The organism is Streptomyces sp. NBC_00385, assembly GCF_035917155.1.
In the GTDB taxonomy this organism is placed as follows: domain Bacteria; phylum Actinomycetota; class Actinomycetes; order Streptomycetales; family Streptomycetaceae; genus Streptomyces; species Streptomyces poriferorum.
Genome location: NZ_CP107951.1, coordinates 1603356 through 1660749, shown reverse-complemented (window position 1 = coordinate 1660749; position 57394 = coordinate 1603356). Strand labels below are relative to the sequence as shown.

Annotated in this window: 48 protein-coding genes and 1 pseudogene (1 of these 49 running past the window's edge); 18 read left to right on the top strand and 31 right to left on the bottom strand. The window is 71.9% G+C overall.

Annotation, left to right across the window (positions count from 1 at the left end; genetic code table 11):
• Positions 1–521 (top strand): annotated as a pseudogene (locus tag OG959_RS07215) (chitinase) (its annotated part extends 436 nt beyond the left edge of the window); the annotation flags it as partial.
• Between the two features lie 933 nt (positions 522–1454).
• Here the strand turns inward: OG959_RS07215 and OG959_RS07210 are convergent.
• The 5 genes from OG959_RS07210 to OG959_RS07190 all read right to left on the bottom strand — a co-directional run bounded on the left by OG959_RS07210 (position 1455) and on the right by OG959_RS07190 (position 9054).
• A complete protein-coding gene (locus tag OG959_RS07210) occupies positions 1455–2639 on the bottom strand; it encodes an MFS transporter (RefSeq protein ID WP_326657345.1) in 1185 nt (394 codons plus the stop codon).
• A gap of 205 nt (positions 2640–2844) precedes the next feature.
• Positions 2845–5472, bottom strand: a complete 2628-nt coding sequence (locus tag OG959_RS07205; RefSeq protein ID WP_326657344.1) for a DUF7824 domain-containing protein — start codon at positions 5470–5472, stop codon at positions 2845–2847.
• A complete protein-coding gene (locus OG959_RS07200) occupies positions 5469–6875 on the bottom strand; it encodes an SWIM zinc finger family protein (protein WP_326657342.1) in 1407 nt (468 codons plus the stop codon). Before OG959_RS07200 ends, OG959_RS07205 begins: the two co-directional genes overlap by 4 nt.
• A gap of 130 nt (positions 6876–7005) precedes the next feature.
• Complete coding sequence (locus tag OG959_RS07195) at positions 7006–7992, bottom strand: polysaccharide deacetylase family protein (protein ID WP_326657341.1); 987 nt, start codon at positions 7990–7992, stop codon at positions 7006–7008.
• An 87-nt stretch (positions 7993–8079) separates the two neighbouring features.
• The gene (locus OG959_RS07190) at positions 8080–9054 is read right to left on the bottom strand and encodes a glycoside hydrolase family 11 protein (protein ID WP_442805552.1); all 975 of its coding nucleotides are present in this window, start codon (positions 9052–9054) and stop codon (positions 8080–8082) included.
• Between the two features lie 473 nt (positions 9055–9527).
• Between OG959_RS07190 and OG959_RS07185 the strand changes: the two genes are divergently transcribed.
• From OG959_RS07185 to OG959_RS07175, 3 genes are all read left to right on the top strand, one after another.
• Positions 9528–10112: a TetR/AcrR family transcriptional regulator gene (locus OG959_RS07185; RefSeq protein ID WP_326657339.1), complete on the top strand. Its 585-nt coding sequence runs from the start codon at positions 9528–9530 to the stop codon at positions 10110–10112.
• Between the two features lie 119 nt (positions 10113–10231).
• On the top strand, positions 10232–11578 hold the full coding sequence (locus tag OG959_RS07180; protein ID WP_326657338.1) for an MFS transporter: 1347 nt from the start codon (positions 10232–10234) through the stop codon (positions 11576–11578).
• Positions 11579–11602: 24 nt separating this feature from the next.
• Complete coding sequence (locus OG959_RS07175; protein ID WP_326657337.1) at positions 11603–12361, top strand: SDR family NAD(P)-dependent oxidoreductase; 759 nt, start codon at positions 11603–11605, stop codon at positions 12359–12361.
• Between the two features lie 204 nt (positions 12362–12565).
• Here the strand turns inward: OG959_RS07175 and OG959_RS07170 are convergent, their stop codons facing one another.
• Together OG959_RS07170 and OG959_RS07165 are read right to left on the bottom strand one after the other, a co-directional pair.
• On the bottom strand, positions 12566–13174 hold the full coding sequence (locus tag OG959_RS07170) for a hypothetical protein (protein WP_326657336.1): 609 nt from the start codon (positions 13172–13174) through the stop codon (positions 12566–12568).
• Between the two features lie 158 nt (positions 13175–13332).
• The gene (locus OG959_RS07165) at positions 13333–14727 is read right to left on the bottom strand and encodes a hypothetical protein (protein WP_326657334.1); all 1395 of its coding nucleotides are present in this window, start codon (positions 14725–14727) and stop codon (positions 13333–13335) included.
• 186 nt (positions 14728–14913) lie between these two features.
• Between OG959_RS07165 and OG959_RS07160 the strand changes: the two genes are divergently transcribed.
• Positions 14914–16224, top strand: coding sequence for a molybdopterin-dependent oxidoreductase (locus tag OG959_RS07160; RefSeq protein WP_326657333.1), 1311 nt, complete (start codon positions 14914–14916; stop codon positions 16222–16224).
• Positions 16225–16549: 325 nt separating this feature from the next.
• On the opposite strand, the gene OG959_RS07155 is transcribed toward OG959_RS07160, so the two are convergent.
• From OG959_RS07155 to OG959_RS07145, 3 genes are read right to left on the bottom strand one after another with little or no spacing between them, the layout of a single operon-like run.
• Positions 16550–17368 carry a class I SAM-dependent methyltransferase gene (locus OG959_RS07155; protein ID WP_442805551.1) on the bottom strand — a complete coding sequence of 273 codons (819 nt, stop codon included), beginning with the start codon at positions 17366–17368 and terminating at the stop codon, positions 16550–16552.
• Positions 17365–18042: a TIGR04282 family arsenosugar biosynthesis glycosyltransferase gene (locus tag OG959_RS07150; protein WP_326657331.1), complete on the bottom strand. Its 678-nt coding sequence runs from the start codon at positions 18040–18042 to the stop codon at positions 17365–17367. Before OG959_RS07150 ends, OG959_RS07155 begins: the two co-directional genes overlap by 4 nt.
• Positions 18039–18743, bottom strand: a complete 705-nt coding sequence (locus tag OG959_RS07145) for a glycosyltransferase family 2 protein (protein ID WP_326657330.1) — start codon at positions 18741–18743, stop codon at positions 18039–18041. The genes OG959_RS07150 and OG959_RS07145 overlap by 4 nt, the downstream gene beginning before the upstream one ends.
• A 123-nt stretch (positions 18744–18866) precedes the next feature.
• Here OG959_RS07145 and OG959_RS07140 point away from each other — a divergent pair, with 123 nt between their 5' ends.
• Both OG959_RS07140 and OG959_RS07135 read left to right on the top strand, forming a co-directional pair.
• Positions 18867–19667, top strand: a complete 801-nt coding sequence (locus OG959_RS07140; protein WP_326657329.1) for a response regulator transcription factor — start codon at positions 18867–18869, stop codon at positions 19665–19667.
• Positions 19664–20770: a sensor histidine kinase gene (locus OG959_RS07135; protein WP_326657328.1), complete on the top strand. Its 1107-nt coding sequence runs from the start codon at positions 19664–19666 to the stop codon at positions 20768–20770. Before OG959_RS07140 ends, OG959_RS07135 begins: the two co-directional genes overlap by 4 nt.
• A 3-nt stretch (positions 20771–20773) precedes the next feature.
• On the opposite strand, the gene OG959_RS07130 is transcribed toward OG959_RS07135, so the two are convergent.
• From OG959_RS07130 to OG959_RS07120, 3 genes are all read right to left on the bottom strand, one after another.
• Positions 20774–21850, bottom strand: coding sequence for an NAD-dependent epimerase/dehydratase family protein (locus OG959_RS07130; RefSeq protein WP_326657327.1), 1077 nt, complete (start codon positions 21848–21850; stop codon positions 20774–20776).
• A gap of 101 nt (positions 21851–21951) precedes the next feature.
• Complete coding sequence (locus OG959_RS07125) at positions 21952–23610, bottom strand: acyl-CoA dehydrogenase family protein (protein ID WP_326657326.1); 1659 nt, start codon at positions 23608–23610, stop codon at positions 21952–21954.
• Positions 23611–23643: 33 nt separating this feature from the next.
• The gene (locus OG959_RS07120; RefSeq protein WP_326657325.1) at positions 23644–24261 is read right to left on the bottom strand and encodes a TetR/AcrR family transcriptional regulator; all 618 of its coding nucleotides are present in this window, start codon (positions 24259–24261) and stop codon (positions 23644–23646) included.
• 73 nt (positions 24262–24334) lie between these two features.
• Here OG959_RS07120 and OG959_RS07115 point away from each other — a divergent pair, with 73 nt between their 5' ends.
• The 4 genes from OG959_RS07115 to OG959_RS07100 all read left to right on the top strand — a co-directional run bounded on the left by OG959_RS07115 (position 24335) and on the right by OG959_RS07100 (position 30396).
• Positions 24335–25855: a class I adenylate-forming enzyme family protein gene (locus tag OG959_RS07115; protein WP_326657324.1), complete on the top strand. Its 1521-nt coding sequence runs from the start codon at positions 24335–24337 to the stop codon at positions 25853–25855.
• Between the two features lie 447 nt (positions 25856–26302).
• Complete coding sequence (locus tag OG959_RS07110; protein WP_326657323.1) at positions 26303–27232, top strand: TauD/TfdA dioxygenase family protein; 930 nt, start codon at positions 26303–26305, stop codon at positions 27230–27232.
• Positions 27233–27323: 91 nt separating this feature from the next.
• Positions 27324–28619, top strand: a complete 1296-nt coding sequence (locus OG959_RS07105; protein WP_326657321.1) for an MFS transporter — start codon at positions 27324–27326, stop codon at positions 28617–28619.
• A gap of 64 nt (positions 28620–28683) precedes the next feature.
• Positions 28684–30396: an aldehyde dehydrogenase family protein gene (locus OG959_RS07100; protein WP_326657320.1), complete on the top strand. Its 1713-nt coding sequence runs from the start codon at positions 28684–28686 to the stop codon at positions 30394–30396.
• 100 nt (positions 30397–30496) lie between these two features.
• On the opposite strand, the gene OG959_RS07095 is transcribed toward OG959_RS07100, so the two are convergent.
• The 4 genes from OG959_RS07095 to OG959_RS07080 all read right to left on the bottom strand — a co-directional run bounded on the left by OG959_RS07095 (position 30497) and on the right by OG959_RS07080 (position 35211).
• Positions 30497–31798, bottom strand: coding sequence for a BNR-4 repeat-containing protein (locus tag OG959_RS07095; protein ID WP_326657319.1), 1302 nt, complete (start codon positions 31796–31798; stop codon positions 30497–30499).
• A gap of 218 nt (positions 31799–32016) precedes the next feature.
• A complete protein-coding gene (locus tag OG959_RS07090; protein ID WP_326657317.1) occupies positions 32017–33324 on the bottom strand; it encodes a sugar ABC transporter substrate-binding protein in 1308 nt (435 codons plus the stop codon).
• A 43-nt stretch (positions 33325–33367) separates the two neighbouring features.
• Positions 33368–34285: a carbohydrate ABC transporter permease gene (locus tag OG959_RS07085; protein WP_326657316.1), complete on the bottom strand. Its 918-nt coding sequence runs from the start codon at positions 34283–34285 to the stop codon at positions 33368–33370.
• Entirely contained in the window at positions 34285–35211 is a 927-nt protein-coding gene (locus OG959_RS07080; protein ID WP_326657315.1) for a carbohydrate ABC transporter permease, read from the bottom strand. Before OG959_RS07080 ends, OG959_RS07085 begins: the two co-directional genes overlap by 1 nt.
• A gap of 434 nt (positions 35212–35645) precedes the next feature.
• On the opposite strand from OG959_RS07080, the gene OG959_RS07075 reads away from it, so the two are divergent.
• On the top strand, positions 35646–37946 hold the full coding sequence (locus tag OG959_RS07075) for an FAD-dependent oxidoreductase (RefSeq protein ID WP_326657314.1): 2301 nt from the start codon (positions 35646–35648) through the stop codon (positions 37944–37946).
• Between the two features lie 119 nt (positions 37947–38065).
• Here OG959_RS07075 and OG959_RS07070 read toward each other — a convergent pair whose 3' ends face one another.
• Complete coding sequence (locus OG959_RS07070; RefSeq protein ID WP_326657312.1) at positions 38066–38854, bottom strand: IclR family transcriptional regulator; 789 nt, start codon at positions 38852–38854, stop codon at positions 38066–38068.
• A 209-nt stretch (positions 38855–39063) separates the two neighbouring features.
• On the opposite strand from OG959_RS07070, the gene OG959_RS07065 reads away from it, so the two are divergent.
• The gene (locus tag OG959_RS07065) at positions 39064–39777 is read left to right on the top strand and encodes a hypothetical protein (RefSeq protein WP_326657311.1); all 714 of its coding nucleotides are present in this window, start codon (positions 39064–39066) and stop codon (positions 39775–39777) included.
• Between the two features lie 51 nt (positions 39778–39828).
• On the opposite strand, the gene OG959_RS07060 is transcribed toward OG959_RS07065, so the two are convergent.
• From OG959_RS07060 to OG959_RS07030, 7 genes are all read right to left on the bottom strand, one after another.
• Positions 39829–41358 (bottom strand): glycoside hydrolase family 43 protein, encoded by a 1530-nt coding sequence (locus OG959_RS07060; protein WP_326657309.1) that lies wholly within the window; start codon positions 41356–41358, stop codon positions 39829–39831.
• Between the two features lie 167 nt (positions 41359–41525).
• Complete coding sequence (locus OG959_RS07055) at positions 41526–42764, bottom strand: cytochrome P450 family protein (RefSeq protein WP_326657308.1); 1239 nt, start codon at positions 42762–42764, stop codon at positions 41526–41528.
• A 12-nt stretch (positions 42765–42776) separates the two neighbouring features.
• Entirely contained in the window at positions 42777–43985 is a 1209-nt protein-coding gene (locus tag OG959_RS07050) for a cytochrome P450 (RefSeq protein WP_326657307.1), read from the bottom strand.
• Complete coding sequence (locus tag OG959_RS07045; protein WP_326657305.1) at positions 43982–44608, bottom strand: GTP-binding protein; 627 nt, start codon at positions 44606–44608, stop codon at positions 43982–43984. Before OG959_RS07045 ends, OG959_RS07050 begins: the two co-directional genes overlap by 4 nt.
• Positions 44586–44912, bottom strand: coding sequence for a DUF742 domain-containing protein (locus OG959_RS07040; RefSeq protein WP_326666262.1), 327 nt, complete (start codon positions 44910–44912; stop codon positions 44586–44588). Before OG959_RS07040 ends, OG959_RS07045 begins: the two co-directional genes overlap by 23 nt.
• 23 nt (positions 44913–44935) lie before the next feature.
• Entirely contained in the window at positions 44936–45364 is a 429-nt protein-coding gene (locus tag OG959_RS07035; RefSeq protein ID WP_326657304.1) for a roadblock/LC7 domain-containing protein, read from the bottom strand.
• A gap of 2 nt (positions 45365–45366) precedes the next feature.
• Entirely contained in the window at positions 45367–46734 is a 1368-nt protein-coding gene (locus tag OG959_RS07030) for an ATP-binding protein (protein ID WP_326657303.1), read from the bottom strand.
• An 886-nt stretch (positions 46735–47620) separates the two neighbouring features.
• Between OG959_RS07030 and OG959_RS07025 the strand changes: the two genes are divergently transcribed.
• The 3 genes from OG959_RS07025 (at position 47621) to OG959_RS07015 (ending at position 51145) form a co-directional block, all read left to right on the top strand.
• On the top strand, positions 47621–48976 hold the full coding sequence (locus OG959_RS07025) for a lipase family protein (RefSeq protein WP_326657301.1): 1356 nt from the start codon (positions 47621–47623) through the stop codon (positions 48974–48976).
• A 122-nt stretch (positions 48977–49098) separates the two neighbouring features.
• Positions 49099–49740: a CatB-related O-acetyltransferase gene (locus OG959_RS07020; RefSeq protein ID WP_326657300.1), complete on the top strand. Its 642-nt coding sequence runs from the start codon at positions 49099–49101 to the stop codon at positions 49738–49740.
• A gap of 229 nt (positions 49741–49969) precedes the next feature.
• Positions 49970–51145: a macrolide family glycosyltransferase gene (locus OG959_RS07015; RefSeq protein WP_326657299.1), complete on the top strand. Its 1176-nt coding sequence runs from the start codon at positions 49970–49972 to the stop codon at positions 51143–51145.
• Positions 51146–51225: 80 nt separating this feature from the next.
• Here OG959_RS07015 and OG959_RS07010 read toward each other — a convergent pair whose 3' ends face one another.
• The 3 genes from OG959_RS07010 to OG959_RS07000 all read right to left on the bottom strand — a co-directional run bounded on the left by OG959_RS07010 (position 51226) and on the right by OG959_RS07000 (position 53308).
• Entirely contained in the window at positions 51226–51429 is a 204-nt protein-coding gene (locus tag OG959_RS07010; RefSeq protein ID WP_326657297.1) for an alkyl sulfatase C-terminal domain-containing protein, read from the bottom strand.
• 70 nt (positions 51430–51499) lie between these two features.
• Positions 51500–52462: an electron transfer flavoprotein subunit alpha/FixB family protein gene (locus tag OG959_RS07005; protein WP_326657295.1), complete on the bottom strand. Its 963-nt coding sequence runs from the start codon at positions 52460–52462 to the stop codon at positions 51500–51502.
• A gap of 60 nt (positions 52463–52522) precedes the next feature.
• Positions 52523–53308 (bottom strand): electron transfer flavoprotein subunit beta/FixA family protein, encoded by a 786-nt coding sequence (locus tag OG959_RS07000; protein WP_326657294.1) that lies wholly within the window; start codon positions 53306–53308, stop codon positions 52523–52525.
• Positions 53309–53417: 109 nt separating this feature from the next.
• Here OG959_RS07000 and OG959_RS06995 point away from each other — a divergent pair, with 109 nt between their 5' ends.
• Together OG959_RS06995 and OG959_RS06990 are read left to right on the top strand one after the other, a co-directional pair.
• Complete coding sequence (locus OG959_RS06995) at positions 53418–54140, top strand: TetR family transcriptional regulator (protein WP_326657293.1); 723 nt, start codon at positions 53418–53420, stop codon at positions 54138–54140.
• A gap of 124 nt (positions 54141–54264) precedes the next feature.
• Positions 54265–54669: a Zn-ribbon domain-containing OB-fold protein gene (locus OG959_RS06990; RefSeq protein WP_442805550.1), complete on the top strand. Its 405-nt coding sequence runs from the start codon at positions 54265–54267 to the stop codon at positions 54667–54669.
• A gap of 10 nt (positions 54670–54679) precedes the next feature.
• Here the strand turns inward: OG959_RS06990 and OG959_RS06985 are convergent, their stop codons facing one another.
• From OG959_RS06985 to OG959_RS06975, 3 genes are all read right to left on the bottom strand, one after another.
• Complete coding sequence (locus OG959_RS06985; protein WP_326657292.1) at positions 54680–55324, bottom strand: response regulator transcription factor; 645 nt, start codon at positions 55322–55324, stop codon at positions 54680–54682.
• Entirely contained in the window at positions 55315–56475 is a 1161-nt protein-coding gene (locus tag OG959_RS06980) for a sensor histidine kinase (protein ID WP_326657291.1), read from the bottom strand. The genes OG959_RS06985 and OG959_RS06980 overlap by 10 nt, the downstream gene beginning before the upstream one ends.
• A gap of 63 nt (positions 56476–56538) precedes the next feature.
• On the bottom strand, positions 56539–57204 hold the full coding sequence (locus OG959_RS06975; protein ID WP_326657289.1) for a DedA family protein: 666 nt from the start codon (positions 57202–57204) through the stop codon (positions 56539–56541).
• Positions 57205–57394: the final 190 nt, after the last annotated feature.

Genomic DNA, 57394 nt, shown 5'->3' with positions numbered 1-57394 from the left:
TGTCCGCCTCCCAGTCCAACCTGATCCGCATCATCGACGGCGTGCTTGCCAGGATGCCGGCGGGCTTCGGCCTGACGATGGCGCCCGAGACCGCGTACGTCACCGGCGGCAGTGTCACCTACGGGTCCATATGGGGGTCGTACCTGCCGATCGTGAAGAAGTACGTGGACAACGGCAGGCTGTGGTGGCTCAACATGCAGTACTACAACGGCAGTATGTACGGCTGCTCGGGCGACTCGTACCAGGCCGGCACCGTGGAGGGCTTCGCCGCTCAGACCACCTGCCTCAACAACGGCCTGACCATCCAGGGCACCACGATCAAGGTGCCCTACGACAAGCAGGTGCCCGGCCTGCCGGCTCAGCCCGGCGCGGGTGGCGGCTACATGGCGCCCGGCCAGGTCAGCCAGGCGTGGAACACGTTCAACGGCTCGCTCAAGGGCCTTATGACGTGGTCCCTCAACTGGGACGGCTCGAAGGGCTGGTCCTTCGGTGTCAACGTCAAGTCCCTGCAGAACCGCTAGGGTCTTCCGTTCGGATCAGGGTGGATCAGGGCTGTTTCAGGGAGAGGGGTGTGGTGCGCGCCACGCCCCGTGAGCCCGGCATTACTCGCGGGGGTGGGGCTCGACGTGTCCTGTGATTCCGCGGAACTGTCGTTCCTGACCGCCGAGCGTCGCTCCGCTCCGGGCAATGACAGGACGTCGCTGCATGCGGTCAGGATCGGCGGCATCTCAGGCTCCTTCAGAAGATCTGTGTGTCTGATGACGAGATCGCGCATGGCCTGGAGGTCCGGGAGGAACGTGTTCGTGACCCACAGCCTCCACGCGGAGAGTTCCTCGTCCGCGGGCGGTGTCTCATGAACGAAGAGGGATCTGCCGGCCGGGCGGAGGTCCGGTCACAGGACTGCCGGGCAGCCGACCGTGACGTCTCACAGCCGCCGGCGGCGAGGTCCGGCCCACGCGTGCGCTGACCCGCGTCACGTGCCGATCCGGCGCGGCGCCAGCAGGTTCGCGTCGTCGGTGCGGTGCGGGCCGTCCGGGCCACGAGCCGTTCGATGTGCTCCTGGAGCCCGGTATGGCCGGGGCCGGGGGGTGCTTCCTCGAAGCAGCGTTCCGTTGCTTCGAGGAAGCGCCGTGTGTCCTGGTCAGGGTCGGCAGGCCGGCGTCCGGTGAGGCCGTCCGAGTACATCAGGACGATGGCGCCGACCTCCAGCGGTGTGGCGGTGGCCGCATCAGGGTTTCGTTGGCGGTGCCGTTGCCGACGGCGTCGAGGCAGAGGCCGCTGACAGCCGTCACCACCGCCTCGAGGGACTCCGGCCGTTCGGAGGCCGGGGCTCCTCCCACCTCCCAGCGCGGGCTCGCGGGAGCACCGCTCGTGGTTCGTGACCGGACAGCCCTCGTCTGGTGATCGCCGGGGCAAGCCGGCAGACGGCTGCCTTCCCCGGTCCGGTGGAGCGATCAGGGCTTCCCGCTCGAGTTTCTGCCGAACGCCCGCATGGCGAGGGCGCCCGCCAGCGGCCCCGGTGCCAGGAGCAGGAAGGCGTAACGCCAGCCGACGGCCTCGGCCAGCAGCGGGGTGAGCTGGATGGTGATGACCGTCAGCGCGAATCCGATGGCGGTCTGGGCGGTGAGGGCCGTTCCGATGTAGCGGTGGTCGGCGACCTCGCTCAGTGAGGTCGAGAACACCCCCGAGTCCGCGATCACGGCCGCGCCCCACAGCATGCAGAAGGCGAACAGAAGCAGTGAGGAGGAGGGGAAGAAGAAGGGGGAGGCCAGGCAGCACAGACCACTGAGAAGAAGAGCCGCCATGGCGGCGGGCGGGCGGCCGAAGCGGTCCGCGCCCCAGCCGCCGAGCAGGCAGCCGGCGACCCCGCCGAGTCCCATGGTGAGGAACACGGTGATCTCCACCGAACCCGGAAGGTCCTTCGCGGCAGGCGTCGCCAGCAGGAAGGACGGGATCCACGTCCACAGCGCATAGAGCTCCCACATGTGCCCGAAGTAGCCGAGGTTGGCCAGCCGTGGGCCGCGCTCGGTGAACATGGACAGCGCATACCGGGGATTGCGGGCAGGAGCGGACTTCGCCGCGAAGGGGCCGGGCCGGACGAGGAGCAGCGCGATGACGGAACCCGCGAACCCGGCCGCTGCGGCGGCGAGCAGGACGTCACGCCAGCGCAGTGACCCCACTCCGGCGATCAGATGAGGAAGCGCGGAGCCAAGGGTGAGGGCGGCGATGAGGACGCCCATCGTCCTGCCTCGTCCGGCACTGCCGGACCAGGAGACCATCAGCTTCATTCCGGTGGGATAGACCCCGGCCAGGAACATCCCCGTCAGGAAACGCAGCGGGATGGCGACGGCCAGCTGGTCGGCGACGAGAGCCAGGACCACCGTGCAGACGGCGGCTGCCGCCGCACTGGCGGCGAGCAGACGCTGCGGCGGGATGCGGTCGGCCAGGTTGAGGGCGGCCGAGGCCACGGCGCCGACGACGAAACCGATCTGTACCGACGCCGTCAGCCATACCGCGCCCCCGGCAGTGAGTCCCCAGTCGGTCCGGAGGCTGGGAACCACCGCCGACATGGAGAACCACACGGCGAGGCCGAGCACCTGCACCGCGGCGATCGCACCGCGTTGCACAACGATGTTCACGAATACCTCTCCTGGGCCGAGCTCTCGTTCCCCCGCCGCGCACGCGGTGGCCGAAGGCCGACCCTAATGGGCCCCGGCCGTGTGCGGACCCCGGCGCAGCCGGGCGCGCGGCAACGCGGTTCCTCCTCCGGGTGCTTGGGGCGTCGCGTACGGGACGAAGCCTGCGCCGCGCCACGGGGGCGCCTTCCGTGAGGGGTGTTCAGCCTCAGGCAGCCGCATCCTTCTCATTCCGGCGGAGGGCGTCGCGCAGCCGCGCTGCCTGGGTCACCAGGCGGGACTTGCCGCCGCGGCTCGCTGTCGCGGCGAGCCCGGCCGGTTCCGGTGAATCGGCTCCGCACTGCTCCACGCAGTCGGCGGCCGTCGCCAGGAGATCTCCTGCGCCGCGCGGATCGACCGTGCCGGTGAGGAGCGCCGGAAGCACGTCTGCCAGCACGGCCCAGGTCGTCGCACAGGCGCCCGTCGCCGCGGCGGTGCGCAGCGAGTCGGCGAGCCGGCCGGGCTTGACCGTGCCCAGGCCGATCAGCTCGGCCAGGTCGCCGCCGAGGCGAACGGCGTTCAGGTCGTCCCGAGCGGCCAGGGTGAGGAGCGCGTCCACGGCCCGCAGCCGGTCCTCGGGGTGCCGGGCACCGAGGCCGGTGGCGACCGCGAGGTGCAGGGCCGGGCCGGCAGGTCCACCGGCCGCTGCCAGCAGAGGGAGCGCGGTGGCCCCTGCGCGCGCTTCGTGGACGGCGGCGGCCGTGACGAGCGGCAGCCACCAGGCGGCCAGGGTCTCGCGGTCCTCGGGCAGGACGGCGATCAGCGAAGTCTCCTCGCCTCCGTCCCAGCACAGGTCCGTTGCCTGGCGGGCGCCCGCCAGTTCGCGGAACGCGTCCGGGAAACCGCTCATGACAGCGGTGCGTTCGCCGGTGTCCATCACGAGCCGCGCGGGGGTCCCACCACCGTAGGCGTACCGCTCGGCTCCAGCCGTACGCCGGGTGACGGGCACCGGCTGCCCGGCGGCGCCGAGCCAGGAGGCCAGCCGGTCACCCGCGGGCGTACCGAGGGCGGCGGCCAGCGGCACGACGGTGGCGTCGCGCCGGACCCGGAGCAGCGCCTGGGCGAAGTCCGCCGGGGCCGGGTCCTCGCCCAGGCGGTCGTACTCGGCCAGTCGCGCGATCAGCGCGCGGGGGTCCAGGGCGCCGGATTCCGTGGTGGGCGTGGCGAGCAGGAACGGCAGCGGACGGGAAGCGATGCGCAGCGCGGCCTCTTTCACACGCGCGTGGGTGACGGCGCGCAGTGCGGGGTGGGAACAGTCGGAGCGCCACGTCACCAGGGCCGGTTGCGGTTCGGCGGTCGGCGGCATGTCCAGCACGGCAGCGGCCACGTGTTCCAGGCCGGGCAGCTCATGGGTGTAGTAGTGGGATTGCGCGGGATCGAGCCACCAGCGTCCTGCGAGGGCGGACCGCAGCGCCTCGGCGAGGGCCGCCCGGTCCTGGTGGGCGTGCCGGACCAGTCCGTCCAGAGCGCGTTCGAACTCCTCGACGGTGGAGATGCGGGCGTGGACGATGGCCGCGACGAGCTCGACGGCCTCGGCGACCGTCTCCGGAGCCGGGGCGAGCGCGACCGGGACCGGGGCCGGCGGCAGGATCTCCCGGTAGGGGCACGTCTCCTCGTCGGGAGCGGCGTCCGGCCCGAAGAGCTCCACCGCCCGGGCCCGGTGGGCCGGGCTCAGCAGCCGGGCGCGGTCGGCGAGTCCGGCGCGCAGCTCGGGATCGTCGGTGAGGTGCGCGGCCGCCAGCTTCAGCGCCCGCTCCTGGATGTCGGTGTCCGCGTGCCCGAAGGCCTCGGCCAGCTCCGGCAGTATCTCGGGGGCGGCGGCAGGACGACGGGCGAGTTCCTTGCCGATCAGGACGAGTTGGGCTCGGACCAGCTTCTTCTCGGGGCGGAAGAGGACGGCGCCCGACATCTCGGCGAGCATGCGGGGGGTCAGGAGGCCCGATGCCGCGAGCCGGGCGAGGGTTTGCTGGGCGCTCCCGGCCACGGCGGACGGGGCGTCGGCGGCCAGCGCGATCCAGTCGGCGGCCCGCTCCCGCTCTTCCTCCCCGGTCGGGAGGAGAGCTGTCAGGATCGCCTGATACGGCCGAAGTTGGGCGGCCCTGCCGCCCCGCAACAGCCTGGCGACGCACCCGTCCAACAGCGCGGTGCGCTCCACGTGGCCCTCGTCGGCCAGGGTGGCGAGTGCGGTCGGCCAGTGGTGGGTGTGGCCCGGCTCCAGGTTCCAGGCGAAGGAACGGACCGGTTCGGCGGTCGTGAAGAGGCACGGGACGAGCGTGGCGAGGTGCGGGTCCTTGCGCAGGGCGAACACGAGCGGGGCCCGGGCTGACGCCATGGCCGCCGACCAGCCCTCGACGCAGCCGTCGGTGGTGGGCATGGGGCAGCCCGCGAGCCGCACCAGTTCGCGGATCAGTGGGTAGTCCGCCTCGGCGGTGGCGGACCGGGCGGCCAGCCGGTGGGCGAGGTCGCCCAGCCACTTCGGGTCCCGGCCGGCCAGTACGTCAAGCAGCGTCGAGGCCGGCGGCAGCTGCGTCCAACGGCGCAGATCGGCGGCTCCGATCCAGGCGGCCGCCGCCGCGGCGCCTGAGTTGCAGCCGGCTCCGGCGACCACCAGGGCCGGGTTCATCAGGTTCCGGTCCTCCCAGTGCTCCGAGCGGGAGGAACGCAGCGTGCGGCGCAGTTCCTTCAGGCCGGTGAGCAGAACGCGGCGCTGCGCGGGTTCCAGTGGTTCGAGGAGACCCGGCAGTTGGGCGGTGCGGCCCGCCCGTACGGCTTCGAGGACGTCGTCGATGGCGTTCAACGTGTGGCTCCCGTGGTGGTGGCTGTACCGGTGGAGGTGTCGGCTGCTCTCGAGGCCATCCGGGTGGCGAGCGCGTGCTTGCAGGGGCCGCGGCGGCCCCGGTAGTCCGCCCACCACTGGCAGGTGCAGCTCAATGCGCCGCCCGACCCGCGTACCTGGTAACGGCGTTCACCGGAGACCACGACGGCGGTGCCGGGACGCTCCAGGGTGACCGCGCCCGCCTCCAGCAGGGTGCGGGCGGCGACCAGCCGAGGGTTGTGCCGTTCTGCCTGCCGGGCGTCGTAGGGGAGTTCACGGTGGAAGTAGGCGGCCTCGGCGATGTCATAGCCGACTCGGCCGGCCGTACCGAGGCGGACGAGAGCGGCCCGTACACGGTCCACGGTGAGCCCGGACTGCTCGGCGAGGTCGGCGGGATCGATGCGTGGCTCCCAGGCGAGCAGGACGGAGACCAGATCGGCGTCCTGGGCCGCCGCGTCGCCGGCGAGGGCCTCCAGCACCCCGCCCTCACCGGAGAACCCGCGGTCGGGCTCCGGGGAGAGGGTCAGCGTGAGCCGCATTCCCGGCAGCCCGACCTCCCAGGCGGAGGCGGTGGGGTGGGCACCGTCCGGCGCGGGGCCGTACACGCGCAGGCCGGTGGCGTGCCGCAGCACCCGCTGGAGTGCGGCGAGACGCTCGGGGCCGGGCAGACAGACGGCGCCGGGTACCGGGCGGGTGGTGGGGCGCAGCGTGCGACCTGCGGCGACCACCCACAGCGGGCCGGTCACGGCGCCGGCACCCGTCGCGGTGCGCGGGAGGGAACGGAGGAAGCGCGTCGTCTCGGCGGCGGTCAGCTCCCCCCGCAGATCGAAGCCGGCGGTGACGGCCTGGGATTCGGCGAAGCCGCGCAGCCAGCGCTCCGGCAGCGGAACCTTCTTCTCGACGACCGGCCCGTCGAGTGTGGTCACCGCCATCTCGTCGGGGCCGACCCGCAGGTGCAGTGGATCGTCTCCGCTCAGCCGGGACAACGCCTCGCGCAGCGGGTTGTTGACATCGACGTTGGTGGTGCCGTGGCCGGTGTCGGCGCCGCACAGCCCGTCGGGGAGCACATCAAGCCGGGCGTACACACCGCAGCACCCGGAGAAGGACTCGAACCGGAGCCGGTCGCCGTTGCCCGTCACCACCGGATCGAGCGATGCGCGCAGAGCGCGCCGGTGGTAACGGGCCGCGGCCACGTCCGCGACGGCGAGAAGTGCTCGCGAGGCCGCCTGAGGCGCGCTCAGGAACCCGGCGAAGAACTGCGGGTGGGCATCGGCCCCGGCCGGGGTGAGCCCTCCCGCCGTCTCCAGACCGAGCACCTGACCCGTCTCGGCGACGGTCAGCGAGGAGGCGCGCGCATAGGCGAAGGTGTGTGCACTTCTTGTCATGTCGAAGACGCTAGACGGAGCCACTGACAACGCTGAGCGAGGGGAGCCGCCGCTCACAGAGATCGCGAGCGGACGCCTGAACCGGTGACGCCCAGCCGTGGAAGGCACCCGGTCGTGGTGTGGCAGGCCGTCAGCCCGTGGTGCACGAGACCGTCGGCCAGTTCCAGGATCCGTTGGTCTGAATCGTCACCCCCCAGGTGTTTCCGCTGCCGTTGGGCTTCGCGGTCAGGACCTGGGCGCTGGGGTAGGCGGTGCTGACGTTCCAGGTGGAGAGGATCTTCTCGGGCGCCGGTACGTTCATGGTGACGGTCCAGTTACCGGCGCCCGTGACGGAGACGCCGAGGTTGTAGCGGTCGCTCCACTGCTGCCCGGCGGAGAGCGTCGCGGTGCAGCCGCCTCCACCGGTCCCGCCTCCGCCGGTGCTGCCGTCGGGCGCGACGGCCCGTCCGGTCTGCGGGGAGATCATGCCTGAGCAGAGGCCACGGGACGCGAGCGACTGAGCGATGCGCGGGATCGCGGCGAGGGTGTTGGCCGGCCACTCGTGCATCAGGATGACCTGACCGTTGGTGAGTCGTCCCACGGCCTGCACGATCGCGTCCGTACTGGCACCGTTCCAGTCCTGCGAGTCGACGTCCCAGATCACCTCCGTCAGTCCGTACTTGGCCTCGACGGCCTTGAGGGTGGAGTTGGTCTCGCCGTACGGCGGCCGGAACAGCTTCGGCGTGCCTCCGCCCGCGTTGGCGATGGCCTGCTGGGTCCGGGAGACCTCCGAGTCGATCGCGGCCTGGCTCTGCTGGATGAGGTGCGGGTGTGTGTAGCTGTGGTTGCCGACCCACATGCCGGCATTGATCTCGGCCTGCACCTGGCCCGGGGCGGAGGCGGCGTACTGCCCCTCGTTGAACATGGTGGCCCGCAGGCCGTTCTGCTTGAGAGCGTTGAGCAGGGCGGGGGTGTGGTCGTTGGAGGGGCCGTCGTCGAAGGTCAGGCCCACATAGCCGTTGCAGGCGGCGGCCGTCGCGGGAGCGGCGGCCGTGGCGGTCAGGCCCAGGGAGGCCGTCGCGGCGAGAGCGAGTCCGGCGGCCAGGGCGGCCGGATGACGGCGGGGAAGGAGATGCATGAGGTCCTCCAGGTGGCAGAGGCCCGGCCATACCGAAAGCGCGGCCGGACGCGTGGTGAAGGTGAGGGTCACCGCTGACGCGGTGGGTCAGCCGGCGCTGCAGGTGACCGTGGGCCAGGTCCAGGAGCCGTTGGTCTGGATGGTCGCTCCCCAGTTGTTGCCGCTGCCGTTGGACTTGGCCACGAGGGTCTGGCTGTCCGGGTAGCTCGTGCTCACGTTCCAGGTGGACAGCACCTTCTCGGGCGAGGGGACCTTCATGGTGACGGTCCAGTTGGCGGAGCCGGAGACGGAGACGTTCAGGTTGTAGCGATCGCTCCACTTGTCTCCCGCGGAGAGCGTCGCGGTGCAGCCGCCGGAGCCGCCGCCGGTGCCGCCGCCCGTTCCGCCACCGCCCGTTCCGCCGCCGGAACCGCCCTCGCTGACCGTGATGTTGGAGCTGCCGCTGCTCTGGTAGCCCTCGGTCGCCATGATCATGTAGTTGAAGGAGCCCATGCTCATGCCGTGGCTCGACCACGCGTCGAAGTGGTTGCCCGTGGTGATGGTGCCCCCCGTCCGCTTCGACTGGCGGACGCTCCAGTACTGCTTGAAGGTCTTGGTGCCCTCGATCGAGGGCTGGTTCACCCGGGTCGTCTCGTAGATGTCGTAGGTGCCTCCGTCGCTGGTGACCGTGCCCTTGAAGGTGCCGGTGGGACGGTACGTGCCGAAGTTCTCGACGACGTAGTACTCGACCAGCGGGTTGGTGGTCCAGCCGTAGAGTGCGAGGTAGGCGTTGCCCGACGGGTTGAAACTGCCGGAGTAGTTCACGGACTTGCGTCCGCCGGTGCTCCACCCCTTGCCGCCGACGAAGTTGCCGACGTTGCTCCACTGGTAGCCGTAGTTGCCGCCCGAGCCCAGCGTCATCGACACCGAGCCGCCGCCATCGCTCCAGTGCGAGTAGTAGTAACCATTGTTGGTGCCCGTCTGGTTCGAGTTGATGACGGTGTCGGCGCTGGCGGCGCTGGGCAGCAGCAGCACGGCGACCGCGGCCAGGGCGATCGCCCAGGAGCTTCTCAGCAGGGTCATGAAGCGTCCGGGTCTGCGTCTGCGGGGTGATGGCACGGGTGCGCTCATGTCGGTTTCCTCCAGGGGCTGTCACGTAGGAGTGATGCCGGACGGGTTCTGCCGGAATCGCCAACACAGTTGCTCCGACGCGTGGTTGGGCTCACGCGGCAGTCGTCAGTGGCGGTCCGGCCCGATCACGGAGTCTTGATCTGCCCCTCACGGCTGTCAATAGTTTCGGCAAGTGTTGCGAAACCTTCGGTCCTGCCGAAAAGGCATCCGTGGTGTTGTTTTTGCACTTCAGGAAGCAAGTTGAGTGCATGGAAACTGCTGCCGGTCGATCGTGGTGAGGTATGTGATCCATTCTGGATCATGGATCGCTTCGAAACTTTCGGGATTGCTTGAAGTGCGCGCCGCTCTCGGTGGGCAGGTCTGCGAACCGGGTTGCTGCCCAAGGTATTTGACCGAGCGTTCCAGATAGGTCTAGGGTCCTCGACGTGGCCAGGACCAAGGAATTCGATCCGGACGCCGCGCTGCAGTCGGCCCTTGAGCTGTTCTGGAGGCGCGGTTACGAGGCGACGTCGGTGGCGGACCTCGTTGAGCACCTCGGCATCGGGCGCGCCAGTATCTACGCGACTTTCGGCGGCAAGAACGAGCTGTATCTGAAGGCCATGGACCGGTACGCCGAGACGCGTGACCCGCTGCTCCTGGCCGAGCTGTCGCAGCCCGGCCCCGCCCTTCCCGCGGTGCGGGCGGTGGTACGCCGCTTCGCCGCGGAGGCGGCTTCACCGGAGGGGCGGCTGAACGGCTGCTTCGTCACCAACACCGCGGCCGAACTGGCCCCGCACGACCCCGCGGCGGCCCGTCGGGTCGAGATCAGCTGGGAGCGCCTGGAGGCCCCGCTGCACTCCGCGCTCGTACGGGCCCAGGCTCAGGGTGAGCTTCCCGAGTGCCGTGAGCCGCGTGCGCTGGCCCGCATGCTGCTCGTCCTGCTGCAGGGCATCCGGGTCGTCGGCAAGGCGTCGGACGATCCGGGCCGGGTGCGGGACGCCGCCGAGCAGGCGCTGACGTTGCTGGACTGAATCACGCCCGGCGGATTCGGTGGGTGTCGCCGAGTGCCACTCGGTGCTTCTGGGTGCCTCTGAGGTGCCTCCTTGCGCGCTCGAATAATGGAACGTTCGGTCAAATATCAGGGGGAGATATGACCGCCAAAGGCGCCGCCCGCGTCGTCGGCATGCGGTACCGATACGCCTTCGTGCTTCTCGGTATCGTCCAGACCACACTGATCTTCACGCTCGCCGCGATCGCCGTCCCCCTGCCCCGCATCGGGCGCGAACTGGACCTGGAACGCGCCGACCTGATCCTCCTCAGCGCCGCCTACGGGCTGACCTTCGCCGGACTGGTGCTCTTCGGCGGACGCCTGGCCGATCGCTACGGCGGGCGACGCACCCTCACCGCGGGACTGGTGCTCTTCGCGGCCGCCTCGGCCGCCGCCCCGTTCGCCCCCGGCATCGGGGCCCTGCTCGCGGCGCGCTTCGCCCAGGGCGCGGGCGCGGCCCTCGTCGCACCGGCCGCCATGGCCGTGCTCCGCGCCGTCTTCCCCTCCCCGCCCGAGTACGGCAGGGCGATGGCCACCTGGGGCGGGCTCTCCGTACTCGGCGCGACCGCCGGCAATCTGCTCTCCGGTGTCATCTCCGCGCTGCTCTCCTGGCGTTGGACCTTCGCCTTACCGATCGTGGTGGCGGTCACCGCCCTCGCCCTCATCCGCCGGCTGCTGCCGGACACCGCGCCGGACCCCGGCAGGAGCCTCGACCTGCCGGGTGCCCTGCTCGCCACCGCCGGGATCACCCTGGCCAGTTACGGGCTCGTCGTCACCGACGCCCGGCCCTGGTCGTCGGCCGCCGTGTTCGTACCGCTGCTCGGGGGAATCGCCCTGCTGGCCGCGTTCCGGCACGCCGAGCGCCGGGCCCGTGACCCGCTGCTGCCTCCCCGGTTCCTGCTCGACCGGCGGCGGTCCCTCGCCCTCATGGCCATCGCGCTGAGCGCCTGCGGGACGGCGATGACCTTCGTGGTCCTGTCGCTCCACCTCCAGCAGGTGCGCGACTGGTCACAGATGCAGACCTCGGCCGCCTTCGTACCGTTCGCCGTCGCCCTGACCGCCTCGGGCCGGGCGGCGGGACCGCTCGTCGGGCGGTACGGGCCCCGGGCCGTCACGGCCGCCGGAATGGGCACGGCAGCGGCCGGGCTCATCCTCCTCGCGTTCACCGGGCTCGACGCGCACACCGGCTACGCCTACGGGCTGCTGCCGGGCCTCGTACTGCTGCCGGCCGGCACCGCGGCCTCCTTCGCCGGCGCCGCCGTGCTCGCCACCGAGGGCGTACCGCCGGGGCAGACCGGGCTCGCGGGCGGCGTGCTGAACACCGCGATGGAATGCGGCCCGACCGTCCTCCTCGCCGTCCTGCTCACGCTCGGCAGCGACGCCGCCGCCCTGGCCGCGACCGGGACCGCCCTCCTCGTCGTGGCCTTCCTGAACCACCGCACCCAGTAATTCATCACTCAGGGAGTCACCGAAATGAACCGCTTCACCGGCAGGACCGCCCTCGTCACCGGCGCGGGCTCCGGCCTCGGCCGCGCCATCGCGCTCGCCTTCGCCGCCGAAGGCGCGTCCGTGGTCGTTGCGGGACGCACCGCGGCCTCCCTGGGCGAGACGGCCGGCCTCATCGAGGCGGCCGGCGGCACGGCTGCCGCCGTGACCGTCGACGTCACCGACTTCGGCCTGGTCCAGAACCTCGTACGCGAGACCGTCACCCGCTTCGGGGGACTGGACATCGCGGTCAACAACGCCGGGATACTCCGCGGCGCCGTACCCGTCGGCGAGGTGAGCGAGGAGGACTGGAACGCGGTGCTGCGGACCAACGTCACCGGCGTCTGGCTGGCCATGAAGCATGAGATCGCCCACATGAAGGAGAACGGCGGCGGCACCATCGTCAACATCTCCTCCAACCTGGGCGCACACCTGAGGATCCCCAACGCCGCCGCGTACATCACCTCGAAGGCGGCGGTCTCCGCGCTGACCCGCGCCGCCGCCCTCGACCACATCCACCAGGGCATCCGCATCAACGCCGTCAGCCCCGGCGCCTCCGCAGCCCCCATGTCGCTGCGGCCCGGTGAGACCGAGGCGGACCGGGCCGAGCGGGTGAGGACGGAGAACCCGCTCGGCCGGCTCGCGGAGTCCGGGGAAGTGGCGGCCGCGGTGCTCTACCTCGCCTCGCCCGCGGCCGGCTCGGTGGTCGGCACCGACCTGGTCGTCGACAGCGGGTCCTCGGCCTGACGGACACGCCACCGGCGAGCGGGCCGTCGCCCATCCGCGCGATCCGGTCCGATCGTCCCTGTGCACGGCGCACGCCCCGTCCCCGTCAGGGGTGTGCGCCGTGCACGTATGCCGAGGGCCGCCGCTGTCTATGGTGCGCGGACAGCCGACATCCGACAGCGCGCGGTCCGGCCCGTCCGCGCGGGCACGCGGACCGGCGTCGGATCAGGCCGCCTGGAGCACCTCGCAGGAGCAGTGGCGGAACTCCAGACCGAGCTCCTGGTCCACGGCCGCGCTCGAACGCGTGGCGGCTTCGGCGACCTTCTCCCAGGAGCCGTACTTCATGTAGAGCTGGTCCGCCGTCGGGCCGAGCGGGTTGCCGTACTTCTTCTGGTTGCGTGCCTCCAGCTCCGCGACCTGTTCCGGGGTCATGCCGGCGCGGATGACGTCCTTGGCGTCGTTGCGCATCTGGACCAGAGCGCGCGCGATGTCCTCCTCCGAGCGCCCTTCGGCCCGCATGGCGCACTCCGTGCGCTCCATGTCCACCAGGAGCTGGTGGTAGCGCATCCGCTGGTCGCGGGCGATCTCGCGCTCCTCCGGCGTCTCGCTCCGGATCAGGCACACGACCGGTTCCGGGCTGGTGCAGTCACCGTGGTCCGGGGCGGCCTGGGAGACGGGGGCGACGATCACCGAACCGCAGGCGGCGGCCGACCGGCACGGCTGGACCGCCCGCTCGGCGGCTGAGGCGGGCTGAAGGGGAAGGAGGACGACTTGGGCGACCAGCAGGGTGGGAACCACGCGGCGGGCCAGCGAGCGCAGAGTGTTCAGTGACATGCGCTCATCGTTCGGCAGACCACCACGGGAACCTGAGCGTGGCGAGGCCGGAACAACCCCCGTGGGCTGCGGACTCCACTCCGCCGAGTGAAGCGAGGACGCCGGCGGCGCGCCCGTGACCGGGTGCCGGACGCGGACGGCGGCGTACGCGCCACCGGCTACCAGCCGGTCCAGAGCAGGTGGTTGACCGCCAGTGCCACGACCGCCTGCGCGGCCAGCCAGCCGCGCCGGCCCCGGGTGGGCAGGAGGGCGGCCGCGGGGAGCAGCCAGAGCATGAACGGCTGCCAGATCCGTTCCGTCTCCGCCTTGCTCATCCCGGACAGGTCGGCCGCCAGCAGTGCCAGGAGCGCCGCCGAGACGAGCAGGACCAGCCGCTGCGTCGGAGCAGTCGTCCCGGAGCGCAGGGTGCGTAGCGCCCCTGGAACCCCCGCCGTACTGCGGCGCAGGCCCGCGAGCGTCGCCGGTCCGACGGCGATCGCCGTGCAGGCGAGGTTGGCCCATACCCAGTACCAGTAGGGACGGATGCCACCGGCTCCCTGGTAGTAGCGCTCGACGAGCAGGTGGTACGCCTCCCACCAGTTGAAGCCCGCGAGGGTGAAGGCCACCGGTACCACGAGAGCCCCCAGGACGAAGTGGGGGAGCGGCCGGGCGGTGCGGGTGAGGACGAGGACGGCGAGGAGCGGGAGCGCGATGAGCGTCAGACCGTAACTCAGGTAGCAGGTCAGTCCGTAGAGGAGACCGGCGCCGAGCGCGGCGGCTGCGGGGCCGCGGACCCTGCGGGTCGCGGCCAGGGCCAGCAGCGCGACGGTCCAGGCCGCGACCGCGGCGAAGTAGCCGTCCGCGGAGGTGCCCGCCCAGATCGCGACCGGTGCGAGGACGACGAACGGAGCGGCGCGACGGGCGGTGCGCTCGTCCGCCAGGACGCGTACCGCGATCAGGACGGCCACCGCGGCGGAGGCGCCGGTCGCGATGCACCAGACCCCGGCCCAGGCGCCGCCGCCGAGCCCGATGCGGTCCAGCAGGACGAAGGTGAGCGTGGCGCCCGGCGGGTGTCCGGCGACATGGGCGGGCCAGTTGTCCGGCGCGCCGCTCAGGATGTGTGCGTCGAAACCGCGCAGCGCGGCACCGATGTCGTCGAAGCGGCCGATGACCCGCAGGTACTCGTGCTTCGTGGTGAGCCGTTCGGCGATCCCGCGGCCCCAGCCGTCGATCATGGCCAGCGAGAGGACCCAGGCGAGCGAGGCGGCGTAGCAGCTGAGCAGCAGCCCCCGCCAGCGCAGCCGGTCGGCGAGGGCCGGGCCGTACGCGACGACGGTCGCGGCGACGACGGGCGCGATCCAGGTGCCCGGCCCGATGTGCGGATACCAGGTGGCGAGCAGGGGCGGCCAGTGGACGACGAGGGTGCGGGCGGGGTCGTCGAAGGCGCGGCCGACGAGTACGGCCGCGGCGACGAGTACGACGCCCGCCGCGGCGGCGGCCAGGTCGCGGCGGTGCCCGGTGCGCTGTGCGGGGAGCGGTTCGGTGGCGGGTTCGGTGCGGTCCTCGGTCTTCACGCACGCACCGTACGCACGACAGCGCGGTACACAGGCGTGGTGACCGGGCGCGTCACGGAACCGTCAGATTCCGGAGTGTCCGCGCAGGGGCGTGCGCCGAGTGGCCGTGCGTGTCAGGGGTGATGTCATCGTTTCGTCAGGAGTCGTAACCACCTCACCCCTCCCACCCCGGCATAGCGTCGGGGCATGGGCGACAGCCGTCGGCAGAGTCCGACCCCACCCGCGTTCCTTTCCCGTCTTCTCGGCGGACGGGCGACGACGATCCTCGAACATCTGCCCTCCGCGCCGGGGTTCTGGCGCAGCCCGGTGCGGGGTGTGCGGTTCACCGCGGTGCTCGGCCTCGTCCTGCTCGTCGGGATCACCGTGCTGTTCGTGACCGGTCTGCTGTCGTACGCCGCCTACAACCCGGACCTGAACCCGGTCAACGACAAGACGCCCGACAAGGGGCTGCTGGGCTTCTACCTCTTCGCGTGGCCGACCGGTCCGCACTGGCTGTACCGGCTGACGCAGGGGCTCCATGTCACCCTCGGCATCGTGCTCGTCCCGGTTCTGCTGGCCAAGCTCTGGTCCGTGGTTCCGCGGCTCTTCGCGCTGCCGCCGGCCCGTTCCCTCGGGCACGCGCTGGAGCGGATCTCGCTGCTCCTCCTGGTGGGCGGGGCACTGTTCGAGTTCGTCACGGGGCTGCTCAACATCCAGCTGGAGTACCTGTTCCCGGGCTCCTTCTACCCGCTGCACTTCTACGGGGCGTGGGTGTTCTTCGCCGCGTTCCTCGCCCATGCCGGGCTCCGGGCGCCACAGGCCGTACGGGTGCTGCGGTCGGGCGGGCTCAGCGCGAAGGTGCCGGACGATCCGCTGGAGTCGCCCGCGCCCGCTCCGCCGACGCTGTCCCGCCGCGGGGCGCTGGCCGTGGTCGGAGCAGGTTCGCTGGTCCTGCTGATCACCTCGGCCGGGCGGAGCTTCGACGGACCGCTGCGGCGTCTCGCCGTGCTCACTCCGCACGGCGCCGCCGAGCCGGGGTCCGGGCCCAACGGTTTCCAGATCAACAAGACGGCCGCCGCGGTCGGCGTGACCCCCGCCGATACGGGGGAGGGGTGGTGGCTCACCGTCAGCGGGCCTGCCGGGGACCTCCGGTTCACCCGGGAACAGCTCCTGGCCATGAACCAGTACAGCGCGGCGCTCCCGATCGCCTGCGTGGAGGGCTGGTCCACCTCGGACCAGTGGTGGCGCGGCGTACGGCTGAGGGATCTGGCCGCGCTCGCCGGCTACCCGGGCGACGCCCCGGGGGTGCTCGTGGAGTCCGTACAGCGCAGCGGGCCGTTCCGCCGGGCCGCCCTGCGCGACAACCAGGTGCGCGATCCGCGCTCCCTGCTGGCCCTCCAGGTCAACGGCGAGGACCTGACACCCGATCACGGCTATCCGGCACGGATCATCGTCCCGGCCGCCCCCGGCGTACTCAACACCAAATGGGTGTCCCGGCTGACCTTTGGAGCACTGTGAACCGCGTGAACCCCGGCGCCGTGGTGCGGCGATGGTACGGGGAAGGGCCTCTGCATCTCCTGCTGATGGCCGCCTCCTTCGCCCTGGCCGGCTATGCGGGCGTACGGCTGCTGGCGGGCGACACCTGGGGCGTGATCGTGTGGTTCGCCGGTGCCGCCCTCGTGCACGACCTGGTGCTGGTGCCGCTGTACGCGGGGGCGGACCGGCTGCTGTGCCGGGCGGCCGGCCGGCGCCCGGACCTGGTGAACTTCGTCCGGGTGCCGGTCTTCCTCTCCGGGCTGCTGCTCCTCGTGTGGTTCCCGCTGATCACCCGGCAGGCGGAGCGCTACGAGCCGGCGAGCGGGCTGTCCCCCGAGGTGTTCCTGGGGAACTGGCTGCTGATCACGGCCGCGCTGTTCTCGGTGTCGGCGGTCTGGCTGGTGGTCCGGACGGTCCGGCTGCGTCGTACGGAGACGAAGGAGCGGCCGTCCGCGTCCCACTGATCGACGCGGTGCAGGCCGTGCCGGCGGGCGTATCCCAGCAGCGCGGGCGTGCCGAGCCGGGCCCATGGGAACGGGGCGGCCGGTCCGGAGCTGGAGGCGCCCCCGTCGTCCAGCTGCACCCGGACCCGCTCGTCGATGTCGTGGGGCGCCGTCTCGGCGATGAGGAGTCCGCCCGGGGCCAGCAGGTCCGCCGCGCGCCGCAGCAGGCCGGACGGGTCGCCGCCGATTCCTACGTTGCCGTCCAGGAGCAGCACGGTGCCCCAGCGGCCCTCGCCCGGGAGCGGTTCGAAGACGGAGCGGCGCAGCGCGGAACCGCCGAGCCGCAGGGTGCGGTCGACCGCGGCCTCGCTGACGTCGATGCCCAGCGCGCGGTGGCCGCGGGCCGCCAGCGCGGCCACCAGCCTGCCCGGCCCGCAGCCGATGTCCAGGACGGGGCCCTCACAACGGCGCAGCGCCGACAGGTCGGCGGCGTCCGCGCCGGCACACCAGCGCTCCACGTCCAGCGGCAGCAGCCAGCCGTCCGTACGGCGGAGGAAGAGCGGACCGTGTCCGTTGCGCAGGGCGTTGGCGTAGGGGTCGGTGCCCCATGAGCCGGTGTCCCACGCGGTGACGTCCCCGTGCGGAGGGTTCAGCACGCCTTGATCGCGGCCTGCGCCGTTCATCGGACCGCCGCCCGGGTCAGCCGGGCGAGTTCGGCGGCGAACCGTCCGTCCGGTGCGCGTGCGGCGACGTGCGCGGCGTCGGCCGCGGTGTCCACGTCGCGCAGGAGCGGAAGGTCGCGGACGGACAGTCCGGCGTCGACCAGCCGGCGCCGCTGCACCGCACCGGTCTCGGGCACGGACATCGGCACGCCACGCAGCAGTACGGGGTCGGGTTCGGCCAGGCCCAGCGCCCAGAACCCGCCGTCCTCGGCGGGGCCGAACCAGGCGTCGCAGCCGTCCCAGGAGGTGGAGGAGAGGGCGGGGGCCAGATCGGCTGCCGTGATCTGCGGGGTGTCCATGCCGATCAGGAGGGTCGGCCCGGTGCAGGCGGCGAACGCGGCGGCCAGCCGTTCGTCGAGACCTCCCGGGCCCTGCTCCACCACCTCGATGCCGGGCGGCAGCCACGGCCCGGGCCTCCCGTCGAGGACGATCACCCGCCGCGCGGCGGGCAGCGCCCGGACGGTGCGCAGGGTGTCGGTGAGCGCCGCCTCGGCGAGGCGCGCGGCCTCGGTGGGGGAGAAGGGCGGGGTGAGCCGGGTCTTCACCCGGCCGGGCAGCGGCTCCTTCGCGATGACGAGGAGGGTCGTCACCCCGGCCGGGGCCGGGCGGGCCGTGGTGGACTCGGGCGCGTTCATCGCAGGGCCCCCATCCGGACCGGTGGCTCCGCCAGCACGGCGCGCATGTCACGCACCGCGTGCCAGGTGCCCCGCCAGGTGCCGGTGACCTTCGACTTCCCCGTGCGGGCGAGGTAGGGGACGTCCGTCTCGGTGACGCGCAGTCCCGCGTCGGCAGCGCGGACCACCATCTGGAGGGGGTATCCGCTGCGACGGTCGGTGAGACCGAGTGCCAGCAGATCGGCCCGGCGCGCGGCCCGCATCGGCCCGAGGTCGTGCAGCCGCAGCCCGGTGCGACGGCGCAGCATCCGGGCCAGTGCCGCATTGCCCGCCCGTGCGTGCAGTGGCCAGGCACCCGGTCCTTCGGGGCGGCGACGGCCGAGCAGCAGATCGCTCTCACCGTCGGCGACCCGGCGGACGAAGCCCGTCAGCAGCCCGGGGTCCAGCGAGCCGTCGCAGTCGCAGAAGCAGACGAACTCCGCCTCGGAGGCAAGCAGCCCCGCGTGACAGGCCGCGCCGAAGCCCCGCCGCGGTTCATGCACCACCGTCGCGCCGAGCGACCGCGCCAGCTCCGCCGAGCCGTCGGTCGAACCGTTGTCCACGACGATCGCCCGCCAGCCGGGAGGAACCGAGGCCAGCACCGCGGGCAGGGCGGCGGCCTCGTCCAGACATGGCAGGACGAGGTCGGCGCGGGGGCCGGAAGTATCGGAGGAAGGAATCACGCGGCTCACCCTACGGAGGAGAAACCGACAAATCGGGTTCCGGATTCTTACGAAATATGGACGTCGGCAGGTGCCGGCCCAGGAGGGTCCGCGCTTCCTCTCCGCAGGTGCCAAGGTGGTGGCATGCAGCCGACCCCGGACCCCTCACCGCGCCACCCCGCCGCCCGTGGCCACGTACTCGTCGTGGACGACGACCCCACGGTCGCGGAGGTGGTCACCGGCTACCTGGCCGGGGCCGGATACGAGGTGGCCCGGGCGTCGAACGGCCCGGCCGCGCTCGAACAGTACGCCGCCCGGCGCCCGGACCTGGCCGTCCTGGACCTGATGCTGCCGGGCATGGACGGATTCGAGGTCTGCCGCCGCATGCGGGAGCAGGGACCCGTGCCGGTCATCATGCTCACCGCGCGCGGCGACGAGGACGACCGCATCCTCGGCCTGGAGACGGGGGCGGACGACTACGTCACCAAGCCGTTCAGCCCCCGCGAACTCGTCCTGCGCGTCGACTCCGTGCTGCGCCGCGCCCGGGCGGCCGCGACGCCTCCCGGCCGCCCGGCGCTGCTCGAAGGCGCGGGCCTCGTCCTGGACCCGGCGGCCCGGAGCGCGACGTTCGCGGGCCGGACGCTGGCCCTCACCCTGCGGGAGTTCGATCTGCTCGCCTTCCTCCTGCGTCATCCGGGCCGGGTCTTCACCCGGGAGGAGCTGATGCGCGGGGTCTGGGGCTGGGACTTCGGAGATCTGTCGACCGTGACCGTCCACGTCCGCCGTCTGCGCGGGAAGGTCGAGGCCGACCCGGCCCGCCCGGAGCTGATCCGTACGGTCTGGGGCGTCGGCTACCGACTGGACCTGCCGGCTGATCCGACGGCTCCCACCGCCCACACCCCTCCTGCCGCTCCCACGGATTCCGGTTCCGGAGCGCCGGCATGACCGACATCCTCCTCATCGCGCTCTTCGCCTTCCTGGGCGCCGCAGCCGCCGGACTGCTCGGCGCCGTCGTGCTGCGGATCTCCCGGCACCGTTCGCTCGTCGTCTCGCTGACCGTCGTCGCCGCCGTGGCCGTCACCGCGATGCTCGCCGGCACACTGACCGTCGCCTGGGCGATGTTCCTGTCGCCCCACGACCTCACCGTGGTCACCACCGTCGTCGCCATGGCCGCCGTCGTCTCCCTCGTCACCGCGATGCTGCTGGGCCGCTGGGTGGCGGCGAGGAGCCGCGATCTGACGCTCGCCGCCCGCTCCTTCGGTGACGGCGGGACCTTCGCGGCCCCCGAGGCCCCGGCCACCGCCGAACTCGCCGCACTCACCCGCGAACTGGCCGCCACCAGCGCCAAGCTCGACAGTTCGCGCGAGCGGGAGCGTGCCCTGGAGACCTCACGGCGGGAGCTCGTCGCCTGGATCTCGCACGACCTGCGTACCCCGCTCGCCGGACTGCGCGCCATGTCCGAGGCGCTGGAGGACGGCATGGCCGTCGACTCGCGGCGCTATCTGAGGCAGATACGCACCGAGGTGGAGCGGATGAACGACATGGTCGGCGACCTCTTCGAACTCTCCCGCATCCACGCCGGTTCGCTCACCCTGACCCCCACCCGGATCTCCGTCTACGACCTGGTGGGCGACGCGCTGGCCGGAGCCGATCCGCTGGCCCGCGAGCACGGCGTGCGGCTGGTCGGCGACCGGATCGAGGCGGTGCCCGTCGAGGTGGACGGCAAGGAGATGAGCCGGGTCCTGGGCAACCTCCTGATCAACGCCATCCGCCGCACCCCCGCGGACGGCACGGTCGCGGTGACCGCGCACCGCACGGGCGGCGGAGTGGTGCTGTCGGTCACCGACGGCTGCGGCGGCATTCCGGAGGAGGATCTGCCCAGGGTCTTCGACACCGGCTGGCGCGGCACCCATGCCCGTACACCTCCGGCGGGAGCGGGACTCGGCCTCGCCATCGTGCGCGGGATCGTCGAGGCGCACGCCGGCCGGGCGGACGTCCGCAACGTCACCGGAGGCTGCTGCTTCGAGGTGACCCTGCCGGTGGCGTGAGCCTCAGCCCGCGCCCACCCCGGCGGCCTCCCGCAGCGGAGCCGCCGCGAACCGCGCCATTCCCTCGGCGAACCCCACCGCCGGCTTCCAGCCCAGCTCGTCGCGCAGCCGCCGCGAGTCCGCCGTGACATGGCGTACGTCCCCGAGCCGGTACTCACCGGTGACCACCGGGGCCGGACCGCCGTGGGCCGAGGCCAGGGCAGCGGCCATCTCGCCGATGGTGTGCGGCTGCCCGCTCCCGGTGTTGTACGCGGCGAAGGTGCCGGGCCCGCGTCCCGCGACCGCCTCCAGCGCGACCGCGTTCGCGGCGGCCACGTCCCGCACATGGACGAAGTCCCGGCGCTGGCCGCCGTCCTCGAAGACGCGTGGCGCCTCACCCCGGGCCAGGGCCGAACGGAAGAAGGAGGCGACACCGGCGTACGGGGTGTCGCGCGGCATTCCCGGCCCGTACACGTTGTGGTACCGCAGCGACACCGCGCGGCCGCCCGTCGCCCGCGCCCAGGAGGAGGCGAGGTGCTCCTGGGCGAGCTTGGTCGTCGCGTACACGTTGCGCGGGTCCACCGGAGCGTCCTCGCCGACGAGCCCGGGGGCCAGTTCCGTGCCGCAGGAAGGGCAGCGGGGCTCGAAGCGGCCCTCGGCCAGATCGGCCTCCGCGCGGGGGCCCGGCCGGACCGGGCCGTGGAGCCGGCAGTCGTACCGGCCCTCTCCGTAGACCACCATCGATCCGGCGAGGACCAGGTTCCGCACCCCCGCGCCCGCCATCGCGGCGAGCAGCACGGCCGTTCCCAGGTCGTTGCACCCCACGTAGTCCGGCGCGTCCGCGAAGTCCTTGCCGAGGCCGACCATCGCCGCCTGGTGGCAGACCGCGTCGATGCCGCGCAGCGCACGGTCCACGGCCTCGCGGTCGCGCACGTCCGCCACGACGAATCCGTTGCCCGCGCCGGGCGGCACGGCGGCGCCGGCACCGTGCGCCGAGGGGAGCAGGGCGTCGAGCACCACCGCCTCGTGCCCGGCGGACACGAGGGTCCGCACGATTTCCGAACCGATGAACCCGGCGCCGCCGGTGACCAGTACACGCATGCCGCCCACCGTAGGCCGCGCAGGACGAGCCGGGCGCCGACGACTCGGCACGTCACGGGAACGTAAGAGAATGGGGTGCGCGGCCGGCCGCGGCGGACCGGTCAGGCGGGCAGACGGGTGAGCAGCTCCGTGAAGTCCGTCCCGGGCGGCAGCGTTCCGAAAGCCAGTCCGCGGTCGCCTGCCAACCGGGACGCGCAGAACGCGTCGGCGACGGCGGCCGGTGCGTGGCGTATGAGCAGGGAGCCCTGGAGGACGAGCGCCGCGCGCTCGATGACCCGGCGGGCACGGATCGGAGCGTCCTCGGTGAGGACGAGCTCGCCCCGGAGCTCCTGCCAGGCGGAGTCCAGACGGCGGTCGCCCCCGGCGGCGGCCTCGATCTCCGTGCGCAGGGCCTGGAGCGACTCCGGCTCACGGGCCAGGGCGCGCAGCATGTCCAGCGCGTTGACGTTGCCGGAGCCTTCCCAGATGCCGTTGAGCGGGGCCTCGCGGTAGAGGCGGGGCATGCCGGACTCCTCGTCGTACCCGTTGCCCCCCAGGCATTCGAGGGCCTCGGCGACGGCGGCCGGCTGGCGCTTGCACACCCAGTACTTGCCGACCGCGGTGGCGAGCCGCAGGAAGGCGCGCTCCTGGGTGTCGCCCTGCTGCGCACGGTCCGCAGCCCCGGCCAGCCGCAGGGCCAGCGTGGTCGCCGCCTCGGACTCCAGCGCCAGATCGCCGATGACGTTGCGCATCAGGGGCTGGTCGATGAGCTTCGCCCCGAACACGGACCGGTGACGTACGTGGTGCGTCGCCTGGGCGAGCGCCGCACGGGTGCCGGCGGCGGAACCGAGGACGCAGTCCAGGCGCGTCATGGTGACCATGTCGATGATGGTGCGCACGCCCCGGCCCTCGTCGCCGACGAGCCAGGCCACCGTGTCGTCGAACTCCGGCTCGCTGCTGGCGTTGGAGCGGTTGCCGAGCTTGTCCTTGAGGCGCTGGATACGGAACGTGTTGCGGCTGCCGTCCGGCAGGACCCGGGGGACCAGGAAGCAGGACAGCCCCGCCGGGGCCTGGGCGAGGACGAGGAAGAGGTCGTTCATCGGCGCGCTCGTGAACCACTTGTGGCCGCGCAGCCGCCAGGTGCCGTCCGCCTGTTGTACGGCGGCGGTCGTGTTGGCGCGCACATCGGTGCCACCCTGCTTCTCCGTCATGCCCATGCCCGCGAGCAGCCCGGGCTTCTCGGCGGGGGTGCGCAGACCGGACTCGTACACACGGCTGGTCAGCAGCGGTTCGTACGTCTTGGCGAGGTCCGGGGCGTGACGCAGGGCGGGGACCGCCGCGTATGTCATAGAGACGGGGCAGCCGTGGCCCGCCTCCGCGCTGCTCCACACCATGAAGCCCGCCGCGCGGGCCACGTGCGCACCGGGCCGCTCGTCGGCCCAGGCGGCGCCGCCGAGGCCCTCGCTGATCGCCACGTCCATGAGGGCGTGGTACGAGGGATGGAACTCGACCTCGTCGATCCGGTTGCCGTAGCGGTCGTGGGTGCGCAGCCTCGGCTCCTGGCGGTTCGCCTCGTCCGCCCACCGCTGCACCTCCTCGCTGCCTGCGCGGCGGCCCAGCCGGTGCAGGTCGTCCAGGTACCACTCGGCGCCCTCGCGGCGGACGCCCTCGATGAGCACCGGGTCGTCGGCGACGTCGTGGCCGGTCAGCGGCGGCGGCTGGTTCGTCACCTCGTGGGTGGTGGCGGTGGGGCGGCTGTGGGGTGCGGGCGACGCAGGCATGAGGAGCCCTCCTGGGCAGAGACGGATGACGGATCAGGGGCGCGCGGAGGAAGGGGCCGCGCCCGCGCAGCGCAGCGCCATGGCGGTCAGTTCGGCGAGGATGTCCTGATCGTCGTCCTCCGGTGAGCCGAGCGGCGCCACGAGGACCTCGCCGATCGCGCCGGTGAGCGCGGCGGCGGTGACCTCCCCGTTCTGGGACGGCAGCAGTCCCTGCGCCATGCCCTCGCGGATCACTTCGGCGAACAGCGCGCGGTAGCGGCGACGGAAGACGAGCCGTTCCGCGCCGACCGCCGCGTCGGCCGGCGCGGCGAGCAGGGCATAGGCGAGGCCGCGGCTTTCGAGGGCGCGGCGGGCGAAGACCCGGACGCCGTCGGCGAGCCGCTCGACCGGGGTCCCGGAGCCGTTCAGCACGGATTCGAGGACGTCCACCTCGTGCCCCGCCGCCCGCCGGAAGACCTCGACGGCGAGGGCGGCCTTCGACGCGAAGTGCTGGTACACCGAGCCCGCCGCGATGCCCGCGGCGTCGGCGACCGCGGTCACGGAAGCTCCTGACCAGCCCACTTCGGCGACGACATCGGTCGCCCGGGTGACCAGATGCTCACGGGCCGATTCGAGACGTTGAATTTCGGCTGGGGTCTTGCGGTAGGCCATGGAAGAAGTGAACCATCATTCATAGTTTCCCGACAAGGGCCGGACGCCCCGGCCCGCGATCCCAGGAGAAGGCGTGCACCTCAGTGCCATGCTGGACAGCGTCGTCCGGGCGGCCGGCCGCAAGGAAGCCCTGGTCTACCGTGACCGACGGTGGAGTTACGGCGAGTTCGGTGCCGCCGTCCGCCGGGCGGCGACCGTGTTGCGGGAGGCGGGGCTCCGGCCCGGGGACCGCCTGGCCGTGATGACGTACAACACCCCGGCCTTCCTCTTCGCCGCCTTCGGTGCCTGGCTGGCCGGTGCCACGCTGGTGCCCGTCAACCACAAGCTGCAGACCGCCGAGGTGGACCAGCAGCTTCGGCACTGCGGTGCCCGGCTGGCGCTCGTCGACCAGGAGATCGGCGAACGGGCCACCGGCGCGGCCGTCGGGGTGCGCTGGCTGGTGAGCCATCCGGACGCGGCCGGGGACGAACCGCCCGCCGGGTCCTTCGAAGCGCTGATCGCCGGGGCGGCCGAGTGGGAGGGCGGGCCCGGAGCCGACTCCGACATCGCCCAAGTCCTGTACACCTCGGGCACGTCCGGCCGCCCGAAGGGCTGCGTGCACACCCACCGGGGCATCTCCCTGACCGCCACGTACACCGCGGCCACCGTGCCGCTCCGCCGCGACGAACGGTTCCTCGTCTGCATGCCGATCTGGCACGCGTCCCCGCTCAACAACTGGGCGATGGGCACCCTCCTGCTGGGCGGCACGGTCGTGCTCCAGCGCGAGTACGAGCCCCGCGTGATGCTGGAGACCGTCCAACGGGAGCGGATCACCGCGGTGTTCGGCGCGCCGGTCGCGCTGATCGCCCCGGTGCAGGCGGTGCCCGACTTCGACGCGTACGACCTGTCCTCGGTGCGCTCCTGGATCTACGGGGCGGGGCCGATGGACGCCGATACGGTCCGCAGACTGATGAAGGCGTACCGCTCGGAGAACTTCCACCAGGTCTACGGCATGAGCGAGATGGGGCCTGTGGGCGCGTCGCTGTCTCCCGGCGAGCAGGTGGAGAAGGCGGGCTCGATCGGGCGCGGCGGCATGGTCGGCGTCGACCTGCGCATCGTGACGCAGGACGGCACGGATGCCACCGCGGGCCGGACGGGGGAGATCTGGCTGCGGTCGGACACCCGCATGGTCGGGTACCTCGATGACGAGAAGGCCACCGAGGAGGCGTTCGTGGGCGGTTGGTACCGCAGCGGCGACCTCGGCAGGGTGGACGAGGACGGTTTCGTCACCGTGGTGGACCGTCTCAAGGACATGATCATCACGGGTGGGGAGAACGTGGCCTCCCAGGAGGTCGAGGGTGTTCTGCGCGGCCACCCCGACATCCTGGACGTGGCCGTCGTCGGCCGTCCGCACGATCAGTGGGGCGAGACCGTGGTCGCGGTCGTGGTGCCGAAGGGCGACGCCGGGCCGAGCCTCGACGACCTGCGCCAGTGGCTGGAGCCGCGCCTCGCGCGCTACAAGATCCCGCGCGAACTGGTCCTGCGGCCGGACCTGCCCCGGACGCCTTCCGGGAAGGTCACCAAGCATGTGCTGCGCAGCGGCCTGACCGGCTGAACACCGGCCGCCCCTCCCTGGTCGCCGGGGCGCTCGTCGTGCTGACGGCGCGCGCCCGGGCGTGCCGGTGGCGCGCTGCCGGATGAGGCGCTCGTCGCCTCCGTGGTGGATCTGACCGGCCGCATGGGCGGGGTCCCGTCGCGAACCGGCAGGGGCGTCGGCGCGACTGTCCGCCTTCCCGTTCCGCACCGGCACGGCCGCTCGCGCGACCTTGCGCCCTTCCGTCCCGCACCGTGCGGGACGGCTCTTCGGAGTGCCCTCGGGTCGCCTGCCGCCGGCGCGGCGCAGCCGGATCCCCCGCACGCCGCCCTCCGGGGGGCGTGTGCCCCGCCCCTGGTCAGTCCTCTGGTCGCTCCCCGGAATCTTTTCCTCCAGACCCCTTGCCCCGTCGCGGCGCTATATCGATACTGCCGGTTACGTAATCAACGTCGATTGTGGGAGGAACCCATGGCCGCCACCGTCACCACCGATGGTCCGAAGCCCGTACTCGACAAGCCGCTGATGCGCTACGGCCGCCGGACACTGGAGCGCCTGGCGCCCGGCGCCGAACCGGCGCAGTACCGGATCCTCGGCATCAGCCCGCTGACCCCGCACATCGGCGCGGAGATCAGCGGCGTGGACCTGTCCCGGCCGCTCGACGAGGCGACCACCGGGGAACTGCGCCAGGCACTGCTCGAATGGAAGGTGATCTTCTTCCGCGGGCAGACGGGACTGGAGCCGCAGCACCACCTCGACCTGGCCGCGGTCTGGGGACCGCCCGAGGTCAACCCGTTCTTCCCGAAGTCCGAGACGGTCGGCGTGTCACGCCTGGCCAAGGACGCGATGGCCGTCGGCAACGAGAACATCTGGCACAGCGACCACTCCTTCATGGCCGCACCCGCGCTCGGCTCGGTCCTGCGCTCCGTCGAGGTGCCGGCCGCCGGGGGCGACACCATGTGGGCCGACATGGGAGCCGCGTACGACAACCTCTCCGACGAGATGAAGGCACGCGTCGAGAACCTGACGGCCGTGCACGACTGGGTGCCCAGCTGGGGTTCGACCATGACCGAGGAGCAGGTCGCGCACTTCCGCGCGAGCCTGCCGCCGGTCGAGCACCCCGTCGTGGTGCGCCACCCGCGCAGCGGCCGCAAGCTCCTCTACGTCAACGAGCCGTTCACCACCCGCATCGTGGGCCTGTCCGATGCCGAGAGCCGTGAACTCCTCGACGAACTGGTGCTCCAGGCGCGCGTTCCCGAGTTCCAGGTCCGCTTCCACTGGGAGCAGGACTCCGTGGCGATCTGGGACAACATCGCCACCCAGCACTACGCGATCAGCGACTACTACCCGCAGCGCCGGGTGATGGAGCGCATCGCCGTGGCCGGAGTGCCGCTGTCCTGAACCGCCGGGATCCGCGCGCGGGGCCGTCCCCCCGCGCGGACGGCCCCGATCGCCACCCCTCATCCCCCGCCCGCCGCCTCACGGAGGACCCATGAACACGGCACCGACTCTGTCCCAGCGGTCCTCCGGGACCACAGATCCCCGGGGCGGTGGCGCCAAGGCCTGGACCGTGACCGCCCTGCTGGTGGTCTTCATGATGGTCAACTTCGCGGACAAGTCCGTGCTGGGCCTGGCCGCGGACGAGATCCGCGCCGACCTCCACCTGAGCGCCACCCAGTTCGGCCTCGCGAACAGCGCGTTCTTCCTTCTCTTCTCCCTCTCGGCCGTCGTCGTCGGCCTCGTCGCCGACCGGGTGTCACCGCGGCTGCTGCTCCTGGTGATGGCCGTCCTGTGGTCGGTGGCCCAGGCGCCCGCGGCGTTCGGCGGCGGGCTGGCCGTCCTGGTCGCCTCCCGCGTCGTTCTCGGCGCCGCCGAGGGGCCGGCCTTCCCCGTCGCCCAGCAGGCGACCCTGGCCTGGTTCCCCAATCACCGGCGCAACCTGCCCGGGGCCCTGATCACCCTGGGCGTCACGCTCGGCGTCATCGTCTCCGCGCCCGGCCTGTCCTGGGTCATCCAGCACCACGGCTGGCGGGCGGCGCTGTGGGTGCTCGCCGCCGCCGGTCTCGCATGGGCCGCGGCGTGGAAGCTGTTCGGGGCGGACGGTGACCACCGCACCGAGGAGAAGGGGGCGTTGCCGGCCGCCGACGCCCCGGCCCCCGTTCCGTACGGGCGGATCCTCGCCACGCGCACCTGGATCGGGGCCACCCTCGCCTACTTCACGAGCTACTGGTCGGTGGCGCTGATGCTGGTCTGGCTGCCGTCCTACCTGCGCAACGCCCTCGGGCACCCGGCCCACACCGCGGCGGTCCTCGTCGTCGTGCCCTGGGCCATCGGCGCCGTGGCGCTGCTCGCCCAGGCCGGCATCACCGGACGGCTCATGCGCCGCGGAGTCAGCAGCCGCCGGGCACGCGGCTGGGTCGGCGGGTGGCTGCTCGCCCTGGGCGCGGCGTGCCTGCTGGCGCAGACCTTCGTGGACGGTTCCACGGGCAAGACCGTGCTGGTGGCCCTGGGATTCGGTCTCGGAGGCTCCTACGCGACGGTCGCGGCCACCACGGTCGCCGAACTCGCCCCCGCAGGCCGGAGCGGCGGGGCGCTGGGCGCGATGAACGCGGTGGTCACGGCCGCCGGTCTCGCGGCTCCCGCCGTCGTCGGTGCGCTGGTCGACGCCCGGGGCGACAACGGCTACCACCTCGCCGTCACGTTCTCCGGCGCGCTGCTCGTGATCGGGGCGGCGGCGTCCTTCCTCCTGATCGACCCGGCCCGCGACACCGCCCGGCTGGCACGGTGACCCCTGCCGCCGCACACGGGGCCGACGACCCGTCCGCCCCGCCCCCACACCGAGGAGCCTTCCTGTGAGCGCCGCACCGGTACTCGACACCGCACCCCTGGACCACGCCGTGACCGCGCTGCGCGAGGGCATGGAGACCTGGACCCTGACCGGTCCGGCCGAACGCATCGGCCTGCTGGAACGGATGCTGCCCCGCATCGCCGAAGGCGCCCCCGCCATGGTCGCCGACGCGGCACGCGCCAAGGGCTACGGTGCCGACTCGCCCTGGGCCGCCGAGGACTGGGTCACCGCACCCTGGGCGCTGGCACAGACCGTGAGCGCGTACCTCCACGTACTGCGCAGGCTCTCCGACGGGCGTGACCCGGTTCCGGCCCGGTCCGTCCGCGACCGCGGCGGGCGCACCGTGGTCGACGTCTTCCCCGCCACGGGCACGGACCGCCTCCTGCTCAGCGGCTTCTCCGCACAGGTGTGGACCCTGCCCGGCACCACGCGCGACCAGGTGCTGGCCAGGGCGGCCGGCGCCTACCGGGGCAGCCCGGGAACGCCCGCCGTGGCACTCGTCCTGGGAGCCGGGAACGTAGCGGCCATCACCCCGCTCGACATCGTCCACAAACTGTACCTGGACAACCAGGTCGTCATCGCGAAGATGAACCCGGTCAACGACTACCTCCGGCCGCACTTCGAGAAGGTGTTCGCGGAGTTCGTGGACCGCGGATGGGTCCGCTTCGTGGACGGAGGGCCCGCCGAGGGCGCCTATCTGACCGCCCACGAGGGCATCGACACCATCCATGTGACGGGCAGCGAGCGCACCCACGACGCCATCGTCTGGGGCACGGACGAGCAGGCGGAACGGCGCCGGCGCGAGGACACCCCCTTGAACGGCAAGCCGTTCACCAGCGAGCTCGGGGGAGTCAGCCCCTGCATCGTCACCCCCGGCCCATGGACGGACGCGGACCTGCGCTTCCAGGCGGAGCACATCGTCACCAGCAAGATGAACAACTCCGGCCACAACTGCGTCGCCAGCCAGATCCTCGTGGTGCCGCGGGACTGGGACGGAACCGAGCGACTGCTCGACGAGATCCGCCGGGTCCTGAGCGAGCTCCCGCCCCGCAGCGACTACTACCCGGGCGCGGCCGGACGGCTGCGCGACGTCGTCGACGCGCACCCCGGGACCGAGTTCCCGGCCGGAGCGGCCTGCGGGGCCGTTGTGCCCGACATCACGCGCCCGGACGATCCGATGCTCACCGACGAGGTGTTCGCCAGCGCACTCGGAGTGGTGCGCATCGAGGGCCGGGACCCGGACGAGTTCCTGCGCCGCGCCACCGACTTCGCCAACGACCGCCTGCCGGGCACCCTGGGCGCCACCCTGCTGGTCCACCCCCGCACCGAACGCGCGCACCGCGACGCCGTGGACACCGCGATCGCCGAACTGCGCTACGGCACGCTCGGGGTGAACTGCTGGTCGGCGTTCGGCTTCCTCCTCGGATACACGCCGTGGGGGGCGTTCCCCGGGCACACCCGGCAGGAGATCGGCAGCGGAATCGGCTTCGTGCACAACGCCCTCATGCTGGAGGACGTGGAGAAAACGGTCCTCCGAGCCCCCTTCGCCCCGTCGCCCCGCGGCCTGTTCACGGGCTCGCCCTCGCTGTCCCCGCGCCCGCCGTACTTCGTCACCAACCGGACCGGCCGGACGACCATGCGGCGGCTCACCGCTTTCACCACCGCGCCGAAGCTGTGGAAGCTGCCCGGCATCTTCCTTTCGGCGCTGCGGGGCTGAGACCCCGGGGCGGACGGACGGACGGGAGGCGCTCGGCACTGCCGAGCGCCTCCCGTCCGTCGAGCCGTGCGCTACTGCGCGAACCCGGCGTTGCGGGTCCTCAGCGCACCCCGTAGTACAGCGAGTTGTGCGCGGTGTCCGGCAGGTACAGCACGTCGTTCCCGTCCGAGTCCCGCCGTACCGCGAGCCGGTCCGCGCTCACGCCCGGTGCGGCGGACTGGGAGGTCCATGTGGTGCCCGGCCGGGTCGCGGCGAAGACGCGGTCGGTGCCGGAGGCGGTCACGTAGTACACGCGTCCCGCGTCCGTCTCGTCCCAGGTGATCCCGAGGGCGGCGGTGGTCTGGCCGTCGGCGTACACGGTCTGGCGCAGCCAGCTGCTGCCGCTCGGGTACGCGTAGTACACGCGGAAGTCGCCGCCGCTGTCGGCCGAGCGGTAGCGGTAGGCGACCTTCGGAGTGGAGCCGTCGAGGGTGAGCTTGGCGCTCTGTACCGCCGGGCCCGGGTAGGCGTTGTCGATGCTCCACTCCTCACCCGTGGTGAGCTCCTGGATCACGTCGGACGTGGCCGGCGTCACCGGAGTGGTGACGGCCGCGCCCGCGCTGTCCGCGAAGGCGCCGGTCGCCGGGTCGTAGCGGAGGTAGGAGAGCTGGTGCCGGAACGCGGTCGCGGGTGCCTTGGCCCACTCGTAGAGGAGGTGGACGCGCCCGGCGGCGTCGACCGTCAGGTCGTCGGGGTACACGGAACGGTTCAGCGCGACGGCGAACGTGGCGACCACGCTCCAGCGCGATGCGGCGTTGTCCCAGCGGTAGAGCTTGCCGGGGCGCTGGTCGGATCCGGCGCCGACGCGGGCGGCCAGGTACAGGTCGCCGTTGGGGGCGGTGGTCACGACCGGGTAGGTGATGGCCTCGCCCTGGTCGGGCAGTTCGGCCGAGTGGTCCGTGACGGACCCGCCGGGGGCCTCGGTGCGGAAGTAGCGCCAGGGGTTGGCGTGCATGGAGGTGAACACGTGGAGGCGGCCGCTGCCGTCGCGTGCGACCGACGGCTGGTTGTGGCCGTTGTCGTCGGGGAACTCGGCCTGCTGTCCGTTCGCGGCGAGCAGCGGCAGCCGGCTCCACACGCCGTCCGGGTCGCGGCGGGCGATGGCCGGGCGGTGCGTCGCGGCCGTCGCGCCGGGCTCGTTGAAGGCGAAGTACGTGTACTGGCCGCGGCCCTTGTACGTCGCTGCGGGCGTCCACCAGGCGGCCTGGTTCGACGAGTCCATCGCGTACGGAACCTTCTCGATCACCGTCGCCGCGGCCGCCGCGCGGTCCGTGCCGGCGGCCTGGGCGGCCGGGCCGGGCGTGAGCAGGGCGGCCAGGGCCGCGGCCGAGGCGGCGGCCGCGCGTGCCGTGGGACGTCGCAAGGTGAGCTCCTTCGCAGGCGGGATGGTCGGAGGTGCGAGAGCGGCCGGGCCACTCCATTCCTCCGCTGCGCGGGAAATTTACAACAGATCCCATATCGTGAATAGAGATTGCACAATGAGGATCTGAGATACCCGTACGGGAAGACGTATGCGGGACGACGAAGGGCCCGGTGAAGGCTGATCCGCCTTCACCGGGCCCCGGTCCGCCGCGCGTTGTCTCAGCGCTTGATGAGCGCGGCGACCTCCTCGCCGGCCTTCTTCATCGCGTCCTTCGGCTTCGACTTGCCGACCAGGACGGCCTGGACCTGCTTCGCCACGGCCTCCTCGATCTGCGCGTTCTGCGCGAACTGCCAGAACGGGCTGCCGGTCGCCGTCTTGGTGATCTTCTCGGTCCACTCGGTGGTGAACGTGTCCTGGGCGACCTTCGGGTCCGCCAGGCCCGCCGTGGTGGACGGCGGCAGGGCACGGGACGTGAAGTACTCGGAGGTGGTGGCGAGGTCGGAGGTGGTGTGCAGGGCGAACTGCGTCGCCGCGTCCTGGCCCTTGCCGTTGACGATCGCGATCACACCGCCCCACAGCAGCGCCTGCGGGGTGTCACCGGAGCGCAGCACCGGACGCATCATCGGCTGCATGGCGTCGGCCAGCGTCTTGTCCTTGGACTGCGCCGCGGTCACGCCCTTGCCGATGACGGCGTCGTCGTAGAAGGCGGCCTTGCCCTGCCCGAACAGGGCGCGCGCGTCGAAGCGGTCCACGTCCGCGGCGATCAGCTTCGCGTCGTGCAGCTTCTTGTACCAGGTGACCGCGTCGACGGAGGCGTCGTCGCCGATGGTGACCTTCTCGCCGTCCATGAGCGTGCAGCCGAAGGTCTGCATCCACGGGAAGATGTCCTTGAGCTGCGCGACCTTGGTGGCCGCGGCGTACGGCACGACGCCGCCGCCGAGCCCCTTGAGCGCCCGCAGCGCGTCCTCGAACTCCTCGACGGTGGTGGGGTGCTTCTTGATGCCGGCCTTGTCCAGGAGCTTGGAGTTGGCGATCACCCCGATCGAGCCGGTGTTCCACGGCAGGCCGTACTGCTTGCCGTCGTACACACCGCTCTTCAGCGCCACGTCCGTGTAGCCGCCCTTCGGGGCGACGGAGCCGAGGTCGGCGAGCTTGCCCATCTGCGCCACCGCGGCGAGCCACGCGATGTCGAGGTGTATCGCGCCGGTGGTCTCACCGCCGCCGAGCTTGAGGGTGAGCTGGCTGAGGTACTCGTTGTACGGGTACGAGACCGCGCGGACCTTGGACTTCTCGGCCTTCTCCCAGGCGGCGATGATCTTCTCGATCGCCGGTCTGGCGGCCTCTTCGTTGAGCGACCAGGAGGTGAAGTCGAAGTCCTTGGACTTCGTGTCGCCTCCGTTGGTGGCGCTGCCGGAGTTGGACGGGGACGGCGCGCAGGCACCCAGCGCGCCGACGCCGGCCATACCGAGCGCGCCGATACCGAACATGCGCAGCGCGCCGCGGCGGCTGATGCCAGAGGTGGTCATGGTGTCTCCATGGGAGGGGGCGGGAGGGGAAGAAGTGCGGGGGCTACTTGACCGAGCCGGCGGTCATGCCGCCGACGAGGTAGCGCTGCAGGAACATGAAGGCGACGACCACCGGGATGGACACCACGAGCGAGGCGGCCATCAGCTCGGGCCAGGCGGCCTGGAACTCGCCGATGTAGGTGGAGACGAGGCCGGGCGGCAGGGTCTGCTTCTCCTTGTCGGCCAGCGTCACGGCGAAGATGAAGTCGTTCCAGCCGCGGACGAAGGCGAACAGCCCGGCCGCGATCATTCCGGGTGCGGCCAGCGGCGCCACGATGGAGTGCAGCGTCCGCCACCGGGAGGCGCCGTCGATGGACGCGGCCTCCAGGAGGGCGTCCGGGATGGTGTCGAAGATGCCCTTCAGCATCCAGACGCACAGCGGCATCGTGAACGTGGTGAAGGACAGCACGAGCGCGGTGTACGTGTTCAGCAGGCCGAAGCTGGAGAACACGGCGTACAGCGTCACCAGCAGGAGGGCCTGGGGGAACATCTGGGAGGCCAGCACCATGTGCATCAGCGAGCGCCGTCCGCGGTAGCGGAACTTGGAGAAGGAGTACCCCATGTACGTGGCGACGACCACGCTCAGTACGGCGGTGATCGAGGCCACGACGAGCGAGTTGATCATGTACTTGATCAGCTGGTCGTTCTCGGCGAGTGCGGTGAAGTTGCTGAAGGTGAGGTGCGTGGGTATCAGCTTCGGCGGGAACTGGAACGCGTCCTCGGGGCTGCTCAGGGCGGTGGCCAGCAGCCAGTAGACCGGCAGGAGGCCGAAGGCGCCGATCACCAGGACCGCGGTCCAGGCGGCGATCCTGGAGCGGAGCAGGTCCTTGCGCATCCGGCGCCGCGAGGTGCTTCCGGCGGACGTGGCGGACGGCTTCAGCCGGCCGGTGCCGGACAGCGGGGTGGAGGTCGTGGAGGTCATCAGGCGTCGCCCTTCCGCTCGGTGATCCTGAGGTAGACGACGACGAGGAGGAGCAGGAGCAGCATCCACAGCCCGCCCAGCGCGGTCGCCCGGCCGATGTCGAAGCCCTTGAAGGCGGTCTGGTACACCGCGGTGGCGAAGGTCTCCGTGGCGCCGGCCGGCCCGCCGCCGGTGAGCACGTAGATGGTGTCGAAGTGCTGGAAGTTCCAGATGAACTCAAGGAGCAGCACGATCGAGGCGACCCCGCGCACCTGGGGCCAGGTGACGGCGAAGAAGCGCCGGATCGAGCCGGCCCCGTCGATGGAGGCCGCCTCGTGCAGTTCCTTGGGCACGGTCTGCAGGCCGGCCAGGAGCATCACCATCATCCAGGGGAAGCTCGCCCAGGTCTTGGTGATGATGACGGCGAGCATCGCGGTGCCCGGCTGTCCGAGCCAGGACACCGATTCGTCGATGATCCCCGTGTCCATGAGGACGCCGTTCAGCACGCCGTAGTTCGCGTTGAAGATCCACATCCACAGGAAGGAGACCACCACACCCGGGATCACCCACGGGAAGAGGAAGAGGCCGCGCATGAAGCCGCTGCCCTTCAGGCCCGAGTTCAGTGCGAGCGCGAGTGCGAACCCGAGCACGAAGGGGACGAGCGTCGCCCCGACGGTGAAGACCAGGGTCTGCTTGAGGATGGTGAGGAAGTCGCCGTCGAGCCAGTAGGTGAAGTTGTCGAGACCGACGAACTCGCGCCCCGGCAGGCGCAGGTCCTGCTTGAAGAAGCCGGTGAACAGGGCCGACACCAGCGGATAGATGATGATCGTCGCGAAGAGCGCGATCCCCGGTGCGGTCAGCAACAGTGCGAACGCGCCGTTGGAGAGTCGTCCACCGGTCCGCTCACGACGTGGAGCGGCCTTCCGTGGAGGTGCGGCCGTACTCATGGATCAGTCCTCTCGAACGGTGCGGGAGCGGTGGTGCGGGGCGTGCCGCGGTGGCTGCGCTCCGAAGGGCCGAAGGCGCAGCGGCCGGACGTGAGCCGTGAGCCGCGCCGTCCCGTGCGTCGGCCGAGGCCCTGTGTGAAGGTCATGCTGCTGCACTGAACGCAAGTTGCAGCATGCGGGATCGTTCTCCATATCGTGCGAAGGCGTCAACCCTTTTGGTCGGTGAATCGTCGGTTCTGTGCAGAACCGACGAGTCCGTTGACCTGCCGCGAACTCGAACGGTAGCCCTCGCCGACGGCATCGTTGGCTGCGCCGGAAACTTACAACACATCCCACTGACTGAACAGTGGTTGCACAATATGGATGTGATGTACGTTCGTGGTCGCTCCGCTACGGCGGAGAGAATCCGTGCTTCACACCGAGGAGGCCGCCCCGTGCGGGAAGAAGAGGTCCATTACGACATCGCCGTCATCGGCGGTGGCCTGGCGGGGACCTGCGCGGCCATCGCCGCGGCCCGGCTCGGCCGGCGCGTCGCCCTGGTCAACAACAGGACGGTGCTGGGCGGCAACGCCAGCAGCGAGGTCCGGGTCTGGGTCTGCGGAGCCTCCGCCCACGGCGTGCACCGCTGGGCCCGGGAGACCGGCATCATGGGCGAGCTGTACACCGAGAACCAGTACCGCAACCCCGAGGGGAACCCGTACTACTGGGACCAGGTGGTCCTCGACGCCGTCCGGGCCGAACCGGGCATCGACCTCTACCTCAACACCGACGTACGGGAGGTCGACGCGAGCGGCCCGGACGACGCGCGCGAGGTGCACTCCTGCACCGGCTGGATGATGGGCTCCGAGCGGCGCATCACCTTCCACGCCCGGCAGTTCCTCGACTGCACCGGCGACGGCCTGCTCGGCCACCTCGCGGGCGCCCGCTACCGCATCGGCCGCGAGGCGCGCGCGGAGTTCGGCGAGCCCTGGGCGCCCGAGGAGGAGGACGAGGCGCTGCTCGGGTCGACGATCCTCTTCCACACCAAGGACCTCGGCCGGCCGGTGAAGTTCGTGCCGCCCTCCTCCGCCCGCGACCTCACCACCACGCCCATCCTGCGCAACCGTGTGCTGCGCACGGGCGACAACGGCTGCGACTACTGGTGGGTCGAGTGGGGCGGTGAGCTCGACACCGTCCACGACAACGAGCGCATCCGCGACGAACTCCAGTCCGTGGTCATGGGCATCTGGGACCACATCAAGAACTCCGGCGAGTTCCCGGACGCCGAGAACCTGACGCTGGAGTGGGTCGGCAGCCTCCCGGGCAAGCGCGAGTACCGCCGCTTCCTCGGCGACCACGTGCTGAGCCAGCAGGACGTCCTGGAGCAGCGGCAGTTCGACGACCGCATCGCGTTCGGCGGCTGGTCCGTCGACCTCCATCCCGTGCAGGGGATGTACGCCGACGAGCCCGGCGCCCGCCAGCGCTACGCGGACGGTATCTTCCACATCCCGCTGCGCTCCCTGTACTCGGTGAACGTCACGAACCTGATGTTCGCCGGGCGCAACATATCCGCCACCCACATCGCGTTCGGCGCCACCCGCGTGATGGCCACCTGCGCCACGCTCGGCGAGGCCGCGGGCACGGCCGCCGCCCTGTGCGTGGCCGAGGGCATCGGCCCGCGCGAACTCGCCGCCGAGCGACCCGAGCTGGTGCGCCGCGCCCTGCTCCGGCAGGACGCCTCGGTGATCGGCCTGGCCGACGACGACCCCGGCAACCTGGCGCTCGCGGCCCGGGCCAGTGCCTCCTCGTACCTGAACCGTCTGGCCGCTGAGCCGACTCCGGCCGGGCCCGGCGAGCCGTACCCGCTCACCCGCGACCTCGCGCTGCTGCTGCCGGCCGACCCCGTGCTCGACAGGGTCGACCTGTTGGTCCACGGCGCCCCGGACGGACGGTCCAGTGACCTCACGGTGGAGCTGTGGAGCACCGGCCGCCCCGAGAACGCCGTCCCCGCCGACCAGCTGCTGACCACCACGGTGACCGTGCCGGCCGGCGGCCCCCACTGGGTCACCGCCCAGCTGGGCCACCGCCCGGACGCCCCGGAGAACGTCGTCCTGATCGTCCGCGCCTGTCCGGGTACGGCGCTGGTCCTCGTCCCCGTACGCACCGACGGTGTTCTCGCGCTGCGCAGCCGGGCCGAGGGCGATGTGGCCGTCGACCACGACATCCCCGAGGAGGACGGTCAGCTGGTCCTGGAGTGGCAGGCCCGCGGCCTGCGCCGCCGGACCTTCGGCTTCCGCGCCGCACCGGATACCGAGGCCTTCCTGCCCGAGCGGGCCGTCGGCGGATTCCAGCGCCCCTACGGCGGGCCGCAGATGTGGTCGTCCGAGCCGCTGGCGGACCCGGAACGGGCCGGGCAGTGGCTGCGTCTGGACTGGGACGAGGCGCGGCAGATCGCCGAGGTGCGTGTGGTGTTCGACGACGACGTCGACGAGTACCTGAACAACCTGCACCGCCACCGCACCCCGTTCGAGGTCATGCCGGAACTGGTCCGCGACTACCGCGTCCAGAGCCGTGAGCCCGACGGCACCTGGAACACCCTGCTGACGGTGACGGACAACCGCCGCCGCCACCGCGTGCACGGTCTGCGCGGTGCGGACGGCGGCCCGGTGCGCACCGACGCGCTGCGGCTCGTGGTGGACGCGACCCACGGGGCACGGCACGCGCACGTGATCGCGTTCAAGGCGTACGGCGCATAGGCGCGCGGCGAAAGGGGCCCGTACAGGTCGGCCGACCTGTACGGGCCCCTTCATTTCGGCGGGTGCCTCAGACGGGCTCTTCGGCGGGTGGCTCAGACACGGGTTCTTCGGCGGATGGCTCAGACCGCGCCCAGCGCCTGGCTGATGGCGTCGGCGGCCTCGATGACCTCACGGGTCAGCGCGAGCCGCTGCCCTTCCTCCTCGGTGTGCCCGCCGAGGAGGGAGGTGGGGCCCCACAGGGAGATGGCGGCCACCACGTCGCCCGAGGCGTCGCGGACCGGAGCGGCCAGGGAGGCCCGGCCCAGGGCCCGTTCCTCGGCTTCGACGGCGTAGCCGGTGCGGCGGACGGTGTCGATCTCGGCGTCGAGGAGATCGTGGCTGGTGGTCGTGTAGTCCGTGTGCGCCGCCAGTGGTTCGGGCAGCAGCGTGCGGCGCTCCTTGGGCGTGAGCCCGGTGAGGAGGCACTTGCCGATGCTGGTGGCGTGCAGCGGGGCGGTGTGTCCGGCCTGGGTGTACGACTTCGGGGCGCGCGTCCCCTCGAAGTTGCACAGGAACATCAGCTCGGTGTCGCGGCGGATGGCGACGTTGGCCCCCAGCCCGGTGCGGGTGGCGAGGTCCTGGAGGACCATGCGGGCGGCACGGTGGACCGGGTGCCGGTTGGTGGCGGTGGCGGCGAGGGGGAGGATGCCGAGGCTGAGCCGGTAGAGGTTGCTGACCGGGTCGCGCTCGACCATGTCGAGGCGTTCGAGGGTGGACAGCAGGCGGGAGGTGGTGGAGGATCCCAGCCCGGTGAGTTCGGCGACGTCGGAGACGCGTAGCTCGGCGCGGCCCGAGTCGAGTGCGCGCAGCACCGAGACGGCTCGTTCGACGCTCTGGTTCGTCCCGGCGTCGGTCGCCCGAGTAGCCATGACCCTCCTCATTTTGCAAGTCGCTTGCACTATCTGCATCAGCATATCGCGTCGGCCGGGGCGGCGGCTGTGAAATCCATGGCCGGAACGGGCACGGGATGCTGCTCGTTCCGGCCATCCAGGACAGGCCGGACATCGTGCCCGGGCCCGCCCCCGTCAGCCCGATCGTCCGCGACCGGGCTGTCACAGGGCGGTCCTAGGGTGAGCGGATGAACGGACAGGATGCAGGGAATTCCCGGGCGGCGCTGCCCGCGCACGCCATCGAGGTCGGAGCGGGGCCGCTGGACCGGCCGGTGCGGGACTCGGTGGGCGGCTGGCCCTTCCTCGACCCCGGGCAGGAGTGGCCCGTGTGCTTCTGCGGGGAGCGGCTGGCGCTGTTCTTCCAGCTCGACGTGCCCGCTGACCTGGAGCCCTTCGGCGGGGATCACCTGCTGGTGTTCCACTGCGGTGCGCACAACGAAGCGTCCGATGCCGCGTTCGCCGGCGGGCGGCTCGTGCCCCGGTACTGGGACGCTCCGCAACCGCCCTACCCGGGGCCGTTCTGGCGCATTCTGCTCCAGCGACAGGCGGACCTCCCGGCCGCGGAGCCCGAACCTTCCGTATGCGCCCTGCCGTTGACGCTGCGGCCCTTCGACGACGCCCCCGACCCGCGCGGCATCGGAGCGCAGGGATTCAAGCTGGGCGGTACGCCGTCCTGGGCGCAGGGCCCCGAGTACTACACCTGCGCGTGCGGCGCCGGTCTGGAGTACCTCTGCCAGGTGCCGGAATACACGGAGTTCGCGGTCCGTCCCGGCCTGCCCGAACAGCCCTACAGCGTAGGGGCCGACACCTACGGACTGTTCCTCGGCAACGAGGTCTACCTGATGGCGTGCCCGGCCCACTGCGACCCGGCAGCGGTCTGGCCGGTGAACCAGCATTTCTGAGCGCCGCGCGGCGGGGGCGACCGCGTGCCGCCTCCGCCCCCGCCCCCGGCGTCAGGCCGGACGCAGGCCGAACCAGTCGAAGGCCGCGCTGCCCCGGGTCGCGTACATGCCGACGACCCGGCCGGTGAAGCCCCCGGCGACCTCCGTGGTGAGGTAGCGGCCGTCGAGTGCGGCCAGGATCTCGAAGTCGCCCCCGGCCGTCTCGTAGCCCAGGTGGAGGGTGTCGGGCCCGCCGATCCGGAGGCCGGGCGGGGCCGCCGCCTGCGGGTCCGTGACGGACGGGGGCAGGGTCACGTCGGTGGTGACGTCGATCCGCAGGGTCAACGGGCCCGGCTCCACCGTGCGTTCGGCCACGCTGTGGCACAGCGGGCCGATCCTGGCGACGACGTGGACCGTGCCGGCGCCGTCCGTCTCCACCCGGTAGTGGTGCGCCTCGTCGAGCCGTACGACGAGCCCGCCCAGGCCTCCCGGAGCGACGTCGATCCGGGTGCGCGCGGTGCAGTCGGGGTCCTGCTGGCGCCGCCCCACGAAGAGCGCGCCCGGCGAGTCGAGGCTGTCCGCGCGGGCGTGCAGGACCAGGTGCCCCGGTCGCTCGTCCAGGCGGACGGCAGCCGGGTCGTGCCGCCTCAGCGACACCCAGCGCGGTGCGAGCGCGGGGGAGTCGAAGTCGTCCCGGTCCGCCTCCTCCGGCCACGGGTGCGGCGCCAGGGCCGGGGCCTCGGCCCGCAGGTCCACCGGTCCCGGCAGCGGCCAGCCGTCCTCCCAGCGGACCGGCGCCAGGAACGTCTCCCGGCCCAGGCCGTGGTACTTCGGGGTGTCGCCGCGGGGCCGGGTGCCCAGCAGCACCATCCACCAGGTGTCGTCCTGCGCCTGTACGAGGTCACCGTGGCCGATGTTCTGCACGGGGTGACCGGTGCTGCGGTGGGAGAGCACGGGGTTGTCCGGATGCGGTTCGAACGGCCCCGGCAGGCTGCGGGCCCGGGCCACCGACATCGCGTGACCGCGTTCGGTGCCGCCCTCCGACAGCAGCAGGTACCACCAGTCGCCGATCCGGTACAGGTGCGGTCCCTCGGGGTACTGAAGGCCGCTGCCGGACCACAACGCCACCGGCTCGCCCAGCGCCCGGCCCGTGTCCGGATCGAGGCGCACCGCGCGGATCCCGTCGTCCGAGTACACGCACCAGCAGGTGCCGTCCTCGTCCCAGGCCAGATCGGGGTCGATGCCCGGTATGCCGACCCGCACCGGGTCCGACCAGGGTCCGGCGGGGTCCTTCGCGGTCACCAGAACGGTGCCGGCGTCGGTGACCACGGTCGTGATCATCCAGAACAGCCCATCGTGGTGTCGCAGGGTGGGCGCGTACACACCGCACGAGGCCGGGACCGACTCGGGCAGCTCCAACTGGCCCGGCCGGTCCAGCGCGTGCCCGATCAGCCGCCAGTTCACCAGGTCGCGGCTGTGCCACACGGGCACCCCCGGCACGTACTCGAAGCTGGACGTCGCCACGTAGTAGTCGTCGCCCACCCGGCAGATGCTCGGGTCCGGACTGAAGCCGGGTATCACGGGGTTGTCGAAGAGCGCCATGTCCGTCCCAGGGTGTGGCCGGGTGGCGGGCCGGCTGTCCGCCGGACCGCCACGATCGTCGAAGCGCTTCGAAAGTGGCACGGAGGCGGTGCGCTGTCAACGGTCGCCGGGTGCCGGCCGTGCCCGTTCGGCCCCCACCACGCGAACGGTGGGGGCCGGCGGCAGGATCAGCCGGCGGCCGGGCGCAGGCGTACCGGGAGTGTCTGGTGCCCGTTGCTGATCAGGGAGGGCAGCGGCTGGAGTTCGGCTGCCGGAACCGCGAGTTCGGCCTCGGGGAACCGCTCGAAGAACTGCTGGAGCGCGGTCGCGATCTCCAGGCGGGCGAGTGGGGCACCGAGGCAGAAGTGCACGCCGTGACCGAAGGCCAGGTGCTCCTTCGTCGGCCGGGTGACGTCGAAGAGGTCGGCGGATTCCCCGTGCAGGCCGGGGTGGCGGTTGGCGGCGGCGTAGGAGGCGAGGATCGCCTCGCCCCGGGCGATCTTCTGCCCGTCGGGCAGCGGGATGTCCGCCAGGGCGAACCGCATGGGCAGGTGCTTGACGGCAGGTTCGTGCCGCAGGGTCTCCTCGACGACGCTGTTCCAGTCGGCGCGCCCGGCCCGCAGGTGGGCGAGGTGCGCGGGGTCGGCCAGCAGGGCGGTGATGGCCTGGTCGATCACGTTGACCGTGGTGTCGTATCCGGCGGAGACCATCAGCAGGAGTGTGTCGCGCAGTTCGTCGTCGGTGAGGGCGCTCCCGTCCCCCTCGTCGTCGCGGGAGGCGATGAGGAGCGAGGTCATGTCGTCCCCGGGATCCGCGCGCTTGGCCGCGATCAGTGCGTTGAGGGCCTCGTACAGCGCGGCCGTGTTCGCCGTGGCCTGCTCGACGGTGAGGGTGGTGTCGAAGACACCGTCGACCAGGGCGCGGAAGCCGTCGAGCTGGTACTCGGGGACGCCCATGAGCTGACCGATCACCGCGATCGGCAGTGGGTAGGCGAGGTCCTTGCGCAGATCGGCCACCTCGCCGGCCGGCCGGGTGCCGAGATCGTCGAGAAGCGTGGCCACGACCTTCTCGACCGATGCCCGCAGGTCCTGGATGCGGCGGGCGCTGAACGCCGGGGCCACCATCCGGCGGAGCCGCCGGTGGTCGCCTCCGTAGGCGGTGAACATGTTGCTCACGGCGACCCAGAGGGCGAGGGGCCAGGTGGCCACGGTCTCGGCGAAGGCCGGCCAGTGGGCGCGGGCGTCCTTGGAGACGTCCGGGCTGGTGAGGAGTTCCTTCAGGAGCGCAGGGTCGGTGACCGACCACGCGGTCACACCGAGGACGTCCACACGGGTGGCCGGACCGCGGTCGCGCAGGGCCCGGTACTCGGCGTGGCGTTCGGAACCGGTGGGATCGAGGACGAGTAAGGGCTGCTCGGACTCGGGCATGGTGCCTCTCTTTCAGCGGGCGGTGGCGAAGCGGACGGGAAGCGATTCCAGGGCGCGGTGGAAGGGGCCCGGACGCCAGCGCAGTTCAGCGGCGGGGACGGCGAGATCCATTTCCGGCAGGGCGTCGAGCAGACAGGTGACCGCCGTCTCGGCGATGAGGTACGCGTGGGAGCGCGCCGGGCAGGTGTGGGGGCCGATGCTCCAGGCCAGGTGAGCACGGTTGCCCGAGATCCCGGCCGGCCCCCGGGTGAGTTCGGGGTCGTTGTTGCAGGCCGCCATGGAGATGACGACGGGCTGGTGGGCCGGGAGCAGGAAACCGTCGATGTCCGCGGGGAACGGCGGATACGTGATGCAGTAGTTCGCCATCGGCGGGTCGGTGTACAGGACGGTGTCCAGCGCGTCGCGCACCGTGGACCGGCCCGCGTGCAGTCCGGCGGAGAACTCCTCGTCGGTGAGGATCTTCAGCTGGGTGTTGGCGATGAGGTTGGTCAGCGGCTCGATACCGGCGCCGTAGAGCGTGACGAGCTGGTGGCTCATCTCCTCGTCGGTCAGCTCCGCCGGGTGGGCCAGAAGACGTGAGGTGATGTCGTCGGCGGGATCGCGCCGGCGCAGGGCGACGAGGTCGGCGAGGGCCTGGCCGAGGATCTGGTTGCCCTCATGGGCGTCGGTGGTGTTGAAGATACGCGCCATGCCGTCGGCGATCCGCGCTCCGATCCCGTCGGGGCAGCCCAGCAGAGCACTGAGGATCCGGAAGGCGATCGGCCAGGCGTACTGGGTGAGCAGATCGGCGCTGCCAGCGGTGAGGAAGTCCCCGATGGACTCCTCGGCGACCTTCTCCACCTGGGCGCGCAGACGGTGCTGGTCGACGGCGTTGATGCTCGCGGTGTTGGCCGCCCGGTAACGGGCGTGTTCCGTACCGCCGTTGCGCAGGGCGTTGGGCCGCCACTCCATCATCGGCCGCACGGGGCACGAGGCCGGCACCTGCTGCTCCCAGATGCGCGGGTCCGGCGGAAAGTACATGGGGTCGTTGAGGATGCGGCGGGCCTGGAGATAGCCGATCACCAGCGTGGCCGGGATGCCGGGGGACAACTCGACGGGCACCAGAGGGCCGTAGGTCCCGCGCATCCGCTCGTAGGCGGCGTGCGGGTCGGCGGCGAAGCCCGGCTCGTACAGCGAGACCCTGCCCGGCGCGACCGTGGGCACGGAGCTGGTGAAGGTCATGAGGTGGGCTCCAGGGAGAGGGCTGCACGGTGCGAGATCAGGTACTCCGTGAGCGTGATCAGGGCATGGAGGGAGGAGGTACGGTCGCGTGCGTCGCAGGTGGTCAGCGGCGTGTGGGGTTCCAGGGCGAGGGCCTGGCGCAGTTCGCCGAGGTCGTAGACGGGCGCGCCGGGGAAGGTGTTGATCGCGACCGCGTACGGGATGCCCTCTCCCTCCAGCAGACTCAGGGCCCCGTGGCTCGCGTCGAGGTCGCGGGTGTCGGCCAGGACGAGGCAGCCCAGTGCGCCCTGGGCGAGGTCCTCCCACAGGGGCTGGAACCGGATCTGTCCGGGGAGTCCGAACAGATACAGGGCGAGGGCGCCGCCGGACAGGTGGATTCGGCCGAAGTCCATGCCCACGGTCGTCGTGGTCTTGCCCGGTGTGCCGCGCAGATCGTCGATTCCTGCGCTGTCCTCGGTGATCGGCTCCTCCATCCGCAGCGGCCGCACCTCGGACACGCTGCCGATGAAGGTCGTCTTGCCGACGCCGAACCCGCCGGCGACCACGATCTTGGCGGACCGGGTCACCGTGACCGGCACGTACGCGACGGCCTTCGGCGTGTCAGACCAGTTCTCGCAGTCCATCAAGCACCTTCTGCAGGAGGTCGTTTTCGGGCTGATCGTTCACAGCGGCGGCCGGGCCGGCCAGGTGACCGCTGTCCATGAGGGAGGAGACGAGGATCCGGATGGTGGAGGGCGGCAGCTGCAGCGCGGCGGCGATGTCCGCGACGGCCAGCCCGCCGTGGCCCACGGAGAACAGGCTCATCACCCGCCGGGCATCGGGTCCCAGCTCGCCGGTCGGGCCGGCTGCGGCGATGACCACGCTCTCCAGGAGGACGCTCCGGTGCGGGCGGACCCGTCCGCCGGTGCGGACGTAGGGCCGCACCATGTCCGGGTCGCGCCGCGGACCGGTCATACCGCGGTGCCGCCGTCCGGCTGGAGAACGGGCCTGCGCTCCGCGGTGCCGAGCTGTTCTCCCAGGCGCACCACGAGCAGGGCCATGTGGTGGCTGATCAGGCCGACGTCGGCGTGGGGTCCCGTCGTGACGACCGAGAGCATCGTGTTCTGACCGGCCGCCGTCGTCAGGCCGATCCGGTCGACGCTCTCGATCAGCTGCTGGCGCACGCCGTGCCCGCCGGTGAAGTCGTCCCACGCCCGGCCCGAGGCCCGCAGCGAGGCGGTCAGGGCGGCCAGCTTCTCTCCGTCCTCCTGCCCGATGGTCTCCGTCCGGGCCTTGAGCAGACCGTCGCCGCTCATCAGCACGGCGTACCGGACGCCCTCCACGGATCCCAGCTGCTCGTCCAGCAGCCAGCCCAGGGCGTTCGAGTGGGTGTCCGACATGTTCAACGTCCTTCGTCAGTGCTGGCGGTGTTCTGGTCGTCCCGGCTGCGGCGGCTGCCCGCCATCCACGCGGCGGCCACGGCGGGGGTACCCGGCTCCACGGGAGCGGGGTCCGGCCGCTTCTCGGCGGCGGGGTCCGCCTCGGCGGGGCGCGGGGTGCGACGCCGGACGGTGAGGCCGCTTGCCGTGGTGGACGTGGCAGCCGGAGCCGGCGCAGGCTCCGCTTCCGGGGCGGGGGCCGGCCGGGCGGCCGGCAGACTCTGCACGGACGACATCCGTGGCGGCTGGGGCGTCGTCAGCAGGGCCTGCGGGAGCACGATGATCGCGCGGGTTCCGCCGTACAGGTTGGGCGCCGTCAGTTCGACGCGGAAGCCGTACTGGTCGGCGAGCACGGACGCGACGCGCAGTCCGGTCTGCGGGTACGCGCCGAGCTGCGTGATGTCGTCCCGCTGCTTGCCGGACATGACCTCGCGCGCCCAGGTCAGCCGCTCGTCCTCGATCCGCAGTCCCGCGTCGTCCACGACGAGGAAGGCCGCGTTGGCACCGTGCTCCAGCGAGACGTGCACCCGGGCGTTCGGCGGGGAGTACCGGAGCGCGTTGTCCAGGAGCACCGCCAGGGCGTGGACGACTGCTTCCACGGCCCGGCTCTGCACGGCGAAGGACTGCAGGTCGGTGTGCTGGATGCGCTGATAGCCCTCGACCCGGCCCATGGCCGTGCGGACGATGTCGGTGAGTGTGGTGGCCGGCCAGCGCCGCGACAGTTTGTCGCCGGCCAGGACGCCGTAGCCGGACGCGGTGAGCAGCATCTGCTGGGCCAGGTGATCCATCTCGACCAGCGTGGCGTACGCCTCGTCCGAGACATGGCGGCGCACGCCGGCGCTGATCGCGCTGCTCAGCTTCGCGGCCCGCTGCACGGTGCTGGAGGCGAAGGCGCGTACGGCTGCCCGGGCCACGTCCACCGACTCCTGCCGTGCCTGGGCGATGCGCTGCTCGGCTTCCGCCCGTGCCTGCGCGAGCTGGTCCTGTGCGGCGTTCCGCGCCAGTTGACCGGTCCGGCCGATGGCGGAGGAGGCCTGTCCCGCGAGAGCACCGAGAGCATCCGCCATCCGGGTGTGCAGCAGCTGGGGCGGCACGGCCAGGTCGGGCCGATAGGTCTGTCCGGCCTGCGTATGTGCCGCGGCGGCCGGAACGACGGTGTGCGCGATGTGCCCGACGAACTGCTCGGCGGCGCGCAGTTGCTGCCCGAGCTCCTCGACTCGCTGCTGGAGGCCGTCCGCGCGGCGTTTCTGGGCGCGGGCCCGGAGGTGGAAGGAGAGCGTCGCGCCGGCGCCGGCCGCCAACGCGGCCACGATCAGTATCAGTTCGGTCATCAGGCCCTCACGAGAATCGGGGAGGCCGTTCCGGTGCGTATGCCGCCGGTCGGGCCGTGCTGCTCGTTACGGGGGTGGGATCGCATCGTGTCTGTACTCCGTAGTGCCCGGGTTTCGGGGGCTGCCGGCGGCCGGGGCCGGCTGTCGGGGGACGGGAGGGAGGCGGTCGGCTCCGCAGGGCGACGAGCCGGGAATCCGCAGCTTCCCCTGCCGCCGTGTACGCGGGAGGGAACGGGGATCCGGGGGATCGGCGCAAGGGCGGGACGAGCCGTGCCGGTGGACGGCGGGGCCTGTCCGGGCGCCTCTTCGTGGCCCGGGCCGCGGCCTGTCGCGCACGCAGGGGCCTTCGGGGAGCTGCCGCGAGGCCGTGCGCCGGCGGGTCCGCCCGGACCAGGAGCGTCCGGGCGGGCGGGAATGCCGGAGTCGGCCGGCTGCCGGCGGTCTAAGTGTGTGGCCGGCGAGGTGGGCATGGCCGAACTCTAGTTGGAATGAACGGTGTTGCGCACGGTGCCCCTGTGCCGGATGGGAGGCGTTGTTGTGAAGTAGGTGACGTGAAAGCCGTGTTGAGGGAACGACTGATTCCGCAGTCGCCGGTGCGCGGGGCCCGCTCGCTGCGGGGTGGGTGCCGTGCTCTTCTCCCGTGTGCGCGGGTGGTGGGGTCACCGCCCGCGCATGGGCGGGGGTCACCGCCCCGTCCTGGGACGTGGTGCGCCGGCGCCGCCCGCCGGGCCCGATCCGACAGTTACCATCGCGTAACTTACTGACGGGTTACCTTCGGTAAGTGCCGCTGCTAGCTTGCGATCACCTGCATTCCGAGCAGAGCGAGGAGTGAGCTGTGAGCCGCAAGAGCACCCATTCGCCTTCCCCTGTCCCCACGTCGTCCCCCATGGATTCCCCCGCCCGTGGGCCACGCCCCGGACACCTGCGCGCGGTGGCCGTCGCCGTGACCGCCGCGGCCTGCGTGGCCGCGTACGCCGCACCCGCGTCCGCCGCCGACGGGTCGCAGCCCGTCGTCTCCCGCGGGGTCACCATCCCCGACTTCTACACCCCGCCGGCCGAACTGCCCTCCGCCAACGGCGCGGTGATCCGCCACGAGCCGCTGCCGCTCGGGCTGAGCCTGCCCGGTCTGGACGGCCGCCCGATGCCGGGCACCGCGACCCGGCTGATGTATCGCTCCACGGACTCGGGCGGACAGGCCGTCGCGGTGACGGGCGCCTACATCGAACCGTCCGCCGGCTGGAAGGGCTCGGGCCCGCGTCCGCTGGTGGCGCTGGCCTCGGGAACCGTGGGCCAGGGCGACCAGTGCGCGCCCTCCCTGAGCCTCCAGCACCCGCTGGCCCTGACCCCCGAGACCGTGTCGGTCGGCTACGAGACCCTGGCGATCTACCGACTGCTCTCCGCGGGCGTCGCCGTCGTGGTCACCGACTACGTCGGCCTCGGCACGACGGACCGGCTCCACACCTACGTCAACCGGCTCGACCAGGGCCACGCCCTGCTGGACGCGGTCCGTGCGGCGCACCGGCTGCCAGGCACCTCGATCACACCCGACTCGCGGACCGGTCTGTACGGCTACAGCCAGGGCGGCGGAGCCAGCGCGTCGGCGGCCGAACTCCAGTCGTCCTACGCGCCCGACGTCAAGCTCGCCGGCACCTACGCCGGTGCGCCGCCCGCCGACCTGACCGCGACCATGAAGGGCATCGACGGCAGCGCCCTCGCCGGCGCCCTGGCCTGGTCGATCAACGGCTTCGCCCAGTCCGACGCCGATCTGCGGGACGTCGTCGATGCCAACGTCAACGACGCCGGCCGGGCCGCGCTGAAGGACGCCTCCACGATGTGCGTCGGCGACGCGATCTTCGGCTACGGCTTCACCAAGAGCAGCAAATGGACCACCAGCGGCAGGTCCCTCGGTGACGTCATCGCCGCCGAGCCCAAGGCGCAGGCCGCCCTCGACAGGCAGCGCATCGGCACACTGAAGCCCACCGGTCCGGTGCGCCTGGCCACCGGTGTGCAGGACGACATCGTGCCCCACGCCCAGGCGCGCCAACTCGCCGTGGACTGGTGCCGCAAGGGCGCCGACGTCACCTACGACGCCGTCGTCCTGCCGAACCTCGGCGACAAGCTCCTCACCAACCACCTGGTCCCGCTGATCACCGACCAGGGCGATGCGATCTCCTGGATGACCGACCGGCTCTCGGGCAGGGGAACAGCGTCCAACTGCTGGACGATGCCCCTCCAGCCCTGACCTCCGACGCTCCGACGAGCACTCCGCGCAGGAGCGCGGATGCGGTAAACCGCTGTCGTTGCGGGGCGGCGGGCGCGATCATGGACCGGTCCTGCCCGCCGCCCCGTGAGGAACCGCACGACATGCCCGTACCGGCCGACCCGACCGTTCTCCACCCCATGCCCGGCCAGCCGCGGGTCGTGCAGCTCAGACCTCTGGTGAAGTCCCCGCTGATCGAGGTCGGGGAGTACTCCTACTACGACGACCCGGACGACGCCACACTGTTCGAGACACGGAACGTGCTCTACCACTACGGCCCGGAGAAACTGGTCATCGGCCGGTTCTGTGCCCTCGGCACGGGGGTGCGGTTCATCATGAACGGCGCCAACCACCGTATGGACGGCCCCTCGACGTTCCCGTTCCCGACGATGGGCGGATCGTGGGCCGACCACTTCGACCTGCTCGCCGGACTGCCGAACCGCGGGGACACCGTCGTCGGCCACGACGTCTGGTTCGGTCACAGCGCGACCGTCATGCCCGGCGTACGGATCGGGAACGGCGCGATCATCGGAGCCGGCTCCGTCGTCACCAAGGACGTGCCCGACTACGGCATCGTCGGCGGCAACCCGGCCCGCCTCATCCGCACCCGCTACGACGACCGGGATATCGCCCGGCTGCTCGCCCTGGCCTGGTGGGACTGGCCGGCACAGCACATCACCGCCCATGTGCGCACGATCATGTCGGGCACCGTCGACGCGCTCGAAGCCGCCGCCCCGCCCGCGTGACGGCCGCCGCGCCCGGGCCCGCCGAAATCCATGTGCGGCGGGCCCGGCCACCGGCTATCGTCCTTGGCATGTTCTTCCGACAGCTCTACGGCTGACGCGGGACGGGGCAGTGCCCCGCCTCCGTCCGGTACGCCCTGTGCACGCCCACGACCCGGCCTCCGGGCCGCAGCGGCCGGCGCACGGGTTCGCCGTGTCCTTTTCGCCGCAGACCTGAATCGAGTGATCTTCCATGTCACGTCGCCGTGCCCACATCGCCATGGTCGGCATCCCCGCCGTCAGCCATGTCCTGCCGAGTATCGAGGTCATCCGTGAACTGGTGGCCCGCGGCCACCGGGTGACGTACGCCAACGACCCGGCGGTGGCCGACCGGATCGAGGCCACCGGTGCCGAGTTCGTCCCGTACGGCTCCTCCCTGCCGGTCGACGACAACAGCTGGCCCGAAGACGCCATCGGCGCGATGGGCGTCTTCCTCGACGACGCCGTCCAGGTGCTGCCGCAGCTGAGGGCCGTCTACGACGACGACCCCGCGGACCTGTACCTGTACGACATCGGGGCGTACGCGGCGCGTGCGCTGGCCGAGTCGCAGAAGCGCCCGCTCATGCAACTGTCCCCGGCCATGGTCGCCTGGGAGGGATACGAACAGGACGTGGCGGCCCACCTGTGGGCGCTGCCCGGAGCCGACGCGTACCGGGCGAAGTTCACCGGATGGCTCGCCGGCTGCGGCGCGTCCACCACCGACATGGACGCCTTCGCCGGGCGTCCCGAGCACACCCTCGCCCTCATCCCCCGGGCGATGCAGCCGCACGGCGAGGACGTCGACACGGACACCGTGACGTTCGTCGGACCCTGCTTCGGCGGACGCGGCGCCGAGCAGAGCTGGACCCGCCCCGCGGGCGCGGAGCGCGTACTGCTGGTCTCGCTGGGCTCGGCGTACACCAACCGGCCCGAGTTCTACCGCCAGTGCCTGGCCGCGTACGGCGACCTGCCCGGCTGGCACGTCGTCCTACAGATCGGCCGGCACACCGACCCGGCGGAGCTGGGCGCCATTCCGGACAACGTCGAAGTGCACTCGTGGGTACCGCAGTTCGCGATCCTGGAACAGGCGGACGTCTTCGTCACCCACGCCGGCATGGGCGGGAGCGCCGAAGGGCTCTACACCGGGGTGCCGATGATCGCCGTCCCGCAGGGCGTCGACCAGTTCATGAACGCCGACCGGCTCGTGGAACTGGGCGTGGCCCGCCGCATCGACACCGCGGACGCCACCGCCGAGGCGCTGCGGACCGCGCTGACCGAACTGGTCGCCGACCCCGAGGTCGCCGGCCGCTCGGCACGGCTGCGGGCCGAGGCACGGGCCGAGGGCGGCACCCCGCGGGCCGCCGACCTCATCGAGGAACTGCTCGGCTGATCCGCCGTAGCCCGCACGGGGCGGTCGGGGCCCGCGGCATCGCGGGCCCCGACCGCCCCGTCAGGTCAGGCGTCCGGCTCTCACGGAGTGACGACGGCGAAGTCGGGGTCGAACGCGTCGAGCAGACCGTCGAGCGTCCGCAGAGCGGTCGCGTCGCCGCCGAGCGTGATCTTCCCGTACTGGGCCAGGCCGGGCGCGGCCGCCGGCTTCAGCAGCGCACCGACGAGCGCGGCCTCGGGGCCGGTGACGGGTGCGACGCGACGGGCAGGGACGCGACGGGACAACGGCCCGGGGCCGCGCGGTGGGTTTCACCGTGCGGCCCCGGGCCGTTGTCCGTGCGTGCCGGTCGGGGGCTCAGCCCTTGCGGGCGGTGATCTCGTCGGTGAGCTGCGGGACGACGTTGAAGAGGTCGCCGACGACGCCGTAGTCGACGAGGTCGAAGATCGGGGCCTCGGCGTCCTTGTTGATCGCGACGATGGTCTTGGAGGTCTGCATGCCGGCCCGGTGCTGGATCGCGCCGGAGATGCCCGAGGCGATGTAGAGCTGCGGGGAGACGGACTTGCCGGTCTGGCCGACCTGGTTGGTGTGCGGGTACCAGCCCGCGTCGACCGCGGCGCGCGAGGCACCGACCGCGGCACCCAGCGAGTCGGCGAGTGCCTCGATGACGTGGAAGTTCTCCGCGCCGTTGACACCGCGCCCGCCGGAGACGACGATCGCGGCCTCGGTCAGCTCCGGGCGGCCGGTCGACTCGCGCGGGGTGCGGGAGACGACCTTGGTGCCGGTGGCCTGCGCCGAGAAGGACACCGCGAGGGCCTCGACGGCACCGGCTGCCGGAGCCGGCTCGACGGGGGCCGAGTTCGGCTTGACCGTGACGACCGGGATGCCCCTGGAGACACGGGACTTGGTGGTGTACGAGGCGGCGAACGCGGACTGGGTGGCCACCGGGCCCTGGTCGCCGGCCTCCAGGTCGACGGCGTCGGTGATGATGCCGGAACCGATCCGGACCGCGAGACGGGCCGCGATCTCCTTGGCCTCCGCGGACGAGGGCAGCAGCACCGCGGCCGGCGACACCGCGTCGAAGGCGGCCTGCAGCGCGTCGACCTTCGGGACGACGAGGTAGTCGGCGAACTCGGAGGCGTCCGCGGTCAGGACCCTGACCGCACCGTGCTCGGCGAGCGTGGCGGCGGTGTCCGCGGCACCGCTGCCCAGGGCCACGGCGACGGGCTCGCCGATGCGGCGGGCGAGCGTCAGCAGCTCCAGGGTGGGCTTGCGGACGGCACCGTCCACGTGGTCGACATAGACGAGAACTTCAGCCATGGGACTTCAATCTCCTGCGTGTACGAGGGAGTGCGGGGGCGGTGGGACAACAGCCGGGGCTCAGATGAACTTCTGGCCCGCGAGGAACCCGGCCAGGGCCTTGCCGCCCTCGCCCTCGTCCTTGACGATCGTGCCCGCGGTGCGGGCCGGACGCGCGGCCGCGGAATCCACCGCGGTCCAGGAACCGCCCAGACCCACCTCGTCCGCGTCGATCCCCAGATCATCCAGATCCAGCGACTCGACCGGCTTCTTCTTCGCCGCCATGATCCCCTTGAACGACGGGTAACGGGCCTCACCGGACTGGTCGGTCACCGACACCACCGCGGGCAACGACGCCTCCAGCTGCTCGGACGCCGTGTCACCGTCCCGGCGGCCGCGCACGACACCACCCTCCACGGAAACCTCGGACAGCAGCGTCACCTGCGGCACACCCAGCCGCTCGGCCAGCAGCGCCGGAACCACACCCATCGTGCCGTCCGTCGACGCCATCCCCGAGATCACCAGGTCGTAACCCGTCTTCTCGACCGCCTTCGCCAGCACCAACGACGTACCGATCGCGTCCGTACCGTGCAGATCGTCGTCCTCGACGTGAACAGCCTTGTCCGCACCCATCGACAACGCCTTGCGCAACGCGTCCTTGGCATCCTCCGGACCCACCGTCAACACGGTGACCTCCGCATCGTCCGCCGCGTCCGCGATCTGCAACGCCTGCTCGACCGCGTACTCATCCAGCTCCGACAGCAGACCGTCGACATCCTCACGATCCAACGTCAGGTCATCGGCGAAATGCCGGTCACCGGTCGCGTCGGGCACGTACTTCACACAGACAACGATCCTCAAGCTCACGCCGGCTCTCCCTGTACTTCGTGGTGTCTCTGGACGATCCTATGGCACCCAGTACCCCTCGTAAAGGTACCCAGTGTCGGATGCGTGTTTCCGATGCTACGTTTCCGGCATGACCGATGACCGCGGGCCGGCCAAGAAGCCCCCCATGCGTGATGTGCTCGCCGAGGCGGCCTTCGCGCTCTTCATGGAGCGTGGGTTCGAGCGGACCACGGTGGACGACATCGTCGCCAGCGCGGGGGTGGGGCGCCGGTCGTTCTTCCGCTACTTCCCGTCGAAGGAGGACGCGGTCTTCCCCGACCACGAGCGCTGCCTCGCGGACATGACCGCGTTCCTGGAGGCCGCCGGGGAGGGCGACCCGGTGGAGGCGGTGTGCGACGCGGCCCGGCTGGTCCTGCGGATGTACGCGGAGAAGCCGGAGTTCTCCGTGCAGCGCTACGGGCTCACCCGGGAGGTGCCCGGTCTGCGTACCTATGAGCTCTCCGTCGTACGCCGCTACGAGCGGACCATGGCCGGGTACCTGGAGCGCCGGTGGGCCGGTGCCCCCGACGCGGCCCTGCGTGCGGAGGTGATCGCCGCCTCGGTGGTCGCGGCGCACAACAACGGGCTGCGGTCCTGGCTGCGTTCGGGTGGCCGGGGCGATGCCGGCGCCGAGGTCGACCGGGCGCTCGAACTCGTCCGCGCCGTGTGGGGAGCGGCCGCCGAGCGGCCCTCCGCGCCGGCCGCCGAGGACGAGGTGATCGTGATGATCGCGCCGAAGGGTGCCCCGATGTGGCGCGTCGTGCAGCGCGTCGAAGCAGCTCTCGACGAGGAACGCGGCACCACTGAGAGGTAGTTCACTCGACGGTTCGCATCCTTCGGCACTCAGTACCTTTACTTCGTGGAACTAAGTGCCATACGGTGCCGGTGTGCCGTCGCCGGAGGTGCGGCGCACCCAACCGAGCGCGGGAGGCCGAGACGTGTTCATCACCGAAATCGACGTGGAGCCCACTGCTCGCGACGCAGTGGAGCCGTGCAGCACGGAGGGTCTGGTCTACCAGGTGTGCCGATGGTGCGGCACCGCATCCTTCCGTAAACTCCTGTGCCCCGTCTGCGCGTCGAGCGACCTGGAGTCGGAGCAGAGCGACGGACACGGTGTCGTCGTGCGGTCCAGCGTCGTGAACCGCTACTCGCGGGTCATGCGCAACGAGTCCCTGGTCCGCTTCCCCCAAGGCTTCGTGTACCGCTGTCGCATCGTGGGCGCGGCTCCGCACCTGGTGAGCGTCGGCGACCGGGTCAGGCCCGTCGGCGGGAAGACCTCGGAAGCGGGCGAAGTGGTACTCGAACTGTGCGACCCGCCCGGAATGGCCGACTGGTACGCGTGAACCGGCGCCGTCACGCCTCCAGATAGCGCAGCACGGCGAGGATCCGCCGGTTGTAGCCGGTGGTGTGCGCCAGCCCCAGCTTGTCGAAGACCGCGTTCAGATTCTTCTCGACCGCGCTCAGCGAGATGTGCAGCTTCTGCGCGATCGCAGCGTTGGTGTGGCCCTGTGCCAGCGCCTCCAGGACGGTGCGCTCGCGCGGGGTGAGCCGCGACAGCGGGTCGCCGTGCGCACTGCGGATGACCAACTGCCGTACGACTTCCGGGTCGAAGACGGCCCCGCCCGCATGGATCCGCTCCAGCGAGTCGAGGAACTCCTCCACCTGCGCCACCCGGTCCTTGAGGAGATAGCCGACCCGCTCGGCGTTCGAGGCGAGCAACTGGGCCGCGTAGGCGCGCTCCACGTACTGGGACAGGACGAGCACGCCGATGTCCGGCCACCGGCTGCGGATCTCCACCGCGGCGCGCAGCCCCTCGTCCTTGTGCGTGGGAGGCATCCGGATGTCGGTGACGACGAGGTCCGGCGCGTGGGCCGCGACCTCCGACAGCAGCGCCCCGGCATCGCCCACCGAGGCGAGCACCTCGTGTCCCTCCTCGGTGAGCAGGCGGACCAGGCCTTCCCTGAGCAGGGTCGAGTCCTCGGCGAGAATCACACGCACGGCAGCTCCGCGGTCACGGTCGTGGGGCCCCCGGCGGGGCTCCGGACCTCCAGCATGCCGTCGATCGCGGCGACCCGGCCGCGCAGCCCCGCCAGTCCGCCGCCCTCCGGGTCCGCGCCGCCGGCCCCGTCGTCGCGGACGAGCACGGTGAGGACCTCGCCGCGCCGTGCGACGCTCACGAGGACGTGCCCGGCACCGGAGTGCTTGGCGGCGTTCGTCACGGACTCCGACACGACGAAGTACGCGGCCGTCTCCACGGACGGCGGCAGCGGCCCGGACACGTCGTACGCCACCCGGACGGGCAGGGCGCACCGCTCCGCCACCCCGCCCAGCGCCTCCCGCAGCCCCAGACTGTCGAGCGCGGTCGGATAGACCCGCCAGGCCACCTCGCGCAGTTCGGCGATTACCTCGCCCGACTCCTTGTGCGCCTGGGCCAGCAGGGCCTCCGCCTGCCCGGCGTCACGGGCGCGGCGGGCCCGGCCGAGCAGCATCGCGAGCGCGACGAGACGCTGTTGTACGCCGTCGTGCAGATCGCGCTCGACGCGCCGCCGCTCGCTGTCGACCGCCCGCACCACCGCGGCGCGGCTCGCCGCGAGTTCACCGATGCGTCGCTCCAGCAGCTCCCGTTCGCCCGGCCCGAAGCACGCGCGGGCCAGCCGGGCGTCCAGCGCGGCGAGCGAGAACAGCCCCTGCACGTCGAGGAAGAGCAGCACGGAGCCGAGGACCACCTGGGTGAGCAACTCCTGCCAGCTCAGCGTCGACCTGGCCACCCCGGCGGCGAGCAGTCCGGCCAGTACGAGGCCGAAGACCAGTAGCCCGGCCACCACCGCGCACAGGAGCCCCGCGTAGGTGCGGGAGGCCAGATAGCGCAGGACCTGCTGATCGGAGGCGCGGTGTTCGGGGAACCGGTCATGGAAGAAGGCGGACCGGCGCCACCGCTCCACCGCCGTCAGTCTCCTGGCGCCCGCGACCAGGAGGGCCCGCGCCCGGGCCCTGGTGTGCGGCCACAGGAGGAAGGCGCCCAACAGGGCTCCGGCCACGGTGAAGTAGAGGAGTCCGGCGAGCGCCGTCAGACAGCCCAGGAGCGTGCCCGTGATCGCGGACAGCCGCCCGGTGATGCCGCCATCGGTGCCTGCGGGGTCGCCCGTCATGTCCACCGACCCTAGCCGAGTGCTGAGGATTCCGGCCGGGCCGCACACGCGCATCGCCGCACCTCAGGGCGTACGGCGGTGCTGGGCCCGCCCGTTCGCGGACCGGAGGCGGACCACGACGTACAGGGCGAGCGCCGCCAGTACCAGGATCAGCACGGCCTTGGAGAGCAGCCCGACGTACGTCTCCACCGCGTTCCACTGGTCGCCGAGCCAGTAACCGGCCATCACCAGCACCGAGTTCCACGCCAGACTCCCCACGGCGGTCAGCCCGAGGAACACCGGCAGCGGCATCCGTTCCAGGCCGGCGGGGACGGAGATCAGGCTCCGGAAGACCGGCACCATGCGGCCGAACAGCACCGCCTTCGTGCCGTGCCGGGCGAACCACGCCTCCGTACGCTCCAGGTCGGAGCTTCTGACCAGCGGAAGCCGCGCCCACAGGGCATGCATCCGCTCGCGGCCGAACAGCATCCCGATCCAGTACAGCGCGGCCGCCCCCGCCACCGAACCCAGCGTGGTCCAGAGCAGGGCCGATGCCGGCGAGATCACCCCCTGCCCCGCGGCGAACCCCGTCAGCGGCAGGATCACCTCACTCGGCAGCGGCGGGAACAGGTTCTCCAGCGCGATGGCGAGGCCGGCGCCGGGCCCGCCCAGGGTGTCGACGAGATCGGCCGCCCAGCCGGCGACCCCGTCGGCGGGTTCCTGCGGAAGGGCGAGCAGTACGGAATCCATGCGAGGTCTCCAGACCGGGCGGCGGCCGCGGCACCGCGCCACGACTCCCTGACCACGCTAGGAATCCCGCACCGGCGGCGGTATGCGGATTGCCGCCCGACGGGGTGCGGTGGTCCGTACGCGCGCCCTGCGGTTTCCCGCAGGGCGCGGGTCGTCGCTGGCCGTGCGCGTGGCCTGCGGCTCCGGGGGG

Bases quoted from the DNA above. Each gene is read 5' to 3' on its own strand.
- OG959_RS07015 (WP_326657299.1), top strand. From the start codon at position 49,970: ATGTCACGTCGCCGTGCCCACATCGCCATGGTCGGCATCCCCGCCGTC.
- OG959_RS07125 (WP_326657326.1), bottom strand. From the start codon at position 23,610: ATGCCTGCGTCGCCCGCACCCCACAGCCGCCCCACCGCCACCACCCAC.
- OG959_RS07150 (WP_326657331.1), bottom strand. From the start codon at position 18,042: ATGAACGCGCCCGAGTCCACCACGGCCCGCCCGGCCCCGGCCGGGGTG.
- OG959_RS07045 (WP_326657305.1), bottom strand. From the start codon at position 44,608: ATGGACTGCGAGAACTGGTCTGACACGCCGAAGGCCGTCGCGTACGTG.
- OG959_RS07135 (WP_326657328.1), top strand. From the start codon at position 19,664: ATGACCGACATCCTCCTCATCGCGCTCTTCGCCTTCCTGGGCGCCGCA.
- OG959_RS07175 (WP_326657337.1), top strand. From the start codon at position 11,603: ATGAACCGCTTCACCGGCAGGACCGCCCTCGTCACCGGCGCGGGCTCC.
- OG959_RS07005 (WP_326657295.1), bottom strand. From the start codon at position 52,462: ATGGCTGAAGTTCTCGTCTATGTCGACCACGTGGACGGTGCCGTCCGC.
- OG959_RS07025 (WP_326657301.1), top strand. From the start codon at position 47,621: ATGGATTCCCCCGCCCGTGGGCCACGCCCCGGACACCTGCGCGCGGTG.
- OG959_RS07200 (WP_326657342.1), bottom strand. From the start codon at position 6,875: ATGACAAGAAGTGCACACACCTTCGCCTATGCGCGCGCCTCCTCGCTG.
- OG959_RS07195 (WP_326657341.1), bottom strand. From the start codon at position 7,992: ATGCATCTCCTTCCCCGCCGTCATCCGGCCGCCCTGGCCGCCGGACTC.
- OG959_RS07190 (WP_442805552.1), bottom strand. From the start codon at position 9,054: ATGACCCTGCTGAGAAGCTCCTGGGCGATCGCCCTGGCCGCGGTCGCC.
- OG959_RS07070 (WP_326657312.1), bottom strand. From the start codon at position 38,854: ATGGCTACTCGGGCGACCGACGCCGGGACGAACCAGAGCGTCGAACGA.
- OG959_RS07105 (WP_326657321.1), top strand. From the start codon at position 27,324: ATGAACACGGCACCGACTCTGTCCCAGCGGTCCTCCGGGACCACAGAT.
- OG959_RS07035 (WP_326657304.1), bottom strand. From the start codon at position 45,364: ATGTCGGACACCCACTCGAACGCCCTGGGCTGGCTGCTGGACGAGCAG.
- OG959_RS07080 (WP_326657315.1), bottom strand. From the start codon at position 35,211: ATGAGTACGGCCGCACCTCCACGGAAGGCCGCTCCACGTCGTGAGCGG.
- OG959_RS06995 (WP_326657293.1), top strand. From the start codon at position 53,418: ATGACCGATGACCGCGGGCCGGCCAAGAAGCCCCCCATGCGTGATGTG.
- OG959_RS06980 (WP_326657291.1), bottom strand. From the start codon at position 56,475: ATGACGGGCGACCCCGCAGGCACCGATGGCGGCATCACCGGGCGGCTG.
- OG959_RS07155 (WP_442805551.1), bottom strand. From the start codon at position 17,368: ATGAACGGCGCAGGCCGCGATCAAGGCGTGCTGAACCCTCCGCACGGG.
- OG959_RS07085 (WP_326657316.1), bottom strand. From the start codon at position 34,285: ATGACCTCCACGACCTCCACCCCGCTGTCCGGCACCGGCCGGCTGAAG.
- OG959_RS07020 (WP_326657300.1), top strand. From the start codon at position 49,099: ATGCCCGTACCGGCCGACCCGACCGTTCTCCACCCCATGCCCGGCCAG.
- OG959_RS07180 (WP_326657338.1), top strand. From the start codon at position 10,232: ATGACCGCCAAAGGCGCCGCCCGCGTCGTCGGCATGCGGTACCGATAC.
- OG959_RS07090 (WP_326657317.1), bottom strand. From the start codon at position 33,324: ATGACCACCTCTGGCATCAGCCGCCGCGGCGCGCTGCGCATGTTCGGT.
- OG959_RS07130 (WP_326657327.1), bottom strand. From the start codon at position 21,850: ATGCGTGTACTGGTCACCGGCGGCGCCGGGTTCATCGGTTCGGAAATC.
- OG959_RS07110 (WP_326657323.1), top strand. From the start codon at position 26,303: ATGGCCGCCACCGTCACCACCGATGGTCCGAAGCCCGTACTCGACAAG.
- OG959_RS07050 (WP_326657307.1), bottom strand. From the start codon at position 43,985: ATGACCTTCACCAGCTCCGTGCCCACGGTCGCGCCGGGCAGGGTCTCG.
- OG959_RS07160 (WP_326657333.1), top strand. From the start codon at position 14,914: ATGGGCGACAGCCGTCGGCAGAGTCCGACCCCACCCGCGTTCCTTTCC.
- OG959_RS07040 (WP_326666262.1), bottom strand. From the start codon at position 44,912: ATGGTGCGGCCCTACGTCCGCACCGGCGGACGGGTCCGCCCGCACCGG.
- OG959_RS07060 (WP_326657309.1), bottom strand. From the start codon at position 41,358: ATGGCGCTCTTCGACAACCCCGTGATACCCGGCTTCAGTCCGGACCCG.
- OG959_RS07030 (WP_326657303.1), bottom strand. From the start codon at position 46,734: ATGACCGAACTGATACTGATCGTGGCCGCGTTGGCGGCCGGCGCCGGC.
- OG959_RS07120 (WP_326657325.1), bottom strand. From the start codon at position 24,261: ATGGCCTACCGCAAGACCCCAGCCGAAATTCAACGTCTCGAATCGGCC.
- OG959_RS06975 (WP_326657289.1), bottom strand. From the start codon at position 57,204: ATGGATTCCGTACTGCTCGCCCTTCCGCAGGAACCCGCCGACGGGGTC.
- OG959_RS07065 (WP_326657311.1), top strand. From the start codon at position 39,064: ATGAACGGACAGGATGCAGGGAATTCCCGGGCGGCGCTGCCCGCGCAC.
- OG959_RS07140 (WP_326657329.1), top strand. From the start codon at position 18,867: ATGCAGCCGACCCCGGACCCCTCACCGCGCCACCCCGCCGCCCGTGGC.
- OG959_RS07055 (WP_326657308.1), bottom strand. From the start codon at position 42,764: ATGCCCGAGTCCGAGCAGCCCTTACTCGTCCTCGATCCCACCGGTTCC.
- OG959_RS07170 (WP_326657336.1), bottom strand. From the start codon at position 13,174: ATGTCACTGAACACTCTGCGCTCGCTGGCCCGCCGCGTGGTTCCCACC.